44 protein-coding genes, 1 tRNA gene and 1 pseudogene are annotated in these 57671 nt (G+C 71.6%); 21 read left to right on the top strand and 25 right to left on the bottom strand.

The window, feature by feature from the left end; genetic code table 11:
• The first annotated feature begins 238 nt into the window (after window positions 1-238).
• Together ICW72_RS00230 and ICW72_RS00225 are read left to right on the top strand one after the other, a co-directional pair.
• Entirely contained in the window at window positions 239-868 is a 630-nt protein-coding gene (locus ICW72_RS00230; RefSeq protein ID WP_191086058.1) for a peroxiredoxin, read from the top strand.
• A 153-nt stretch (window positions 869-1021) separates the two neighbouring features.
• A complete protein-coding gene (locus ICW72_RS00225) occupies window positions 1022-1663 on the top strand; it encodes an OmpW/AlkL family protein (protein ID WP_191084386.1) in 642 nt (213 codons plus the stop codon).
• A gap of 10 nt (window positions 1664-1673) precedes the next feature.
• Here ICW72_RS00225 and ICW72_RS00220 read toward each other — a convergent pair whose 3' ends face one another.
• Complete coding sequence (locus ICW72_RS00220; protein WP_191084385.1) at window positions 1674-2780, bottom strand: 2-aminoethylphosphonate--pyruvate transaminase; 1107 nt, start codon at window positions 2778-2780, stop codon at window positions 1674-1676.
• A gap of 95 nt (window positions 2781-2875) precedes the next feature.
• Here ICW72_RS00220 and ICW72_RS00215 point away from each other — a divergent pair, with 95 nt between their 5' ends.
• The 4 genes from ICW72_RS00215 to ICW72_RS00200 all read left to right on the top strand — a co-directional run bounded on the left by ICW72_RS00215 (window position 2876) and on the right by ICW72_RS00200 (window position 11617).
• Window positions 2876-4258 carry an MFS transporter gene (locus tag ICW72_RS00215; RefSeq protein ID WP_191084384.1) on the top strand — a complete coding sequence of 461 codons (1383 nt, stop codon included), beginning with the start codon at window positions 2876-2878 and terminating at the stop codon, window positions 4256-4258.
• Window positions 4255-5013, top strand: coding sequence for a hypothetical protein (locus ICW72_RS00210; RefSeq protein ID WP_191084383.1), 759 nt, complete (start codon window positions 4255-4257; stop codon window positions 5011-5013). Before ICW72_RS00215 ends, ICW72_RS00210 begins: the two co-directional genes overlap by 4 nt.
• Window positions 5014-5056: 43 nt before the next feature.
• Window positions 5057-6403, top strand: a complete 1347-nt coding sequence (locus ICW72_RS00205) for a cytochrome P450 (RefSeq protein WP_191084382.1) — start codon at window positions 5057-5059, stop codon at window positions 6401-6403.
• 135 nt (window positions 6404-6538) lie between these two features.
• Window positions 6539-11617, top strand: a complete 5079-nt coding sequence (locus tag ICW72_RS00200; RefSeq protein WP_191084381.1) for an alpha-2-macroglobulin family protein — start codon at window positions 6539-6541, stop codon at window positions 11615-11617.
• Here ICW72_RS00200 and ICW72_RS00195 read toward each other — a convergent pair.
• From ICW72_RS00195 to ICW72_RS00185, 3 genes are all read right to left on the bottom strand, one after another.
• The gene (locus ICW72_RS00195) at window positions 11607-14438 is read right to left on the bottom strand and encodes a glycosyltransferase (protein WP_191084380.1); all 2832 of its coding nucleotides are present in this window, start codon (window positions 14436-14438) and stop codon (window positions 11607-11609) included. The two genes, ICW72_RS00200 and ICW72_RS00195, sit on opposite strands and share 11 nt — an antisense overlap.
• 2 nt (window positions 14439-14440) lie before the next feature.
• Window positions 14441-17302, bottom strand: a complete 2862-nt coding sequence (locus ICW72_RS00190) for a glycosyltransferase family 4 protein (RefSeq protein WP_191084379.1) — start codon at window positions 17300-17302, stop codon at window positions 14441-14443.
• Between the two features lie 191 nt (window positions 17303-17493).
• Complete coding sequence (locus ICW72_RS00185) at window positions 17494-18372, bottom strand: branched-chain amino acid aminotransferase (RefSeq protein WP_191084378.1); 879 nt, start codon at window positions 18370-18372, stop codon at window positions 17494-17496.
• Window positions 18373-18542: 170 nt separating this feature from the next.
• Between ICW72_RS00185 and ICW72_RS00180 the strand changes: the two genes are divergently transcribed.
• The 3 genes from ICW72_RS00180 to ICW72_RS00170 are packed head-to-tail and all read left to right on the top strand — an operon-like array spanning window position 18543 to window position 21242.
• On the top strand, window positions 18543-19148 hold the full coding sequence (locus ICW72_RS00180) for a MarR family winged helix-turn-helix transcriptional regulator (protein WP_456300172.1): 606 nt from the start codon (window positions 18543-18545) through the stop codon (window positions 19146-19148).
• Between the two features lie 4 nt (window positions 19149-19152).
• Window positions 19153-19854: a response regulator gene (locus ICW72_RS00175; protein WP_191084376.1), complete on the top strand. Its 702-nt coding sequence runs from the start codon at window positions 19153-19155 to the stop codon at window positions 19852-19854.
• A complete protein-coding gene (locus ICW72_RS00170) occupies window positions 19851-21242 on the top strand; it encodes an ATP-binding protein (protein ID WP_191084375.1) in 1392 nt (463 codons plus the stop codon). Before ICW72_RS00175 ends, ICW72_RS00170 begins: the two co-directional genes overlap by 4 nt.
• Before the next feature lie 48 nt (window positions 21243-21290).
• On the opposite strand, the gene serS is transcribed toward ICW72_RS00170, so the two are convergent.
• The 10 genes from serS to argS all read right to left on the bottom strand — a co-directional run bounded on the left by serS (window position 21291) and on the right by argS (window position 30789).
• Window positions 21291-22550, bottom strand: coding sequence for a serine--tRNA ligase (serS, locus tag ICW72_RS00165; RefSeq protein ID WP_191084374.1), 1260 nt, complete (start codon window positions 22548-22550; stop codon window positions 21291-21293).
• Between the two features lie 20 nt (window positions 22551-22570).
• Window positions 22571-23329, bottom strand: a complete 759-nt coding sequence (gene tatC, locus ICW72_RS00160; RefSeq protein ID WP_191086057.1) for a twin-arginine translocase subunit TatC — start codon at window positions 23327-23329, stop codon at window positions 22571-22573.
• A gap of 51 nt (window positions 23330-23380) precedes the next feature.
• Entirely contained in the window at window positions 23381-24067 is a 687-nt protein-coding gene (locus ICW72_RS00155) for a twin-arginine translocase TatA/TatE family subunit (protein WP_191084373.1), read from the bottom strand.
• 73 nt (window positions 24068-24140) lie between these two features.
• On the bottom strand, window positions 24141-25244 hold the full coding sequence (locus ICW72_RS00150) for an ABC transporter ATP-binding protein (protein WP_223880723.1): 1104 nt from the start codon (window positions 25242-25244) through the stop codon (window positions 24141-24143).
• A 70-nt stretch (window positions 25245-25314) separates the two neighbouring features.
• Window positions 25315-25917 carry an SMC-Scp complex subunit ScpB gene (scpB, locus tag ICW72_RS00145; protein WP_191084372.1) on the bottom strand — a complete coding sequence of 201 codons (603 nt, stop codon included), beginning with the start codon at window positions 25915-25917 and terminating at the stop codon, window positions 25315-25317.
• Window positions 25907-26677, bottom strand: coding sequence for a segregation and condensation protein A (locus tag ICW72_RS00140; protein ID WP_191084371.1), 771 nt, complete (start codon window positions 26675-26677; stop codon window positions 25907-25909). Before ICW72_RS00140 ends, scpB begins: the two co-directional genes overlap by 11 nt.
• Window positions 26674-27381 carry a site-2 protease family protein gene (locus ICW72_RS00135; protein ID WP_223880722.1) on the bottom strand — a complete coding sequence of 236 codons (708 nt, stop codon included), beginning with the start codon at window positions 27379-27381 and terminating at the stop codon, window positions 26674-26676. Before ICW72_RS00135 ends, ICW72_RS00140 begins: the two co-directional genes overlap by 4 nt.
• Complete coding sequence (gene nagZ, locus ICW72_RS00130) at window positions 27378-28274, bottom strand: beta-N-acetylhexosaminidase (protein ID WP_191084370.1); 897 nt, start codon at window positions 28272-28274, stop codon at window positions 27378-27380. The genes ICW72_RS00135 and nagZ overlap by 4 nt, the downstream gene beginning before the upstream one ends.
• Window positions 28271-28930: an SPOR domain-containing protein gene (locus tag ICW72_RS00125; RefSeq protein WP_223880721.1), complete on the bottom strand. Its 660-nt coding sequence runs from the start codon at window positions 28928-28930 to the stop codon at window positions 28271-28273. Before ICW72_RS00125 ends, nagZ begins: the two co-directional genes overlap by 4 nt.
• A gap of 71 nt (window positions 28931-29001) precedes the next feature.
• Window positions 29002-30789, bottom strand: a complete 1788-nt coding sequence (argS, locus tag ICW72_RS00120; RefSeq protein WP_191084368.1) for an arginine--tRNA ligase — start codon at window positions 30787-30789, stop codon at window positions 29002-29004.
• Window positions 30790-30888: 99 nt separating this feature from the next.
• Between argS and ICW72_RS00115 the strand changes: the two genes are divergently transcribed.
• Entirely contained in the window at window positions 30889-31386 is a 498-nt protein-coding gene (locus ICW72_RS00115; protein ID WP_191084367.1) for a DUF805 domain-containing protein, read from the top strand.
• A gap of 209 nt (window positions 31387-31595) precedes the next feature.
• Here ICW72_RS00115 and ICW72_RS00110 read toward each other — a convergent pair.
• Window positions 31596-32758, bottom strand: a pseudogene (locus ICW72_RS00110) (deoxyguanosinetriphosphate triphosphohydrolase).
• Window positions 32759-32836: 78 nt separating this feature from the next.
• Between ICW72_RS00110 and ICW72_RS00105 the strand changes: the two are divergent.
• A complete protein-coding gene (locus ICW72_RS00105) occupies window positions 32837-33175 on the top strand; it encodes a HesB/IscA family protein (RefSeq protein ID WP_191084366.1) in 339 nt (112 codons plus the stop codon).
• 40 nt (window positions 33176-33215) lie between these two features.
• The gene (locus ICW72_RS00100; protein ID WP_191084365.1) at window positions 33216-33986 is read left to right on the top strand and encodes an exodeoxyribonuclease III; all 771 of its coding nucleotides are present in this window, start codon (window positions 33216-33218) and stop codon (window positions 33984-33986) included.
• Window positions 33987-34128: 142 nt separating this feature from the next.
• Here ICW72_RS00100 and ICW72_RS00095 read toward each other — a convergent pair whose 3' ends face one another.
• The 4 genes from ICW72_RS00095 to ICW72_RS00080 all read right to left on the bottom strand — a co-directional run bounded on the left by ICW72_RS00095 (window position 34129) and on the right by ICW72_RS00080 (window position 41970).
• Window positions 34129-34797 carry a glutathione S-transferase family protein gene (locus ICW72_RS00095; RefSeq protein WP_191084364.1) on the bottom strand — a complete coding sequence of 223 codons (669 nt, stop codon included), beginning with the start codon at window positions 34795-34797 and terminating at the stop codon, window positions 34129-34131.
• A gap of 41 nt (window positions 34798-34838) precedes the next feature.
• Window positions 34839-39368, bottom strand: a complete 4530-nt coding sequence (gltB, locus tag ICW72_RS00090) for a glutamate synthase large subunit (protein ID WP_191084363.1) — start codon at window positions 39366-39368, stop codon at window positions 34839-34841.
• A gap of 5 nt (window positions 39369-39373) precedes the next feature.
• On the bottom strand, window positions 39374-40810 hold the full coding sequence (locus ICW72_RS00085) for an NAD(P)-dependent oxidoreductase (RefSeq protein WP_191084362.1): 1437 nt from the start codon (window positions 40808-40810) through the stop codon (window positions 39374-39376).
• 227 nt (window positions 40811-41037) lie between these two features.
• A complete protein-coding gene (locus tag ICW72_RS00080) occupies window positions 41038-41970 on the bottom strand; it encodes a complex I NDUFA9 subunit family protein (protein ID WP_191084361.1) in 933 nt (310 codons plus the stop codon).
• 145 nt (window positions 41971-42115) lie between these two features.
• Between ICW72_RS00080 and ICW72_RS00075 the strand changes: the two genes are divergently transcribed.
• Window positions 42116-42202: transfer RNA gene (locus tag ICW72_RS00075), tRNA-Leu, on the top strand.
• A gap of 149 nt (window positions 42203-42351) precedes the next feature.
• Window positions 42352-43563 (top strand): fatty acid desaturase, encoded by a 1212-nt coding sequence (locus ICW72_RS00070; protein ID WP_191084360.1) that lies wholly within the window; start codon window positions 42352-42354, stop codon window positions 43561-43563.
• Window positions 43564-43567: 4 nt separating this feature from the next.
• Here the strand turns inward: ICW72_RS00070 and ICW72_RS00065 are convergent, their stop codons facing one another.
• Together ICW72_RS00065 and ICW72_RS00060 are read right to left on the bottom strand one after the other, a co-directional pair.
• A complete protein-coding gene (locus tag ICW72_RS00065) occupies window positions 43568-44941 on the bottom strand; it encodes a sensor histidine kinase (protein ID WP_191084359.1) in 1374 nt (457 codons plus the stop codon).
• Window positions 44938-46140: an FIST signal transduction protein gene (locus ICW72_RS00060; RefSeq protein ID WP_191084358.1), complete on the bottom strand. Its 1203-nt coding sequence runs from the start codon at window positions 46138-46140 to the stop codon at window positions 44938-44940. Before ICW72_RS00060 ends, ICW72_RS00065 begins: the two co-directional genes overlap by 4 nt.
• A 211-nt stretch (window positions 46141-46351) precedes the next feature.
• On the opposite strand from ICW72_RS00060, the gene ICW72_RS00055 reads away from it, so the two are divergent.
• From ICW72_RS00055 to ICW72_RS00025, 7 genes are all read left to right on the top strand, one after another.
• Window positions 46352-47767 carry a dipeptidase gene (locus ICW72_RS00055; RefSeq protein ID WP_191084357.1) on the top strand — a complete coding sequence of 472 codons (1416 nt, stop codon included), beginning with the start codon at window positions 46352-46354 and terminating at the stop codon, window positions 47765-47767.
• A gap of 132 nt (window positions 47768-47899) precedes the next feature.
• Complete coding sequence (locus ICW72_RS00050) at window positions 47900-49204, top strand: ABC transporter substrate-binding protein (protein ID WP_191084356.1); 1305 nt, start codon at window positions 47900-47902, stop codon at window positions 49202-49204.
• Between the two features lie 105 nt (window positions 49205-49309).
• Window positions 49310-50056 carry an ABC transporter ATP-binding protein gene (locus ICW72_RS00045; protein ID WP_191084355.1) on the top strand — a complete coding sequence of 249 codons (747 nt, stop codon included), beginning with the start codon at window positions 49310-49312 and terminating at the stop codon, window positions 50054-50056.
• Window positions 50057-50064: 8 nt separating this feature from the next.
• A complete protein-coding gene (locus tag ICW72_RS00040; RefSeq protein WP_191084354.1) occupies window positions 50065-50769 on the top strand; it encodes an ABC transporter ATP-binding protein in 705 nt (234 codons plus the stop codon).
• 63 nt (window positions 50770-50832) lie between these two features.
• On the top strand, window positions 50833-51636 hold the full coding sequence (locus tag ICW72_RS00035) for a branched-chain amino acid ABC transporter permease (RefSeq protein ID WP_223880720.1): 804 nt from the start codon (window positions 50833-50835) through the stop codon (window positions 51634-51636).
• A 13-nt stretch (window positions 51637-51649) separates the two neighbouring features.
• Window positions 51650-52639: a branched-chain amino acid ABC transporter permease gene (locus ICW72_RS00030; protein WP_191084353.1), complete on the top strand. Its 990-nt coding sequence runs from the start codon at window positions 51650-51652 to the stop codon at window positions 52637-52639.
• Window positions 52640-52717: 78 nt separating this feature from the next.
• Complete coding sequence (locus ICW72_RS00025) at window positions 52718-53530, top strand: alpha/beta fold hydrolase (protein WP_191084352.1); 813 nt, start codon at window positions 52718-52720, stop codon at window positions 53528-53530.
• A 13-nt stretch (window positions 53531-53543) separates the two neighbouring features.
• Here the strand turns inward: ICW72_RS00025 and ICW72_RS00020 are convergent, their stop codons facing one another.
• From ICW72_RS00020 to ICW72_RS00005, 4 genes are all read right to left on the bottom strand, one after another.
• Complete coding sequence (locus tag ICW72_RS00020) at window positions 53544-54836, bottom strand: PQQ-dependent sugar dehydrogenase (RefSeq protein WP_191084351.1); 1293 nt, start codon at window positions 54834-54836, stop codon at window positions 53544-53546.
• Entirely contained in the window at window positions 54833-55264 is a 432-nt protein-coding gene (locus tag ICW72_RS00015; RefSeq protein ID WP_191084350.1) for a DUF2231 domain-containing protein, read from the bottom strand. The genes ICW72_RS00020 and ICW72_RS00015 overlap by 4 nt, the downstream gene beginning before the upstream one ends.
• Before the next feature lie 83 nt (window positions 55265-55347).
• Window positions 55348-56145 (bottom strand): class II aldolase/adducin family protein, encoded by a 798-nt coding sequence (locus tag ICW72_RS00010; RefSeq protein WP_223880719.1) that lies wholly within the window; start codon window positions 56143-56145, stop codon window positions 55348-55350.
• A gap of 50 nt (window positions 56146-56195) precedes the next feature.
• Entirely contained in the window at window positions 56196-57662 is a 1467-nt protein-coding gene (locus ICW72_RS00005) for a phospholipase D-like domain-containing protein (protein WP_191084349.1), read from the bottom strand.
• Between the last annotated feature and the right edge of the window lie 9 nt (window positions 57663-57671).

The following is a 57671-nucleotide window of genomic DNA, read 5'->3' as shown; positions in this document are numbered from 1 at the left end:
TCCCTGGGTTGGGGCGCTAATGGCGCCGCGCGGCGCGGGGGGCAAGACCCGCGCGCACCCGCCGCGCCGCGGGGGGCGGCAGAATTCACCATGAATTACCGTTGTTTATGGCCGAATTTTCCCGGAGCCCGCCCTTAAATTCGCGCCTCCCACCGCGTATATCCTCGGGCAGAATCTGCAACGCCGCGCGCACAAACCCCGCGGCAAGGGAGACCAGCCCATGAGCCTCCAATACGGAATGCCCCTCACCCTCGGCCAGGTCGCGCCCGATTTCGAGGCCGAGACCACCGAAGGCCCCATCCGCTTCAGCGACTGGGCGCGCGATTCCTGGGTGGTGATCTTCTCCCACCCCAAGGATTTCACGCCCGTCTGCACCACCGAACTCGGCGAGGCCGCGCGCCTCAAGCCCGAATTCGACAAGCGCGGCGTGAAGGTGATCGGCCTGTCCGTGGACCCGCTGGACCGCCACGCCGCCTGGGCCGAGGACATCGCGGACACCCAGGGCCATGCGCTGAACTTCCCCATGATCGCGGACCCCTCGCGCCATGTCTCGCAGCTCTATGGCATGATCCATCCGGAGGCGGACCCGTCGGTGACCGTCCGCACCGTCTATGTGCTGGACCCGTCGCGGAAGGTGCGCCTCACCCTCACCTACCCGCCCAGCACGGGCCGCAACTTCCATGAGGTGCTGCGCGTGATCGACAGCCTGCAGCTGACCGACCGCGCGAAGGTCGCCACCCCCGTGAACTGGCAGCCGGGGGCGGAGGCCATCATCCTCCCCTCCATCCCCGACGAGGACGCCAAGGCGCGCTTCCCCCAGGGCTGGAAGGCCGAGCGCCCCTATCTGCGCTGGGTGAAGGTGGACTGACGCCTCAACCGCAGGGTCGCGCGCCGCCTGGCCGTGACCTTGCGGCCACGGCGCCGCCACAAGGCGCAAAGCCGTTGATGTGCATCAAAGTCCAGCTCCCTTCCCGGGCGTAGTCCTCGGGCGCGGCGGGATGCCGCGATAGGGAGTTTGGACATGCGTGGTTTGGGATTGCTGGCCGGTGCGGCGCTGATCGCGAGCACGGGGCTGGCGGGGGCGCAGGAGGTGCGCGGCCTGCGCGCCGGCGACTTCATGGTGGGCTTCGGCGCCGTGGGCGTCCTGCCCACCAATGGCGGGAATGTGGGCGTCATCGGCGGCCGGCCGGAGGCGACCAACAGCGCGAGCCCGCTGCTCGACTTCACCTATTTCGTGACGCCGAACTTCTCGGCGAACCTGATCGCGGCCACCACGCGCCATGACATCCGCGTGCGGGATTCGGCGCTGGGGAATGTGAACCTCGGCCATGTCTGGGCGCTGCCGCCCACGCTGACGGTGCAATACCACCCGATGCCGAATTCGCGCTTCAGCCCCTATGTGGGCCTGGGCCTCAACGCCACCTGGTTCTACGGCCATGGCGGCAGCCGGGCGGGGGCGGTGAACCGGGTGCGGGTGCAGCCGAGCGTGGGCGTGGCCCCCAGCATTGGCTTCAACTACGAGATCACGCCCAACTGGGTGGCGAACCTCGACCTGAAGTGGATCATGATGCAGCCCGATGTCAGCGTGAACAGCGGCACCATCCGCGCGCGGGCGGACATCAACCCCTTCGTGCTGGGGGCGACGCTGCGCTACCGCTTCTGAAGCACGCGGATCAGGCCGCGGCGGGCAGCTTGCCCATCGCGGCCAGGGTCTCCGCGATGGCCGCCACCGCGCGGTCCATCTCGGCCAGGCCCACATCGCCGATGGCGCCGACGCGGAAGGTCGGCGCCTCGGTCGTGTAGTAGGCGCTGATGTTCACGCCGCGCGCCTTGAGCGCGCCCACGAAACCATGGAAATCCATGCCGTCCGGCTGGTGGAAGGTGACCACCACCGGCCCCTGCTCGGCCTGGTTCAGGTAAGGCCGCAGGCCCAGCGCGCAGAGCCCCTGGTAGAGCCGCGCCGCATTGGCCCGGTACCGCGTGAGCCGCGCCGCCGGCCCGCCTTCCGCATCCAGCCGGTCCAGCGCCACTTCCAAGGCCCGCAGCGTCTGCACCGGGCCGGTGAAGCGCAGGCTGCCCCAGCCGCTGCGCTTGGCCTGGGCCAGCACGTCCGAGAGGTCGAGGCTCCAGGACCCCGCCTGCCCTGCGCATGCCTCCGTGCGGTCCATCCGCGCCACGGCGAAGGCGAAGCCCGGCACGCTCTCCAGGCATTTGTTGGAGGTGAAGACCACCGCGTCCAGTTCCGGCTGGGCCGAGAGGTCCAGCGGCAGCGCCCCGAAGGCCGAGACCGCGTCCACGATCATCCGCCGCCCCGCCGCGCGCACCACGGCGCCGATGGCGGCCACGTCGTTCACGATGCCGCTGCCCGTCTCGCTCTGCACCATGGCGAGGTGCGTGGCCTCGGGGTGGGCTTCCAGCGCCGCCGCCACCGCCTCGGACGTCACGGCATGGGTGTCCTGGGCCGGCAATTCCACTACCGCGCGCCCCGCCTCGCGCGCCAGGCGGGCGATGCGCACCGCGTATTCCCCGTTCATCGGCACCAGGAGGGTGGCGCCCGGCGCCACATAGGTGCGCAGCGCGGCCTCCAGGATCATGTGGCCCGAACCCTGCAGCGGCAGGGTGGCATGCACGCCCTCGACCCCGCCCGCGAGGTCCCGCAGCCGCTCGCGCAGGCTGGTGTAGAAGGGGCGGAACTCGGCATCCCAGGGGGCGATGTCCTCATCCATGGCGGCGCGCACCGAGGGGTGCGTCTGGACGGGGCCGGGGGTCAGCAGGAGCATGTCGGGCATATCCTGCCCTTGCCTGGAATCGCGCCCGGCGAAAAGGGGTTTCGCCCTGCTTCCGGCGCGGTGCGGGCCACCCTACCCTGCGGGGCATGGCAGGAACACGCACCACCGCGATCATCGTCGCCTCGGCGCTGTTCATGCAGAACCTCGACAGCTCGGCCGTCGTCACCGCGCTCCCCGCCATGGCGCGGGATCTGAACGAGGACCCGGCGCGGTTGGGGGTGGCCATCACCTCCTACCTGGTGGCGCTGACGGTCTTCATCCCGGTCAGCGGCTATGTGGCGGACCGCTTCGGGGCGAAGCGCGTCTTCCTCATGGCCATCTTGCTGTTCGGCACGGCCTCGGCCGCCTGCGGCTTCGCCAATTCGCTGGGCGAGCTGGTGGCGGCGCGCATCTTCCAGGGCATGGCCGGCGCCATGATGGTGCCCGTGGGGCGGCTGTTGCTGCTCAGCGGCATCCGCAAGGACGAGATGCTGACCGCCATGGCCTGGCTGACCATGCCCGCCATGCTGGGGCCGATCACCGGGCCACCCCTGGGCGGCATCATGACGGACCTCTTCGGCTGGCGCAGCGTGTTCTGGCTGAACGTGCCGGTGGCGCTGCTGGGCTTCGCGCTGGTGGCCTGGAAGATCACCCCCCTGCCCGTCCAGAACCCGGGCCCGCCCGACATCAAGGGGCTGCTGCTGGTCGGCGGCGCGCTGGCCACCCTCATGGCGGGGTTCGAGACGGTGGGCCGCGGCGTCTTCCCCGCCGGCATGCCGGAGGCGCTGCTGGTCCTGGGCGGCGTGGTCGCGCTGCTGGCGCTGCGCCATTGCCGGCGGGCCAAGCGCCCGGCCATTGACCTGACGCTGCTGCGCTTCCCCTCCTTCCACTATGCGACCCTGGCCGGCAGCCTGTTCCGCGCCGGCGCGGGCGGCGTGCCCTTCCTGGTGCCGCTGCTGCTGCAGCTGGGCTTCGGCTGGAGCGCCACCCAGGCGGGGCTGGTGGCCTTCGCCACGGCCTTGGGCGCCTTCGCCATGAAGCCCCTGGCCAGGCCCGTGCTGCGGCGCTGGGGCTTCCGCAACGTGCTGGTGGCCAACGGCCTGCTGGCGGCGGCCGGCGTGGCCATCGGCGCCGCCTTCTCGCCCGCCTGGCCGGTGGCCGCACTCTTCGCGGCCCTGGCACTCGGCGGGCTGTTCCGATCGCTGCAATTCACCTCGCTGAACACGCTGGCCTTCGCGGACATCCCGCGCGAGCGGCTGAGCGCGGGCACCAGCTTCTACGGCACGGCCCAGCAATTGCCGCCGGCCATCGGCGTGGTCATCGCCTCCACCGCGCTGGAGGTCAGCCAGCATCTGGCCGGCCGCGACGCGCTGGCGGTGGCGGACTTCACCACGGCCTTCCTGGTGGCGGGGCTGGTGGTGGCCAGCGCCGCCCCCCTCGCGCTGCGCCTGCCGCGCGACGTGGGGGCGGAGGTCAGCGGCAAGCGATGATCCGGCGCATCGCCTTGAGCCCGGGGCGGCGGCTGATGGGCGATCTCTCCGCCGCCTCGCGCGCCGTGCCGCGCTTTCTCTTCCGCGGGCAGCTCGTCATTCCGCGCGCGCGGGCGGCCCGCGCTTCGCTGCCCGCCCCCCGCCCGCCCTGGACCGCCCTCTTCGCCAAGGCCTTCGCCATCGCCGCGCAGCAGCACCCGCCGCTGCGCCGGGTGCATGCCAGCCTGCCCTGGCCACACCTGATCGAGGCGCCGCACGCCCAGGGCTGCGTGATGGTCGAGGCGCGCGATGGGGAGGAGACCCTGCTCGCCCCCGCCCGGCTGTTCCGCGCCCATGACACGCCCCTGCCGGACCTGGCCGCGCGTCTGGCGGCGGTGAAGGCCAGCCCGCGCGCGGCAAGCGCGGCCCTGCGCTGGATGCTGGCCGCCGGGCGCCTGCCCTGGCCGCTGCGGCGGGCGGGCTATGCGCTCTCCATGGGACTCGGCTGGCCCGTGCTGCGCCTGGGGGGCAACTACGCCATCTCGGCGCTGGGCGAGCATGGCGGGGAATTGCTGGACAGCGTCAGCATCGTGCCGGTCTTCCTCAGCTTCGGCCCCATCGCGCCCGATGGCGCGGTCGCCCTGCATTTCGCCATGGACCACCGGGTGCTGGACGGGTCGGACGCCATCCGCGCCATGGCCGCCATGCAGGCGGCGCTGGAAGGACCCATCGCCGAGGAGCTGGCCGCCCTGGACGCGCCCCCGCCACGGGATTAGCCACTCCCCGCGCCGCCCTTCTGGCGCCCTGGAGTTCCGCCTGATGTCCGCCCCGGACCTGATCCCGCCGCGCCCCGCCTTGCCCGCCCGCTTCCCCGGCCCCTGGGCGATGATCCGCACCTCGGCGCAGGATTTGCTGCGCTTCTTCCCCGAGACGGGGTTCCGCCACCGCCTGATCCCCATCCGCACCCTGCGCCAGCGCACCCTGGTGGTGAACGAGCCGGACCTGGTGCGGCACGTCTTCATCCTGCACGCGGCCGATTACGAGGCGAAGAGCCGGCATTTCCGTTCCGCCGTCTCGCCCGTGCTGGGCGACAGCATGTTCGGCAATCACGGCCCCCTCTGGGCCGAGCGGCGCGCGGTGGTGATGAAGCTGCTGCACCCGGCGCGGACGGCGGGCTTCTTTCCGCTGTTCGTGCAGGGGGCGGAGGAGGTGGCTTCGCGCTGGCGGGGCCAGGTGGATGTCTCGGCGGAGCTGGCGGGCACGACGGCGCTCGCCGTCATGCGCGCGCTGTTCCCGCGCACCGGCACGGAAGCGGCGGCGCGGCGCATCGCCTCCAGCTTCGCCGAATATGAGCAATCCGTGCTGGCGGTGGATTTCGCCCATCTGCTCGGCCTGCCCGACCGGCTTTCGGGCTTCCAGCTGCGCGGGGCGCTGCGCCATGCGCGTGACATCCGCGCGACCATCGCAGGCTGCATCGCCGCCGCCGACCCGGAGGAGGGCGGGCTCTTCGCCGAGATGCGCGCCGCGCTGAACGCCCAGGGCCTGCCGCTGCTCGACGCCGAGGCGCTGGTGAACGAGCTGGGCATGATGCTGCTGGCGGGCAGCGAGACCTCGGCCAATGCGCTGACCTGGTCGCTCTACCTCATCGCCCGCCACCCCCCCACGCTGGAGCGCCTGCGCGCCGAACATGCGGAAGTGCTGGGCGGCCGCGCGCCGGACTATGCCGACCTGCCCCGCCTGCCCTTCACCAAGGCCGTGACCCAGGAGGCGATGCGCCTCTACCCCCCCGTGCCCTATCTCTCGCGCGAGGCGGCGAAGGCCGACCGCATCGGCCAGGTGACGGTGCGCGCGGGGGATACGGTCATGGCCCTGCCCTGGCTGCTGCACCGGCATGAGCAGCTCTGGGACGCGCCGCACGCCTTCCGCCCCCAGCGCTTCCTGCCGGATGCGCCGCGCAAGCCGCCGCGCTTCGGCTACATTCCCTTCTCGCTGGGGCCGCGCATCTGCGCGGGCGCGGCCTTCGCCCAGGCCGAGATGACGGCCTTCCTGGCCGTGCTGCTCCAGCGCCTCGACTTCGCGGTGCCGGAGAGCACGCGCCCCATGCCGCGCGCCCGGCTCAGCGTGCGGCCGCGGGGCGGGATGACATTGTCCGTCACCCCGCGCTGAGGCCCTCGCGCCGCGCCGCTTTCATGCCATGCTGGGGGGAACCGGGGGACGCCTCCCCGGGGGCGCCTGGTCGGTTTCGGTGACCTCACCGATGCCGTGAATCAGCCGCCCGGCAATGGTCGAGGAAGCCTGCCCATGTTCCGGCGCCTGTTCCTGCTGTTCCTGCTGGCCTTCACCCTGCCCGCCGCGCCGCTGGCCGCGCAGGGCTTCGAGATTCCCGGCCTCTGGCAGGATTCGCAGCGCTACCGCAATGAGCTGGAACGGCGCCACCCCGCCGGCGGCACCGCCGCGCAGCGCCAGGCCGCCGAAAGCCGCGCCGCCACCGCCGAGCGCCAGAACAACTGGGCCGCCGCCGCCGAGGCCTGGGAGGCGCGCGTGGCCCTCGGCCAGGCCACGCCCGAGCAATGGCTGGCGCTGGCCCGCGCGCAACTCCGCCGCACCCCGCCCGATGGCGTCCGCGCGCTGCGCGCCGCCTGGCAGAATTTCATCGAGGTGCCGGGCGGCGCGCCCGAAATCCCCTCGCTGCTGGTGATGGCGGAGGCGCTGGCCGCGCAGAACCGCCCCCTGCCGCGGTTGGCGGCACTTGAGGCCGTGCTGCAGCGCGACCCCTCCAACCCCCGCCACCAGCAGGCGCTCGCCGCCGCGCGGCGCGAGGTGGGCGTGCTGGTCCGCCGCCTCAACACCGAGCCTGACGCCGAGCCCGCCCGCGCCTGCCTGGGCTTCACCACGCCGCCCGCCCGCCGCGATGACTGGCGCCCCGAGGATTGGCTGCGCGCCGAACCCGCCATTCCCGGCCTCGGCTTCACGCGCGAGCGCGACTCGATCTGCATCCTGGGCCTGCCGCTCGGCCGCAGCACGCGCGTGATCCTGCGCGCGGGCATGCCCGGCGAGGACGGGCTGCGGGTGAACCAGGACCAGGTGCTGAACATCGCCATGCCCGACCGGGCGCCGCGCCTCGCCTTCGACCCCGGCCACTACCTCATGCCGCGCGACCGTGCCGAGGCGCGGGTGCCCATGGCGCTGATGAACATCTCGGCCATCGAGATGCGCGTGATCCGCCTGACGGAGCGCAGCCTGGTTCCCTTTTCGCGCGAGACGCGGCTGGGCGAGGCCATCAGCGGCTGGACCGCGGGCTACCTCCATGAGGAATGGGGCCAGGTGGTGTGGGAGGGCGCGATAGACCTGCCGCGCGGCGAGGCCAACCGCTTCCAGCGCCTCGCCGTGCCCCTGCCGGAGGCGGTGCGGACGGCCGGCCCCGGCCTCTACATCATGGTGGCGCGCCCGGCCGATGGCGCGCGGGATTCGCGCGGGCTGACGGCGGCGCAGCCGCTGATCGTGACGGACCTTGGCCTGACGGCCTGGCGCGGCGCGGGCGGGCTGGCGGCGCAGGTGCGGGGCCTCGCCTCCGCCGCCCCGCGCGAGGGCGTGCGGGTGGCGCTGATGGCCCGCAACAACGACATCCTGGCCGAGGCCACCACCGGCCCCGACGGGCTGGCGCGCTTCAACGCCCCGCTGCTGCGCGGGGAGGGGCCGATGGCGGCCGTGGCGCTGCACGCCATGACGGACGACGATCTCGTCACGCTGAACCTGGAGGCGGCCTCCTTCGACCTGTCCGACCGGGGCGTGGCGGGGCGCGCGCATCCCGGGCCGCTGGATGCCTTCCTGTGGCTGGATCGCGGCATCTACCGGCCGGGCGAGACGGTGCAGGCCATGGCGCTGCTGCGCAATGTGGGCGGGGCGCCGGTGGACGCGCCGCTGCGCCTGCGCCTGCGCCGCCCCAATGGGCAGATCCTGGCCGAGCAGGTGGTGCGCGATGGCGGCCATTGGCCCGTTGCCCTGCCCCTGGGCGCCCAGGCCGGCGCCTGGACGCTGGAGGCCGTGACGGACCCCAACGCGCCGCCCGTCGGCCAGCTCACCTTCCGGGTGGAGGCCTTCGTGGCCGAGCGCCTGGCCGTCGAGGCCGGCCCCGCCCCCGGCCCGCTGCGGCCGGGCCAGCCGCTCGACCTCCCCGTCACCGCGCGCTTCCTCTATGGCGCGCCGGGCAGCGGGCTGTCGGGCAGCGCGGAGCTGCGCCTGACCACCCAGCGCAGCCCCTTCGAGCGCTGGCGCGATTTCCGCTTCGGGCTGGAGGACGAGACCTTCGCCCCCGACCTGATCCAGGCCGAGCTGCCCGAGACCGACGCCGATGGCCGCGCCACGCTGCGGCTCGAACTCCCCTCCGCCCCCGACACCACCCGCCCGCTGCGCGGCGAGGTGACGGTGCTGGTGGAGGAACCGGGCGGCCGCGCCTCCCGCGCCACGCTGGACCTCGCCGTGGCCGCGCAGCCGCGCTTCCTGGGCCTCGCCGCGCCCTTCGCCGTGGATGCGGGGGCTGAGGCCGCCGTGCAGGTCATCATGACCGATGCCGAGGGGAACCCCCTCGCCGGCGAGGTGAACCTCCGCCTCGTGCGCGAACGCCCCGACTGGCGCATCGTCGTCCGCGGCGGCACGCCCCGCTACGAGACGGTCTGGACCGATGAGCCGGTGGACAGCACCCCCATCCGCCTCACCGGCACCGAGCCCGGCCGCTTCACCCGCACCCTCCCCTTCGGCCGCTACCGGCTGGAGGCGCAGGAGGCGGGCGGCATGGCGCTGGCCTCCATCCGCTTCCGCTCCGGCTGGGTGGCGAGCGAGAGCGCCGAGGTGCCCGACCGCGTGGACGTGGCCACCGACCGCGCCAGCTACGCGCCCGGCGAGACGGTGACGCTGCGGATCACGCCGCCCTTCGCCGGCCGCGCCGCGGTGGCGGTGCTGACCGACCGCCTGGTCTCGATCCGCGAGATGGAGGTGCCCGAGGCGGGCGCCGAAATCACCCTCCCCGCCGAGGCGGCCTGGGGGGCGGGCGCCTATGTGGCCGTGACGGTCTTCCGCCCCGAATCCGGGCCGCAGCAACCAGGCCGCGCGCTCGGCCTCGCCTGGGTGCAGATGGCGCGCGACAGCCGGGCGCTGGCGGTGACGCTGGACGCGCCCGACCGCGTGCGGCCCAACACGCGCTTGGATCTCCCCGTCACCGTGGCGGGCGCCTCCGGCCCCGTGCGGCTGACGCTGGCCGCGGTGGATGAGGGCATATTGCGCCTGACCCGCTTCGCCAGCCCCGACCCGCTGACGCACTACATGGGCCGCCGCACCTTGGGCGTGGACATCCGCGACGATTACGGCCGGCTGATCGCCCCGCCCGATGGCACGCCCGCCACGCTGCGCCAGGGCGGCGATGACATGGACGGCTTGGCCGCGCTCACGCCGCCCCAGCGCAACGTCGCGCTGTTCAGCGGCGTGGTGGAGACGGACGCGCAGGGCCGCGCCGTGATCCCCCTCGACCTGCCCGATTTCGCGGGCGAGCTGCGCCTGATGGCCGTGGCCTGGGCCGAGGCGCGGGTGGGCGCGGCCTCCCGCCCGCTCACCGTGCGCGACCCGCTGCTGGCCGAACCCCTGCTGCCCCGCTTCCTCGCCCCCGGCGATGAGGCGGATGCGGCGCTGCTGCTGCACAACCTCGAACTGCCGGCGGGCGAGGTGGTGGTGAACCTCACCGCCGAGGGCGCGCTGGCGCTGCGCGGCGAGGCGCGCATCACGGCGCAGCTGGATGCGGGCGCCCGCGCCCAGCCGGCCCTGCCGCTGAGTGCCACCGCACCTGGCGAGGGCGTGCTGCGCCTCTCCGTCACCGGCCCCAGCGGCTTCACCGCGACGCGCGAGGCGCGGATCACGGTGCGGTCTTCCCGCCCCATCGCGACCGCCTTCTCGACCATGGAGGTGGCGCCGGGCGCCGAGGCGCGCCTCGCGCCCGATGCGCGGGCCTTCCTGCCGGGCTGGCGGGCCGTGGCCCGCCTCGGCTCGCCCGTGCGCTATGACGCGGCGGGGATGCTGGCCGCCTTGCAGGCCTTCCCGCTGGCCTGCCTGGAGCAGGTGTCGTCCCAGGCCATCGGCATGGCGGCCGCCTTGAACGAGGGCAGCCCATCGCGCGACCTCGCGGCCCTGCAACGCGCGGTGGACGGCATCCTGGCCCGGCAGCGCTTCGATGGCAGCTTCGGCCTGTGGTCCGCCCAGGGCGAGCCGCAATACTGGACCTCCGCCTATGCCGTGGAGGCGCTGCTGCGCGCCCGCGCCGCCGGCGCCAACGTGCCCGAGGCGCCCTTGCAGGCGGCGCTGACGGACCTCGAGGAACGCCTGGACCAGAGCCCCTCCGAACCCGCGCATTTCGCGGCCCAGGCGGCGCGGCTGAACGCGCTCTCCCTCGCCGGGCGGCACCGGCTGGGGGCGGCGCGGCGGCTGCTGGAGGTCTCCTCGCGCCTGCCCACGCCGCTGTCACGCGCGCAGCTCGCCGCCAGCTTCGCCCGCGCGGGCGATGCGGAGCGCGCGAACGCCGCCTTCGCCGAGGCGCTGGCCATGACGGCGCGCACCGACTGGCTCTACGACTACGGCAGCGCCGCGCGCGACGCGCTGGCCCTGGTGGTGCTGGCGCGCGAGGCCGGGCTGCCCGCCGCCCAGATCAGCGCCGCCGCGGCCCGCCTGCCCGGCCCGGAACTGACCCCCGCCCGCGCCTCCACCCAGGAACAGGCCTGGGCCGTGCTGGCGGCCGTGACCCTCGGCCAGGATGCGCGGCCCCTCCGCGCCGCCTGGAACGGCACCGCCACCCAGGCGCGCGTTCTGGACGTGACCGGGGGCGGCGTTCTCCGCAACGCGGGCGAGGCGCCCCTGCCCGTGCAGATCGCCATCTCCGGCACCCCCGCCCAGGCGGCCCCCGCCGGGCGCCAGCAGATGACCATCCGCCGCCGCTTCCTGGCGCTGGATGGCCAGGCGCTGAACCTCGACACCATGCGCCCTGGCGTGGAGTTCCTGCTGGTGCTGGATGCCCGCGCCGAGAGCGGGCAGGAGCACATGGCCATGCTCACCCAGGGCCTGCCCGCGGGGTGGGAGATCGTCACGCGCCTGCCCGCCGGCCCCGTGCCCGGCCAGCCGGACCTCGGCCAGCTCTCGGAGGTGGACGCCATGCCCGCCCTGGATGACCGCCTGGCCGCCGCCTTCACCTTCAACCGCGAGGCGCGGGAGGTCCGCATCGCCGCCCGCATGCGCGTGGTGACGCCGGGCCGCTTCGAGCTGCCGGGGGCGGAGGTGGTGGACATGTACCGCCCCAGCTTCTTCGCGCGGCAGAACGCCGCGCGCATCACGGTCAATCCGTGAGCTGATCCAGCACCGCCGCGCGCTGGGCCTCGCCCGCGCCGGCAGGGGGTGGCGCCAGCAGAGGGCAGCCGGCGATGATGGCCGCCTCGCGCCCCGCGGGTGCCGCGGTCAGCAGCGCATCCGCCAGGGTCAGCACGGCCGGCCCCTCGGGCGGTGGCAGGCCGGGCAGGGAGAGCTTCTCCCAGGCCCAGCCATGGGCGGTCACGAAGCCGCCCGCGGCAAGGCGGCAGGGCTCCGGACGGAAACGCCCCGCGCCCTCGCGCAGCAGCGCGAGCAAGCCCGGCTCGAAATCCGGCGTGGCGATGTCCAACCACAGCCGGGGCCGGCGCGCACCGGGCCAGGCGCGGGCCATGGCGACGCCGCCCGCCGCCGCGTCCTCGGCCGAGAGCGGCAGCTCCGCCGCCCAGCGGGCCACGTCATGGCCGCCCGCGCCGGGCCCGAAGAGATAGGCCTCCTCGATCTGCTGCCGGTGCCGCCTTCCCACATCCTCGGGCGCCAGGGCGGCCTGCGCCCAGGCGCGGCCCGCCTGCCCCAGCGCCTTCCGCGCCTCGCCCGAGGCCAGGAGCCGGCCGATGGCCTCCGCCAGCTCCGTCTCGGTGAAGCTGTTGGGAATGATCCGGCAGGCCCCCTCCGGCAGTTCCGCCATGGCGCCATGGGCGTTGACCACCACGGGCAGCCCCGCCATCAGCGCGTCCTTCACCGCGCCCGAGGTCTCGCCGGTGCTGTCGGCGCGCAGCTGCACGGCGAGGTCGGCGGCCGCGAGCCAGTGGCGATATTCGGGCAGCGGCAGGCGCCCCGTGACCCTGACGCGCGAGGCGAGGTTGAGCCGCCGCGCCAGGTCGCTGATGCGCCGGTCCAGCGCATCCTGGGCCCCGCCCACGAAAACGAGCCGCGCCTCGGGAAACTGCGCGGCGATGCGGGCGAAGGCCTTCACCAGCTCGATCGGCTCCTTGCGGATGGTGACAAGGCCGAAGGCCGCGACGACCAAGGCCCCCCGCCCCAGCCCCGCCGCGCGCCGCGCGCGCCCCCTGGCCGGCAGGCCGGACCCCGCGCGCAGATGCGGCAGCACCCGCACATGCTGGGTGGCCTCCATCCCGTACTCGTCCTGCAGGCGCCGCCGCGCATGGGCGGAATGGACCAGCACGCCGAGCGCCTGGGACAGCACGCCCGCGCTGCCGGCGCCGGGCTTGCCGGCCAGGGCCGCGGGGTAGCCTTCCTCCTCCACCCGCCGCGCCAGCGCCGCCTCGCGCTCGGCGCGGTCGGTCATCATCCAGTTGCGCAGGTCGGTCAGCACGGGGTCGTGCAGCGTCACCATGCCGGGGTGGCGCGGCAGCAGGCGGCGCAGGGTCGAGGCGTGCAGCGCGTTGTTGCCCACCTGGTAGAGGATGCGGTCGAAGCGCGCGCCCTCGGCCAGGAACTCGGTTTCCGGCATCCAGGGAAAGCGGCCGCGCAGCGCGCCCTCGGGCGGGGTGTCGGAGACGAGCGTCACGGCATAATGCGGCGCCAGCGCGGGGGCGAGTTCGGCCGTGTAGTCCGCGATGCCGGTGGGCGCGGGCGGCAGGGGCGCCACGAGAGCGAGGCGCGGACGCGGCAGCGGGCGCCAGTAGCCACGCCCCGCGCCCATGGCGTCCAGCGCCGGCCAGGCGCGGGCGGCGGCGGCGTCCCAGCTGAATTCGCGCGCGCGGCGCAGCCCATAGGCGCGCATCTCGGCCAGGCGATCGGGATCGCGGAGCAGCGCCTCGATCATGCGGGCGAGCGCGGGCGCGTCGTTCGGGTCGAACAGCGCATCGGCGCGGCCCATCACCTCGGGCATGGCCGAGAGGTTGCTGGAAATCACGGGCGCGCCGCAGGCCATGGCCTCCATCAGCGGCAGGCCCAGGCCCTCGGCCAGGGAGGGAAAGACCAGCAGCGCGCATTGGGCGTAGAGGCCGGGCAGATCCGCCTCGGCCACGAAGGGCAGCGTGATGACCTCGCGGGGCGTCAGGCCGCGCGCCTCGGCCATGGCGCGCAGATGCGGCGGGTTCACATGGCCGATGGCGAGCGGGTGGCGGGCGCGCAGCGCGGGCGGCAGCAGGGCCAGCGCGTCCAGCAGAACGCCCTCGTTCTTGCGCGGGTCACCGGCGCCGAGGAAGAGCAGGTAGTCCGGCGGCAGGCCATAGCGCGCGGGCAGGCCGGGGTCCGGCACCTCGGGCGGCACGAAATGCGGCTCGACGCCGCCGCCCAGCACGGCCAGGCGCTCATGCGGCTTGCGCAGGTGCCGCAGCGCCTCCTCCCGCGTGGCCTCGGAGAGGCAGAGCAGCGTCTCCGCCTGCGCCACCTCGTCCAGCGCGCGGTGATACCAGGGCAGCAGCCCCGCCTCGCGCCACAGCCCGTCGAGATACATCGGCCTGAGCGAGAGCGGGATCAGGTCATAGAGCACCGCCGCCGTGCGCGGCCGTTGCAGGCTGGCGGGCCAGGTGGTGACGGCTTCGTCGCGCCAGCCCTCGAAGACCGAGCCCACCAGCAGCAGGTCGGGCGTCGCGTCATGCACCGCCTCGGCGCGCAGCAGTTCCGCGAGGCGCCGGCGGGGGGATTGCGGGTCGCCGCCCGCCGCGCAGCCCTCGGGCGGCGTGAAGAGGTGCAGCGCCTCGCGCCCCAGGATGGGCGTGAACTCCTCCACCAGCCTGGCGGCGGATTCGCGCAGCCGCGCATTGACCAGCAGGTGCAGTTCGCGCCCGCCGCGCGCGCGGGCCATGCCATGGGCGAGCCCTCGCAGATAGCGCCCCACGCCCGAGGAGCGCGACGCCCCCTGCGCGCCCTGCATGTCGAGCAGCACGCGCATGGTCAGCTGCGGCGCGCGCCGGCCAGCCGCAGCGCGGCCCGCCCCGCCTCGCCGCCCGGCAGGGGTGCCACGCCAGCGTCGCGTTGCAGCCGCGCCTCGATCTGCGCGATGCGCTCGGCGCCCGACAGGCCAAGCCCCTCGCCGCCGGCCATCAGCAGCCCCTCCAGCAAGGCGAGGCGGCCTTCCGTGTCGGTCTCCGCCGCCCATTGCAGGCCGACAAGGCGCAGCGGCGGCATGCCGCCCTCGGCCATGGACAGGCGCAGCCGCACGAGGCCGCCCTCGCCCGCCTCCACCCGCTGCGGCAGGATGAGAGGCCCGCCCGCCTGGGGCAGCGGCAGGTCGCCCTCCGCATGGCGCAGCACCCCGCTCGCGCCGGGCTGGACCGCCAGGTGCAGCAGCACGCGCAGCCCCTCGCCCGCCTCCACCCCCTCGGCGGCGAAGGCGATGACGGGGGCGACGGAGAGGGGCTGCACGCCCACCATGTCGGGCGACAGGTCCCAGCCCTCGGCCAGCATGGCGGCCCAGGCGGGGTTCTCGGCGAGCGGGCCGAGCTGGATGCCGCGGCGCGGCGGCAGGCGCGCGGCCCCCGGCGCCACCGCCGCCACCTCGCGCAGCGCCACGCGGATGGGGCGCGGGTCGGGGTGGCCGGGGGGTGGCTCCAGCGGGCCTTCCAGCAGGAGGCCGATCTGGTGCGTACCGGCGGGCAGGTCCAGCACCGCCGCCGCCTCCTGCCCCGGCATCAGGCCGAACCAACGCGGCGCGGCGCCCTCCGCGAAGGCGCCCAGGCGGTTCATCTCCGCCCAGGGGCGCGCGGCCAGGCGCAGCAGCAGGGTGGCCGGCGCCTCCAGCGTCACCTCCAGGCTGCCATGGGCGCCCAGCAGGGGCGCGCCGCCATCCTCCGGCGGCTCGAAACCCGCGCCCAGCAGCATGCAGGCGGGGGCGCCTTGGCTCAGCACCCAGCGCTCGCCGGGGGCGAGGCGGGGCGGCATGGGCGTCTCGCGCTGCGGGGGCGGGGCGGCGGTGAGTTCGGCCATGCCCGCCAGGAAATCGGCCGAGACCTCGGCCCAGCTGCGGGCGCGGAAGCCTTCGCGGATGCGCGCCTCGGCGGCGGCGAGTGCCGCGCGGTCGGTCACGAAATGGCGCACACGTTCCGCGATGGCGCGGGGGCTGTAGGCGTCTATGGGTTCGGCGAAGCCCGCGCCGGCCTCGGGCGTGGCGCCCTCGGGGGCCGCGAGGCAGAGCTTGCCCAGCGCCAGCGATTCCCCCACCGGCAGCCCCCAGCCCTCGGTGAAGGAGGGGAAGATGGAAAACAGGCAGCCGCGATACAGCGCGTCCAGCTCCGGGTCCGAGATGCCATGGACGATGCGGATGCGCCCGTCGAGGTAACGCGTGGCCTCGAGCTGCGCCATCAGGTCATCCACCCGCCAGCCCGGACGGCCCACGATGACCAGCGGCGGCGGCTCGAAGCCCTCGGCCAGCAGCAGCCGCCAGGCCTGGAACAGCGCCAGGTGGTTCTTCCGCGCCTCGATGGTGGAGACGCTCAGGATGTAGTCCTGCCCGCGCAGCCCCGCCAGCGCGGAGGGCCAGGCCTCGCCCCCCTCGGGCAGGGCCGCGTTCATGCGGTGGGCGAGCGGCACGGGGCGGATGGGAATGGCGGGCGCGCCCAGCTCCTGCAAGGCGCGCCGCAGCTCGCGCGCCGTGTATTCGCTGATGGTGAGCGCGAAATCCCAGAGCTGGGCGCCCTCGGCCAGGCCCTGGCGGAAGGCCAGCACCGTGCCCTCGCTGGTGTATTCGGGGTGGGTCGCGGGGATCAGGTCATAGACCAGCACGCCGATGCGCAGCCCCGCCGCGCGCAGCCGCGCGAGTGCCGCCGGCGCCCCGGTCCAGAACCAGAAGGCGCCCAGGATGACGAAATGCCGCGCGGCCGTGAGGTCGGTGGGGCGGGCGCGGTCATAGGCGGCCTCCACCAGGGCACGGGCGCGGTTGGGGTCGTGCCGCTCGGCCAGGCAATAGGTGAGGATGGCGCGCAGATCGGCCACCTCCAGCGTCCAGAGCGGGCCCATGCGCTCGGCCAGCACCACGAAGCGCGCCTCGGCGGCCGCCTCGGGGTCGGCCAGGATGCCCTCGGCGAGGCCGAGCTGCACACGCTGGATGCCGGTGGCGCGGCCGGTCTCGCGCACGAGGCTCAACAGGTCCGTCACGTCGTAGAGGGTGCCGCCGGACGCCGCCTGTCCGGAGGGGGGTGGCGGCGCGCCGGTGGTGCGGCGCGCGAGCTGCCAATGGCGCCGGTCGGGCTGGGCCGCCCAGCAGGCCAGCGCCGCCTCGCGCGCCAGCAGGTGCTCATGCGCGGCCAGCGCCGCCTCGGCCAGGGCGCGGCGGGCCTCGCGGTCCTCGGGCGCGGCCTCGGCGGCGCGCTGGGCGGCGGCGAGCGCCTCGCGCTCCACCACCCGCGCCATGGGGGCGGGGCGGAACAGGCCGCGCGGCGCATCGGACTCCGGCTCGGGGCGCAGCGCGCGCAGTTCCTGGGCGGCGTGGTTGACGGGGGCGAGACGGGCCGAGAGGTCATAGGCCTCCGTCGCCTCCACGAGGCGCCCTTGCAGCTTCAGCACATGGCCGAGATGCAGCGGCGCGTCATGGTCCTCGGGGCGCAGCCGCATGGCCTCCCGATAGGCGGCCTCGGCGCGGGCATGCTCGCCGCCCTCCTTCTCGGCATGGCCGAGCTGGACCCAGACGGGGGCATCCTGCGGCCTGTCCTGGAGATAGCGGCGGTAGCGTTGCGCGGCCTGTGTCCAGCGCCCGGCGTCACGCGCCGCGTCAGCCTCGCGCAGGGCCCGAAGGGCCGGGCGCAGGCGCCAGCGCCGCAAGGCGCGGGCGATCACGCCCGCATCACCCGCGATGAACCAATTGACTCCGGTTGCACGGCGTTTGGCTCATGCATGTTCCGCTTCACCTCCGGCTGCCCCCTGCATTCCAGCGCAGGGCGCGGCCGTCAAGGCTTTGCGCGTGATCCCGGCACGCGGAATCGCCGGAATGGCGAATTACGCGCGATGCAAAGTTACGCCCGGTTGTTCACCGTCGCTTCATAATCCTTCATCAGCGTCTCGGTGATGCGGCCCGGCGTGAAGTCCTGCGCGCCGATGCGGCGGATGGGCGTGACCTCGGCCGCCGTGCCGGCCAGGAAGGCCTCGGTGGCGCGGGGCAGTTCCTCGGGCTTGATCACCCGCTCCACCACCTTCATCTGCCGCTTGTGCGCGAGGCCCATGACGGTGCGCCGCGTGATGCCGTCCAGGAAGCAGGTGGGGGTGGGCGTGTGGATCTCGCCGTCGAAGACGAAGAAGGCGTTGGCGCCGGTCGCCTCGGCCACGTCGCCCTTCCAGTCGAGCATCATGGCGTCATCCGCGCCCTCATCCATGGCGGCGTGCTTGCTCATGGTGCCGATCATGTAGAGGCCGGTGGCCTTGGAGGCGGTGGGCGCGGTTTCGGGGTGGGGGCGGCGCCACTTGGCCCAGGCCAGGTTCACGCCCTTCATCCGCTGCTCCACGCCGAAATAGGCGCCCCATTCCCAGACGGCGATGGCCATGTGGACCTTCGTGTTCTGCGCGGCCACGCCCATCTCCTCCGCGCCGCGCCAGGCGATGGGGCGGACATAGGCGTTGGTGAGGCCGTTCTTCGCCACGGTCTCCTGGCAGGCGGCGTCGATCTGCTCCACGCTCCAGGGAATCTCGAAGCCCAGGATGCGGCCGGAATTGATCAGGCGTTCGCTGTGCTCGCGCAGCTTGAAGATCTGGCCATTATAGGCGCGCTCGCCCTCGAAGACGGCGGAGGCATAGTGCAGCCCGTGCGTCAGGACGTGCAGCTTGGCGTCCCGCCAGGGGCGGAACTCGCCATTCCACCAGATGAAGCCGTCACGGTCGTCATAGGGAACCAGGGCCACGGGCGTCTCTCCACCGCTTGTCTGCACATTGCGCTTGCGCCGTGGAGGATGTTCGGAAAGGAATGCCCGGACACCTTGCGGCGCAGCATCATTGCGTGATGCCCCTTGCTTCTAGAATGTCCGGAAAAAATGTGTCAATGAACCTGACCGAAAAGAGGAACATGGCAGCCATGCCGGACCGCCCGCCCAGCCTGCACCAGGAGATGATGCGCCCGGACAGCGCGCCGGCGCGCAGCCTGCTGTTTCTGCGCGAGGAGGAACTCCGCCTCGCCCAGGACCTGCTCTATTTCGGCTATCGCGACTTCACCGCGGGGGCGGACCGCATCCTGGCGCAGCTCGACATGGGGCGCGCGCATCATCGCGTGCTGCATTTCGTGGGGCGCGCGCCGGGGATGAAGGTGGGCGAGCTGCTGGCCATCCTCTCCATCACCAAGCAATCCCTGGGGCGCGTGCTGCAACCGCTCATTGACCAGGGCTATGTCCACCAGGCGCCGGGGCTGAAGGACAAGCGTCAGCGCCTGCTGCGCCTCACACCCCAGGGCGAGGCGCTGGAACGCCGCCTCTTCGACGCCCAGCGCGAATGGGTGCTGCGCGCCTACCGCGAAGCCGGGCCCGAGGCGGTGGAGGGCTTCCGCCGCGTCATGCGCGGGCTGATGGGCCCCGAGGCCCGCACCCAGTTCGAGGAGCTGGAACGCGCCGCCGCCCCCGGCCGCACCACGCCGGCCTTCGCCCCCGCCCCCAATACGCCCCCCTTGGCCGCCCGCCGGAGCGCCTGACGCCATGGCCGAGCCCGCCGCCGACATCCTGGTCGTGGACGATGACGCCAGGCTGCGCGCCCTGCTGCAGCGCTTCCTGGCCGAGCAGGGCCACCGCGTGGCCGGTGCCGCCGATGCCGCCGCCGCGCGCGCCGCGCTCGCCAGCATGGAGTTCGACCTGCTGGTCGTGGACGTGATGATGCCGGGCGAGACGGGCCTCGAATTCGTCGAGGCCCTGCGCCGCGAGGGCAGCGACACGCCGGTGCTGATGCTGACCGCCCGGGGCGACCCCGATGACCGCGTGGCGGGCTTCGAGCACGGCGCCGACGACTACCTCGCCAAGCCCTTCGACCCGCGCGAACTGGCGCTGCGCATCCGCACCATCCTGCGCCGCGCCCAGCCCGCGGCCCCGGCCGCCGCCCCCTTGGGCCTCGTGCAGCTCGGCGATCGCTGGTTCGACGCGGAGCGCGCGGAGCTCCGCACGCCCGAGGGCGTCCAGCGCCTGACGGGCGGCGAGACGGCGCTGCTGACGGCGCTCGCCCGCCGCGCGGGCGAGGTGCTCTCGCGCGAGGACATCGCCGCCGCGCTGGGCACGCCCGATGCCGGCGAGCGCAGCGTGGACGTGCAGGTGACGCGCCTGCGCCGCAAGATCGAGGCCGACCCGCGCGAGCCGCGCTTCCTGCACACCATCCGCCACCGCGGCTACGTCCTCCGGCCCGGGCCGTGAGCGTGAGCCGGCCCGCGCGCGCCACCTGGCTCGCCACGCTGCTGCGGCCGGACAAGTCGCTGGCCAGGCGGCTTTCGGCGGTGCTGCCACGGGGCCTGCTCGCGCGCGTGCTGCTGATCCTGCTGCTGCCGCTGGTGGTGCTGCAGGGGGTGGCCCTGCAGCTCTTCTACGGCGGGCACCTGGACGTGATCTCGCGCCGCCTCACCTCGGGCCTCGCGGGCGATGTGGGCTTCGTCTCGGTGATGGTCGAGGCCGCCTCGCCCGAGACGCGGCCCTTCGTGATGCGCGAGGCGCAGTGGCGGCTGGGCCTCGCCCTCAGCTTCGAGCCGGACGCCGCCCTCGGCCCCATCCCCCACCGCCCCGCCTGGATGCGCCTGCTGCCTCTGGAGAGCGACCTGCGAAGCGCGCTGAGCGAACGCCTGGCGCTGCCCTTCGACGTGGACTGGCACAGCGACCCCAATGTCATCATCATCCGCGCGCAGCTCGATGACGGGGTGCTGACCTTCGAGGCCTCGCGCCGGCGGCTGATCACCACCACCCTCTATGTCTTCGTCATCTGGCTGGTGGGCTCGGCCGTGCTGCTGGCGGTGGTGGCGGTGCTGTTCATGAAGAACCAGGTGCGCGCGATCCGCCGGCTGGCCGAGGCCTCGGAGACCTTCGGCCTCGGCCGCGACAACGGCCCCATCAAGCCCGAGGGGGCGCGCGAGGTGCGCCAGGCCGCGGTCGCCTTCAACGCCATGCGCGAACGCATCCTGCGCTTCGTGAACCAGCGCACCGAGATGCTGGCGGGCATCAGCCACGACCTGCGCACGCCACTCACGCGGATGCGCCTCGAACTCACCATGCTGCCCCGCACGCCGGAGACGGAGGCCGACATCGCGGCCCTGACGCAGGATGTCGAGGAAATGGAGCGGATGGTGGAGGCCTATCTCGCCTTCGCCCGCGGCGAGGGGACGGAGGCGGCGCGCTCGGCCGACCTCGTCGCCATCGTGAGCGAGGCCGCCGCCAAGGCCCGCCGCAGCGGCGCCACGGTGGAGCTGGAGATGCCCGAAAGCCTGCCGCTGAGGCTGCGCAGCGACGCCATGGCCCGCGCCCTGGGCAACCTGCTGGACAATGCGCGGCGCCACGCGCGCCGCATCGCGGTGACGGTGCGCCCGCCCGCCAGCGCCGAGCGCGGCTGGGCGGAGGTGCTGGTGGATGATGACGGCCCGGGCATCCCGGCCGCGCAGCGCGCCGAGGCCTTCAAGCCCTTCACCAGCGGTTCGGCCACGGGCACGGGGCTCGGGCTGGCCATCGCGCGCGACGTGGTGCGCGCCCATGGCGGCGAGATCGCGCTGGAGGAGAGCCCGATGGGCGGGCTGAGGGCGCGAATGCGGCTGCCGGTCTAGGAATTTTGCGCGGCTGATTCACGCCTTCGGTGATGCCACCGAAGCCGATCAGACGCTGCCGATCACATCCACGCCCATCCAGGGCCGCAGCACCTCCGGCACGCGGATGGAGCCATCGGGCTGCTGGTGCGTCTCCATCACCGCGATCAGCGCGCGGCCCACGGCCACGCCGCTGCCGTTCAGCGTGTGCAGGAACAGGTTTTCCTTGCCGCGCTTGAAGCGCGCCTTCATGCGCCGGGCCTGGAAATCCCGGCAGTTGGAGCAGGAGGAAATCTCGCGCCAGGCGCGCTGCCCGGGCAGCCAGACCTCCAGGTCATAGGTGCGGGCGGCGCCGAAGCCCGTATCCCCGGCGCAGAGGATGATGCGGCGCCAGGTCAGGCCGAGTTCGGTCAGGATGGCCTCGGCGCAGCGCGTCATGCGCTCATGCTCTTCGGCGCTGTCCTCGGGGCGGGTGATAGAGACCATCTCCACCTTGGGAAACTGGTGCTGGCGCAGCATGCCGCGCGTGTCGCGGCCGGCGCTGCCGGCCTCGCTGCGGAAGCAGGGGGTCAGCGCCGTGTAGCGCAGCGGTTGTTCGGGCTCGGGGATGATCTGGTCGGCGACGAGGTTGGTCAGCGGCACTTCCGCCGTCGGGATCAGGTAGTGGTCGCCGGCGCGGAACAGGTCTTCCTCGAATTTGGGCAATTGCCCCGTGCCGTAGAGCGCGGGCGCCTGCACGAGCAGCGGCGGATTCACCTCGGTGTAGCCGTGCCGGTCCGTGTGCACGCCCAGCATCCACTGGCCCAGCGCGCGCTCGAGCCGCGCCAGCGCCCCCTTCAGCACCACGAAGCGGCTGCCCGAAAGGCGGGCGGCGGTGGCGAAGTCCATGAGGCCCAGCGCCTCGCCCAGCTCGAAATGCTGTTTGGCGTCCGGGATTTGGGCGGGTTCGCCATGCTGGTGCAGGACGACGTTGGCGCTCTCGTCGGCGCCGTCCGGCACCTCGGGGTCGAGCGTGTTGGGCAGCACCGCCAGTGCCTCGGAAAGCGCGGCCTCACGCGCGGCGGGATCGGCAGCGGCGGCCTCGGCCAGGGCGGCCGCGACCTCGGCCTTGAGGCGCTCGGCCTCTGCCGTGTCACCGCGCTTCATGGCCGCGCCGATCTCGCGCGAGAGGGCATTGCGCCTGGCCTGGGCGCCCTCACCCAGGGCAATCGCCGCGCGCCGCGCCTCGTCCAACGCCAGCAGCGCGGCCGATTGCGGCGGCAGGCCGCGCCGCGCCAAGGCCGCGTCGAAGCCCGCCGGGTCCGTCCGGACCGTCTTGATGTCATGCATGGGTCAGGCGTTCCGGAAAATCAGTCGGGATCGAGCTTCGCGGGCTTGGGCGCCATCCAGGCCGCCAGCAGGATCGAGACCTCGTAGAGCAGGATCAGCGGCAGGGCGAGGCCGACCTGGCTGATGATGTCCGGGGGCGTGATCACGGCCGCCACCACGAACATGCCCACGATGGCATAGCGTCGCCCCTTGCGGAGCGAATCCACGCTCAAGATGCCCACCTTGCACAGCAGCACCAGCAGGATGGGCAGCTGAAAGGCGAGCCCGAAGGCCAGGATCATGTGCATGACCAGCGAGAGGTATTCGCTGACCTTCGCCTCCAGCTGGATGGCGACGGTGCCGGCCCCGGCCGGCGTCTCGAAGCTGATGAAGAAGTGCCAGGCCAGCGGGAAGATGAAGTAGTAAACGAGCGCCGCACCGGCCACGAACAGCACGGGCGAGGCCAGCAGGAAGGGCATAATCGTCCGCTTCTCGGAGCGGTAGAGGCCGGGCGCGATGAACAGCCAGAGCTGCGTGGCCCACATCGGGAAGCTGAAGAAGACCGCGCCGAAGAAGGCCACCTTCAGGTAGGTGAAGAAGGCTTCATAAAGGGCGGTGAAGATCATCCGCCGGTCGCCGGCGCCGGCGCCCTGGGCCATCAGGATGTCGGCCAGCGGGCGGGCCAGGAAGCCGTAGATCTGTGCGCTGTAGTAGTAGCACAGGATGAACATCACGATGAAAGTGCCCACCGACCAGAGCAGGCGCGCGCGCAGCTCCATCAGGTGTTCCATCAGCGACATGGGCTTGTCGTTGATGGGATCGTCCTTGGTGATGTCCGACACGGCGGGGCCTCAGGCGGTCTTGGCCGGCACGGGGGCCGGCGCGGGGGCTTCGGTGGCGGCGTTTTCGATGCGCGGCGCTTCGGCGGGCGGGATTTCGGCGGGCGCCTCGGCCACCGGCGCCACCACGGGCGCGGGCTCCGTCGCCACAACGTGCGCGGGCGGTGTCGCCACAACGGGCGCGGGCGGCGGCGGGGGCGGCGCCATGTTCAGCGGCGCGGGGGTGGAGGGCGGCAGGAAGGCCGGCACCTCGGGCTTGGGCGGCTCCGGCGGCGGCTTGTAGGGCGCCATCGTCTGCGGCGGGATCATGGCCGGCGCGTCGGGCGTGTCGCGGGCCGTGGGCGGCGGCGTCCAGGCGGGCGTGCTGGCCGTGGTGGTGGAGCCCGAGAGCGGGTCCTCGTTGAAGGTCCGCGTCAGCGTCCCGTCCTCGTCCACCGCCTTCTGGATATGGCCCTTCAGGTCGAAGCTGCGGATTTCGTTGATGGCGCCCTTCACATCCGCGATCTGGTCGCGCACGCCCTCGAGCTTGGCTTCGCGCACCAGCTCATCGGCCTGCTGCTGGAAGGCCGCCAATTGCCGCTTCGCCTTCTTGATGCCGTCCGCCATGCCGCGGATGGCGCCCGGAAGCTGCGTGGGCCCGATGACCACCACCGCGACGATGATGATCAGCAGGATCTCTGTCCAGGCGAGGTTGAACATCAAGTCCTCTGCTTAGCCCTCAAGGGGGCCATCGATACCAGCCGGGCCGCGCCGCGCCAATGCGGCAGGCTTACTACTTAGTCGCGCCAGCGCCCGCTTGCACCCCGCCCCCCGGATTCGGATCATGAGGTTTCGGAAGGAAAGGCGAAGGCGCGCTCGGGGTCCAGCGCCACCCCCACCCGGTCCCCGCGCGAGAGGCGCGCCCCGGGGGGCAGCCGGGCATGGAGGTGCAGCACGCCCCCTCCCCGTCCGCCACCGCCATATGGACCAGGGTGGTGGCGCCGAGCAGCCGGCAGGCCTGCACCTCGGCCAGCGCGCTGCCCGTGCTGCCGGCCTCCATCACGCGCAGCCCCTCCGGGCGCAGCAGCAATTCGGCGGGCGCGCCCTCGGGCAGGCCGCGGGCGGGGGCGGCGCCGATGACCGTCTCGGCGGCCCCCTGGCGGATGCGGGCGGGCAGGCGGTTCACCTCGCCCAGGAAGGTGGCGACGAAGGGGGTGGCGGGGTGGAGGTAGAGCTGTTCGGGCGTGCCGAGCTGCACCACCCGTCCCTCGCGCATCAGGGCGATGCGGTCGGCCATGAACATGGCCTCCTCCGCGTCATGGGTCACGATCAGGGCGGGAATGCCGGCCTGCTGCAGCACATGCAGGGTGTCGTCGCGCACCTGTTCGCGCAACCTTGCGTCCAGGCTCGCGAAGGCCTCGTCCAGCAGCAGGGCCTCGGGGCGCGGGGCCAGGGCGCGGGCCAGCGCCACGCGCTGCTGCTGCCCGCCCGAGAGCTGGTGCGGCCAGGATTGGGCATAGGCCTCGAGCCCCACGCGCGCCAGGGCCTCGGCCACGCGCCAGCCGCGATCCCCGCGCGGGATGCGGCGCAGGCCGAAGGCCACGTTGTCGGCGACGGTCAAATGGGGGAACAGCGCGTAGTCCTGGAAGACGAAGCCCACATGGCGCGCCTCGGGCGGCACATCCTCGCCCGGCGCGGCCAGCACGCGGCCACCCAGCGAAATGCGCCCCTGCTGGAGTGGTTCCAACCCCGCCACCAGCCGCAGCAGCGTGGTCTTGCCATCGCCCGAGGGGCCCAGCAGGCAGACGATCTCGCCCGCCGCCACCTCCAGGCTCACCCCGCGCAGGACCTGCTTGGGGCCATAGGCGTGGTGGATGTCGTCCAGCCGGAGGCTCATGCGGGGGCGGGATGGGCGGGCATGCGGGCCTTGTGGCGGGGCGGGCCGCGCCTGTCCATGCCGGGCCGCGTCACGCCGCCCGCTGCACGCCCCCATCGGGCACCAAAGGCGGTGCGCCGTCGCGCGGGCCCACCGCCAGGTCGCCCGAGACGAGTTCCTCCCGCCGGGGCAGGTCGTTCAGGGATTTCAGGCCGAACTGGTCCAGGAAATGCTTCGTGGTGCCCCAGAGCGTGGGGCGGCCGGGGCTCTCCCGCCGCCCGCGGGGTGTCACGAGGTCCGCCTCCAGCAGCGCGTCCAGCGTGGTCTGGGAGAGGGTGGCGCCGCGGATTTCCTCGATCTCGGCGCGGGTCACGGGCTGGTGGTAGGCGATGATGGACAGCGCCTCCATGGCCGCGCGCGGCAGGCGGCGCGGCACCTCCACCACGCGGGTGATGGCCGGCGCCAGATCGAGCGCGGTGCGGAAGGCGAAGCCGCCGGCCACCTCCACCAGCTCCACCGCCGCCCCCGCCGTGCGGGCGGCGAGTGCCGTCATCACGGTGGCGGCCTCCACCCCCTCGGGCAGGGCGGACTGGATGCGCGGGAGCGGCACGGGCTTGTCCGAGGCGAAGACCAGCGCCTCCGCGACCCGCAGGGCGCGGGTGAAATCCGGGTGGGTGTCGTGTTCAGGCGACATGCGGCAGCTCCCCCTCGCCTTTTCGCAGATGGATGGGTCCAAAGACGGTGTCCTGTCGCAGCTCCACCGCGCCGCCCCGCGCCGCCTCCAGCGCCGCCACCAGCGTGCTGGCCATGGCGGCGCGACGATCGAGCGGCGAAAGCATGTCGGGCGGCAGGAACTGGCCGAGCGTGGACCAGCCCGTGCCGGCCTCGCCCAGCAGGGCGCGCAGCCGGCCCAGCGCCTCGGCCACGGACCACAGCTTGCGCGGGCGCGGCGTGAAGGGGCGCGAGGCGACGGCGCGGCGGCGGGCGGCGGCATAGGCGCGCAACAGGGTGGTCAGGTCCGTCACCAGCCCGGTGCGGTCCTCGACGCGCAGCGATTCCGGGGCGCCGCGGGCGAAGGTCTCGCGCCCGAGCTGGGCGCGGCGGCCCAGCCATTCGGCGGCGGCGCGCATGCGGTCCAGCTCGGCCAGGCGCTCGGTGAGGCGGGCGGCGGCGAGCAGGGGGTCTTCCTCATCGGGGCCCCGCTCCTCCTCGGGCAGCAGCAGGCGGGATTTCAGCCAGGCGAGCCAGGCGGCCATGACCAGCCAGTCCGCCGCCAGCTCGATCCGCACCCGCGCGCCTTCGATCACGGCGAGATACTGGTCCACCAGCGAAAGGATGGAGATGGAGCGGATGTCCACCTTCTGCGCCCGCGCCAGCTCCAGCAGCACGTCGAGCGGGCCTTGGAAGCCCTCGATGTCCAGCAGCAGCGCGTCAGGGGCGGCGCTGTCGCTCACAGCCGGCCATTCCCCGTCAGCCACACCACGAAGTTGAAGACGGGGCGGACGATCTCGAAGAGGAACCAGTCCATCGGCCGGAAGGCGGGGATGGCCATGGGCAGCAGGAAGAGCACGCCCAGCACCAGGAACAGCCCCGCATGCTCCAGCCGCGCATAGGCCATGGCGGCGCGGTAGGGCAGCAGCCCCACCGCGATGCGCCCGCCATCAAGTGGCGGCACGGGAATGAGGTTGAACAGGCCGAGCACGAGGTTCACCAGGATCGCGAAGCTGACGAAGCGATAGACCCAGGCGAGCGATTCGGCCGAGAGAAACGCGTCCCCCGCCACCGCCACATGGATCAACAGCCCCGCCAGCACGGCGAGCGCGAAGTTCATGGCCGGCCCGGCGATGGCCACCCACATCATCCCCACGCGCGGATTGGCGAAGTTGCGGACATCCACCGGCACGGGCTTGGCCCAGCCGAACATCATCTGCACGCCGCCCGTGGCCATGAGCTGCGACACCAGCAGGATGCCCGGCACCAGCACCGTGCCCACCGGGTCCACATGGCGGATGGGGTTGAAGGACAGCCGGCCCAGCAGCGCCGCCGTGGGGTCGCCCAGGGCGCGGGCGGCCCAGCCATGCGCGACCTCGTGGAAGGTGATGGCGATGATGGTGGCCAGCACCACCGCCGTCACATCGGGGAACCAGTCGGGCATCATGCGGCGGCCGTCACCGGGCAGGCGTCCAGCACGGCGGCACTTTCCGCCAGCACGCCCGAGCAATGCAGCACCGCGTCGCACCCCGCCGCCAGCGCCTGTGCGGCGAGCGCGCCGGGCGTGCCGTCCAGCGCCTTCATGGCGAGATCATCGGAAATCAGGAATCCCGTGAAGCCGATCTCGCCGCGGATCACCTCGGCGATCACGCGGGGGGAGAGGGTGGCGCAGCGCTCGGAATCGAGTGCCGGGTAGAGGATATGCGCGGTCATCGCCCAGAGATCGGGGGCCGCCAGGGCGCGGAAAGGGGCGAAGTCGGCGGCCAGCGTCGCGCGGTCCGCCTCCACCACCGGCAGGGCCAGGTGGCTGTCCAGCGTGGCGCGGCCATGGCCGGGGATGTGCTTCAGCACGGGCATGACGCCGCCGGCGCGCAGCCCCGCGATCCAGGCGGCGCCGAGGCGCGCGACCTCCTCCGGCGCGGCGGAAAAGGCGCGGTCCCCGATCACGTCATGGGCGCCGGGCAGGCGCAGATCGAGGCAGGGCGCGCAGACCACGTCCAGCCCTTCGGCCAGGCACATGCGCGCCAGGGCCTCGGCATTGGCGCGGGCGGCCTCGGCGGGGCCGTGTTCGAAGGTGGCGGGCGGCGGGAATTCCGGCCAATGCGGCGCGCGCAGCCGGGCCACGCGCCCGCCCTCCTGGTCCACCAGGATGGGCGTTCCGGCCCCCAGGATGTCACGGATGGCGGCGGTGAGCGCCCGCAGCTGCGCGGGGTCCACGACATTGCGGCGGAACAGGATGACGCCGAGCGGGAGTTCCGCCCGCAGCAGCGCCACCTCCTCCCCCGTCAGGCTGGGGCCCGCCAGCCCGATGATGGCGGGCTTGCGGCCCCCTGCCCTCAACTGCCCAGCACCGCGCAATTGCCGCCGCTGGCACGCACCCGTTCGCACAGGGCCTGGGCCGCGTCACGGTCGGGCACCCCGCCCACGCGCAGGCGCCAGAAGGTGGGCCGCCCGTCGCGGTCGAAGCGGACCACGTTGGGGCTGAAGGGGGCGAGTTCCGGCACGCGGCCGCGCAGGCGGTTCCATTCGGCCATGGCGCCCTCCTCGCTCGGCAGGGCGCCGAGCTGGACCTGCACCCCTCCGGCCACCGGGCGCGGCGCGGCGGCGGGTGTGGGCGCGGGCGCCGCGATGGGCGGGGCCGCGGGCTGTGCCGTGATGGCCGGCTGCAGGCCCGACCCGCCGGGCGCGGCGGCCGGCGGCAGCGGCGTGGGCGGCGGCACGGCCGCCTGGCGCCAGCCATCGGGCAGCGGACGTTCGGGGCCGGGGGCGAGACGTGCCTCGCCCACCCGCTCCGGCCTGGCGCCGGGGCGTTCGAAGATGGTCTCGGAAGGCCGTGGGGCCGGTGCCGCCACGAAATTCTCCGGGCGCACGCGGAAGGGCCGGTCATCGGCCTCGATCAGCGGCACCCCGTTGGGCGAGAGCGCGTTGCTCCCCCACAGGAGCAGCACGCCCAGCGCGCCGACCCCGATCAGGCCGCCCCCCAGCAGCCAGACCAAGGGCGGGATCCCCCATCCCGCCCGCGCCCTCTCCGGCGGGCGAACCCGCCAGGAGGGCAATGTCGTGTCACTCATCGCATCTCCTCGACCGGCGCGACCCCCATCACGCCGAGCCCGGACCTGATCACCGCGGCCGTCGCGGCCACCAGGGCCAGGCGCGCCCGTGTCCCCTCGGGGTCGCCTTCCTGGATGAATCGCAGGGAAGAATCTTCCCTGCCCTTGTTCCACAATAGATGAAAATCACCCGCGAGGTCATTCAGAAAAAACGCAACCCGGTGCGGTTCGCGCGCGGCGGCGGCGGCCTCCACCACGCGCGGCCAGCCGGCCATGCGGCGGATGAGCGCCAGTTCCGCCGGGTCGGTCAGCGCGTCGAGCGGCGCAGCGGCCAGATCAGCGGGTTCCCCCGCCGCCCGCAGCACCGAGCGGCAGCGCGCATGGGCGTACTGGACATAGAAGACCGGGTTGTCGCGCGATTGCTGCACCACGAGGTCCAGGTCGAACTCCATCTGCGCGTCCGCCTTGCGCGTCAGCATGGTGAAGCGCACGGCGTCGCGGCCCACCTCGTCGATCAGGTCGCGCAGGGTGACATAGGTGCCGGCGCGCTTGGACATGCGCACCGGCTGACCGTCCTTCACCACATGGACGATCTGGGCCAGCACCACGTCCAGGCTCACGCGCCGGTCGGACAGCGCGGCCACCGCCGCCTGCATCCGCTTCACATAGCCGCCATGGTCCGCGCCCCAGACATGGACCAGCGCGTCGAAGCCGCGCTCGATCTTGCCCAGGTGGTTCGCGATGTCATTGGCGAAATAGGTGCCCGAGCCGTCGGATTTGCGGAGCGCCCGGTCCACCTCGTCGCCGAACTGGGTGGCGCGGAAGAGGGTCTGTTCGCGCGGTTCCCAGTCGTCCGGGGTCTTGCCCTTGGGGGGTTCCAGCACGCCGCGATAGATCAGGCCCTGGGCGTTCAACAGCGCCTCGGCGGCGTCGAGCTTGCCCTCGGCCACCATCGCGGCCTCGCTGATGAAGATGTCGTGCTGGACGCCGAGCGCCGCAAGGTCGTCGCGGATCATGTCCATCATCATGGCGACGGTGGTTTCGCGCACCGTGGCGAACCAGCGGTCGGGGCCGGCCAGGCCCGGGCCATGGGCGGTGCCGATTTCGGCGAGCGCGTCGCCATGGTGCCGCGCCAGCGCCTCGCCCACCGGCACCAGGTATTCGCCGCGATATTGCAGCCCGCCGGGGATGAGCTGGGCATACTCATCCTCGGTCAGCGTGGTGCCGAGCGCCTGGAGGTAGCGCCAATAGGCGGCATAGGCCAAGGCCTGCACCTGCGCGCCGGCGTCGTTGATGTAATACTCCCGCGTGACCTCATGGCCCGCCTTGGCCAGCAGCGCCGCCAGCGCATCGCCCACCACGGCCCCACGGCAATGGCCCACATGCATGGGGCCCGTGGGGTTGGCCGAGACATATTCCACATTGATCCGGCCCGGACGCGGCGCGCCCTGGCCATAGGTTTCGCCCGCCGCCAGGATCACGCCGAGCTGGGCGCGGATGAAACCCTCATCCAGGCGGATGTTCACGAAGCCGGGGCCCGCGGGGCTGGCCTCCGTGACCTCGGGCAGCGCCGTGAGCTTCTCGGCCAGGGCGGCCGCCAGCTTGGGCGGCGCCTGCTTCGCCGCCTTGCCCACCACCAGCGCCGCATTGGTCGCCATGTCGCCATGCGCGGCCTCGCGCGGGGGTTCGACGGTGACGCGGGCGAAGGCCTCCTCCGGCAGCTCGGGCAGCAGGGCGCTGAGCGCCTCCACGATGCGGGAGCGCAGATGGGCGAAGATGTCGGCGGGGGCGGGGGGCAGGCTCATGGGCGGGTTGTGCGGCGCGGGGGGGCGTTTCGGCAAGGGGTGCCCCTGCGTCGCGCATGGCCTAAACTCCGGCCCGGACCATCACCCGGACGGGATTTCATGAGCAACGCACGGCAATTGCTGGAAGAGCGCTTCGCGCGCGGCGAAATCTCCGCCGCCGAATACCAGGAACGGCTTTCGGTGCTGAACAACCTCTCGGGTGGCCAGGTGCCGCCGCATCGGGTGGTGGGCTTCGGCCAGGCCATCGCGCTGGCGCTGAAGAACTATGTGAATTTCAGCGGGCGGTCGTCGCGCGCCGCGCATTGGTATTTCGTGCTGGCGACGGTGCTGCTCGGCATGGTCACCGGCACGATCGACGGCAACAATTACGGCTATTACTGGGGCGCGCCGCAGCCGGTCAGCAACGTGACCTCGCTGCTGCTGATCCTGCCCTCGCTCGGCCTCGCGGTGCGGCGGCTGCATGATGTGAACCGCTCCGGCTGGTGGCTGCTGCTGATCCCGACCGTGATCGGCATCCTCCCGCTGCTGTTCTGGCTGTGCCAGCAGGGCGACCGGTTCACGAACCGCTATGGGGATGATGTGGAGGCGGGGCGTTAGAATAGTTGGGGCGGCCGATGCACGCCCCCGGCTGCGCCGGGGGCGATCGGACGCTTCGCCGCGCGGCCGATTCACGCCCCCGGCTGCGCCGGGGACGATCGGACGCTTCGCCACGCGGCCGATTCACGCCCCGGCTGCGCCGGGGCGATCGGACGCTTCGCCACGCGGCCGATTCACGCCCCGGCTGCGCCGGGGCGATCGGACGCGGCCTACCCCCCCACATGCGGGTCCGTCAGCCGCCGGTATTCCTCCAGCGCGAAACGGTCGGTCATGCCGGCGATGTAGTCGCCCACCGTCTCGGCCGCCTGGGGGCTGCCGGCCTCGCCCGCGCGGGCGCGCCATTCATCGGGCAGCATCTGCGGCCCGCCGTGCAGAAGCTGGAACAGGATCTGCACCACCCGCTTGGACTTCTGTGAGGCCCGGTTCACCCGGAAATGGCGATACATCCGCTCGAACAGGAATTCGCGCATCTCGGCATTGGCCCCGCGCATCGCCGCGCCGAAGGCCACCACGGGCTGCGGCGCGGCGCGGATGGCCTCCACATTGGCGGGTGAGAGGGTGGCCAGCCGCCGCTCCGTCTCCTCCGCCACGTCGCGGATCATGGCGGCGATGACGCGGCGGACCATCTCGGGCGCCGCGCGGTCGGCGGGCAGATCGGGGTGGGCGGCGCGGGCCTCGGCCAGGGCCTGGCGCGGCAGGGCCATGGCGGCCACCTCCTCCACGGTGAAGAGGCCCGCGCGCAGGCCATCCTCCAGGTCATGGTTGTTGTAGGCGATGTCGTCCGCCAGAGCGGCCACCTGCGCCTCCGCGCTCGCATGGGTGCCGAGTTCCAGGTCCTGCACGGCGTTGTAGCGCGCCAGGTAGGGCGCCGGCCGCCGCACCGGGCCATTGTGCTTGGCCAGCCCCTCCAGCGTCTCCCAGGAGAGGTTCAGCCCGTCGAAGCCGGCATAGCGGCGTTCGAGCTGCGTCACGTGCTTCAGGCTCTGCGCATTGTGGTCGAAGCCGCCATGGCTGCGCATGAGGCCGTCCAGCGCCTCCTCCCCCGCATGGCCGAAGGGGGGTGGCCGAGGTCATGCGCCAGGGCCAGCGCCTCGGCCAGGTCCTCGTCCAGGCGCAGGCGGCGGGCCAGGCTGCGGGCGATCTGCGCGACCTCGATGGAATGGGTCAGCCGGGTGCGGAAATGGTCGCCCTCATGGAAGACGAAGACCTGCGTCTTGTATTGCAGCCGGCGGAAGGCGCGGGAATGGATGATGCGGTCGCGGTCGCGCTGCCAGGGGGTGCGGCTCTGGTCCTCCGGCTCGGCGTGCAGGCGGCCGCGGGTGGTCCGCACGGCATAGGGGGCCTTGGGGGTGGAGGTGGGGGCATCCAGCATCGCGCCTGCCTATCAGCCGGGGGGCGGTGGTGGAAATCCTTTGTCGGCATGCCTAGATTGAGGATCAAGGAGATCACCATGCCCGACGGCAGCTTCACCATGACCCCCCGCGCCGCCGAGGAAATCCGCGCCATCGCGGAACGCGAGGGGCGGCCGGGCGCGGGGCTGCGGCTGACCGTCTCGGCCGGCGGCTGCTCGGGCCTGCAATATGGCTTCGCGCTGGAAGACATCCGCCAGGATGACGATGTGATGGTCGAGGTGGAGGGCGTGACGCTCTTCGTGGACGAGGTCTCGCTCGACTTCGTGCGCGGGGCCGAGCTGGACTGGCACGAGGCGCTGATCGGCGCGCATTTCGTGGTGCGGAACCCGCAGGCCGTCAGCGGCTGCGGCTGCGGGACGAGCTTCGCCGTCGCCTGAGGGGCTTGCGCCCGGCGCCGGGGCGGGGAACATCGCGCCCATGCGCCTCGCCACCTTCAATGTGAACTCCATCCGCCGGCGCGTGCCGCATCTGCGCCGCTTCCTGGACCGGCATGGGCCCGACGTGGTCTTCCTCCAGGAAACCAAGTGCAAGACCGAGGAATTCCCCGGGCTGGAATTCGAGGGCAGCGGCTACAGCCTGCATGCCGTCGGCCAGCATGGCGGGCGCAACGGGGTGGCGGTGCTGTCGCGCCTGCCCTTCACACTCCTGGCCGAGTCGCTGCCCGGCGAGGATGAGGATGGCCATGCGCGCTTCCTGGCGGTGGAGGTGGCCGGCATGGTGGCGGCGGGCATCTACCTGCCCAATGGCAATTCGGGCGGCGCCGAGGGCATGGCCTATAAGTGGCGCTGGATGGACCGTCTCCGGGTCTGGGCGGCGGCGCAGCTCGACGCCTTCCGCCCGCTGGCCATCCTGGGCGACTACAATGTCTGCCCGACCCAAGCCGACCTGGCGCCGGGCGCCCTGCCCCCCACCGACGCCCTGGTCCACCCCGAGAGCCGCGCGCGCTGGCGGGCGCTGACGCATCTGGGCCTGACGGATGCGGTGCTGGCGCTGCACCCGGACCATGCGCCCTTCACCTATTGGGATTACGGCTCGGCCTTCGAGCAGAACCGCGGGCTGCGGATCGACCACGCGCTGCTGAGCGCGGAGCTGGCCGAAAGGCTGGTGGCGTGTGGCGTGGATACGGAGGCGCGGGCGGAGGAAAGCCCGAGTGACCATGCGCCGGTGTGGGTGGAGATTGCCGCTTAGCCCCTGGCAGGCCTGACAGCGAAAGCAGGGCCGACCCGTTTTGATGCCCTGCCGAAGCTCAGCCTCGGCAGGCTGAGCCCGTCACCAGGACCGGCGCCCTCCGGGGCCCCCGCGAAAGCGCGCAGTGATTTCGCGGGGAATCCTAGAAGTCCAAGTCAGCATAATGCGCCGGCGGCTCCAACCCGCTCACCCGATCCGCCAGCAGCCCCCGGAACGCCGGCCGCGACTTCACCCGGCTGTACCAGTCCCGCGCCGCCGCATTGTATTCCCAGTCCACGTCATTGGCGTAATCCAGCGCCGACAGATGCGCGGCCGCCGCGAAATCCGCCAGCGACAGGTTCGGCCCGGCCAGCCAAGGCCGCTCCTCCGCCAGCCAGCCGATCACGTCCAGATGCGGCTTGAGGTTCGCATAGCCCGCGCGGATCGCCGCCGCATCCGGGTTGCCCTTGCCCAGCGCCCGCTTGAGATGCCGCTCCCAGATCAGGTTGCGCGTCACCTCGCCGGCGAAGCGCGTGTCGAACCAGGCCACCAGGCGCCGCACCTCGGCGCGCTCGCCCAGCGTCCGGCCGATCAGGGGCGTGTCGGGATAGGCCTCGTCCAGGTATTCGCAGATGGCGTAGCTGTCGGCGATGACGAAGCCATTCTCCTCCACCAGCACCGGCACGGTGCAGGCGGGGTTCATCGCGAGGAATTCCTCGCGCCGCTCCCACACGCGTTCGGTCTTCAGTTCGAAGGGAATCCGCTTCTCCGCAAGGGCGAGGCGCACCTTGCGCGAATAGGGCGAGAGGGGGAGGTGATGGAGAATCCGCACGGCGGACTCTATGCCACCTCGCCCCTTTCGCGTGAAGGACGCTACTCGGCCGCTTCCGCCACCTCGCGCATCGGACGCGGCAAATAGCGGGCGTATTCCTTGGGCACGATGTGCCAGAAATGCCCCCGCTCGCTCGACCAGTCATTGAGCAGGCGGGCCGCGTTTCGGCTGCCCGTTTCGGCCACATGGCGTTCGATCAGGCGCTTGAGCTCACCTTCCCAATGGGCGCTTTCCAGGCGTTGCCACAGGAGGGTGTCGGGGTTCACCCGCCGCTCGAAGGTGCCCGCCGGGTCATGGATGAAAGCCTGTCCACCCGTGAAGCCCGCGCCGAAATTGTCGCCGACCTCGCCCAGGATCACGACGGTGCCGCCGGTCATGTATTCGCAGCCATTCGCGCCGCAGCCTTCCACCACCGTCACCGCGCCGGAGTTGCGCACGGCGAAGCGCTCGCCCGCCTGGCCGGCGGCGAAGAGGGCGCCGGCCGTGGCACCATAGAGGCAGGTGTTGCCGATGATGGTGTTCTCGTTCCAGACCAGGCCCGAGGACGGCGCCGGCCGCACCACGATGGTCGCCCCCGACAGCCCCTTGCCCACATAGTCATTGGCGTCGCCAAAGACCTCGAGCTTGAGGCCCCGCACCCCGAAGGCGCCCAGCGACTGGCCCGCGGACCCGCGCAGCCGCACCGACAGATGGCCCTCCTGCAGCCCCGTCATCCCGTATTGCCGCACGATGCGGGACGACACCTTGGTGCCGATGGCGCGGTGCGTGTTCCGGATGTTGTAGGCCAGCTGCATCTTCTCGCCCCGCTCGAACAGCGGTGCGGCGTCGCGCAGCATGTCGGCGTCCAGCGTCTCGGGCACCTCGTTGCGGCCTTCCAGCGTGCAGAAGGGCGCGTGCGGGCCGCTATCGGCCTTCACCAGCAGCGGGTTGAGGTCGAGGTCGTCCAGATCCTCCGCGCCGCGGCTGACTTGCTTCAGCAGATCCGTGCGGCCGATCACATCCTCCAGCTTGCGGAAGCCGAGTTCGGCCAGGATTTCCCGCACCTCCTCCGCCACGAAGCTGAACAGGTTGATGACCTTTTCCGGGCTGCCCACGAATTTGGCGCGCAGCGCCTCGTCCTGGGTGCAGACCCCCACGGGGCAGGTGTTGGAATGGCATTGCCGCACCATGATGCAGCCCATCGCCACCAGGGACGCGGTGCCGATGCCGAATTCCTCGGCGCCCAGCATGGCGGCGATGACGACGTCCCGCCCGGTCTTGAGCCCGCCATCGGTGCGCAGCTTCACCCGGTGCCGCAGCCGGTTCAGCAGCAGCACCTGATGGGTTTCGCTGAGGCCCATCTCCCAGGGCAGGCCCGCATATTTGATGGAGGTGAGCGGCGAGGCGCCCGTCCCGCCCGAATGCCCGGAGACCAGGATGGCATCCGCCTTCGCCTTCGCCACGCCGGCCGCGATGGTGCCGATGCCCGAACGCGAGACCAGCTTCACGCAGACCGTGGCCTCGGGGTTGATCTGCTTCAAATCGTAGATGAGCTGCGCCAGATCCTCGATCGAATAGATGTCATGGTGCGGCGGCGGCGAGATCAGCGTGACGCCGGGCGTGGAGTGGCGCAGCTTCGCGATCAGCCCCGTCACCTTGAAGCCCGGAAGCTGGCCGCCCTCGCCGGGCTTGGCGCCCTGGGCGACCTTGATCTCGATCTCGCGGCAGTTGTTCAGATACTCCGCCGTGACGCCGAAGCGGCCGGAGGCGATCTGCTTGATCGCGCTGTTCGCGTTGTCGCCGTTCGGGCGGGGCTTCGCGCGCTCCGGGTCCTCGCCGCCCTCGCCGCTGTCGCTGCGCGCGCCGATGCGGTTCATGGCGATGGAGAGCGTCTCATGCGCCTCGGGGCTGAGCGCCCCCAGCGAGATGCCCGGCGCCAGCAGCCGCTTGCGGATTTCCGTGATGCTCTCGACATCCTCGATGGCGATGGCGCGGCGGCCCTCGGCGCGGAAATCCAGCAGGTCCCGCAGCGCCACGGGCGGCTGGCGGCGCACCGCCTCGCTGTAGCGCTTGAAGGTCTGGTAGCTGTCCGTGTCCACCGCCTTTTGCAGCATGTGGATCAGCGTGCCGCCGAAGGCATGCGCCTCGCCGCGCTGGCGCAGCTTGTAGAGGCCGCCCACCGGCAGCGTCACGGCCTCAGAGCCGAAGGCGCGCTCATGCAAAGCCATGGCGCGCCGCGCGATGCCGGCGAGGCCAATGCCCGAGATGCGCGAGGGCACGCCGGGGAAGAACTCTGCCACCAGGGCGCGGGAGAGGCCGATGGCCTCGAAGTTCATCCCCCCGCGATAGGAGGAGAGGACGGAGATGCCCATCTTGGACATCACCTTCAGCAGCCCCTTGTCCACCGCCTTCTTGTAGCGCGCGATGGCCTGGTCGAGCGTGAGTTCACCGAACAGCCCGCGCCGGTGGCGGTCCGCCACCGAGGCTTCCGCCAGATAGGCGTTGACGGTGGTGGCCCCCGCGCCGATCAGCACCGCGAAATAGTGCACGTCCAGGCATTCCGCGCAGCGCAGGTTCAGCGAGGTGAAGGTGCGCAGCGAGGTCTTGACCAGATGCGTGTGAACGGCACTGACCGCGAGGATCATCGGCACCGCCACGCGGTCCGCCCCCTGCGCCTCATCGGTCAGGATGACGTGCTGGCAGCCGGAGCGCACGCCATCCTCGCTCTCGCGGCGGATGCGGTCGAGCGCGCGGCGCAGCCCGGCCTCGCCCTCGCTGACGGGGAAGGTGCAGTCCACCTCGCAGGCCGAGGCGCCCATATGGGCCCGCATCGCGCCGAACTCCGCACTCGACAGCACGGGGCTGTCGAGCATGAGCATGTCGCACTGCGTGGGGTCTTCATCCAGGATGTTGCCGAGGTTGCCCAGCCGCGTGCGCAGCGTCATCACGCGGGTTTCGCGCAGGCTGTCGATGGGCGGGTTGGTGACCTGGCTGAAGCTCTGCCGGAAGTAGTGGTGCAGGCCGCGATATTGCGACGAGAGCACCGCCACCGGCGTGTCATCGCCCATGGAGCCCACGGCCTCGGCCATGTCCTCCACCATGGGGTGCAGGATCTGCTCCAGCTCCTCCAGCGTGTAGCCGACGGCGAGCTGGGCGCGGCGCAGCGCCTCGCCGGTCAGCGGCGCCGGCGCGGCGGGCTGGGCCTTCACGATGCCGTCAATGCGCGTGGTGCGGTTCACCCATTGGCCGAAGGGCTTGCGGGCGGCCAGCATGTCCTTCAGCTCATGGTCGAGGTAGAGCTTGCCCGTGTCGAGGTCCACGCCCATGAACTGGCCGGGACCGACGCGGCCCTTCGCCTTCACCCGGTCCTCGGCCACCTTCACCATGCCCGTCTCGGAGCCGATGATGAGCAGGCCGCCATCGGTCACGGTGTAGCGCAACGGCCGCAGCCCGTTGCGGTCCAGCCCCGCCACCACCCAGCGCCCATCCGTGCCGCAGAGCGCCGCCGGCCCGTCCCAGGGCTCCATCACCGCGTTGCAGTAGAGGAAGAGGTCGTGATGCGCCGGCGGCATGGTCGCGTTGTTGCCGAGGCTTTCCGGGATCAGCATGGCCTTGGCCATGGGCGCGTCGCGCCCGCCGCGCACCAGCAGCTCGAAGACGTTGTCGAGGCTGGCGGTGTCGGACCCGCCCGCCTGGATCACGGGCTTGATGTCATCGAGATAGGCGTCCAGCAGCGGGTGGGAGAGGCGCGTCTCGTGCGCCTTCATCCAGTTGACGTTGCCGTGCAGCGTGTTGATCTCGCCATTGTGCGCGATCATCCGGAAGGGCTGCGCGAGGCGCCAGGTGGGGAAGGTGTTGGTGCTGTAGCGCTGGTGGTAGATGGCGAAACGGCTGACGAAGCGCGGGTCCTGCAAATCCGGGTAGAATTCGGACAGCGCCTCGGCCAGGAACATGCCCTTGTAGATGATGGACCGGCTGGACAGCGAGCAGAGATAGAGCTCCGGAATCTGCGCCGCGATGGCCTGCTTCTCGATGCGCCGGCGGATCACGTAGAGGTCGCGCTCCATCGTCTCCACGTCCCGCAGCTCGGGGTCATGGATCAGGATCTGCTCGATCTCGGGGCGCGTCGCGTTCGCCTTCTCGCCGATGACGGCGGTGTGGATGGGCACCTGGCGCCAGCCATAGATGCCGTACCCCATGGCGAGGATCTCGGTCTCGACGATCTGCCGGCAGCGTTCCTGCGCGCCGAAATCCGTCTTGGGAAGGAACACCTGCCCCACCGCAATGGGGCCGGGCTTCACCTTGTCGCCGCCATTGCGGACGGCCTCGGCGAAGAATTCCTGCGGGATCTCGACATGGATGCCCGCGCCGTCGCCGGTCTTGCCATCGGCGTCCACGGCGCCGCGGTGCCAGACGGCCTTCAGCGCCTCGATGCCCGCCTGAACCACCGCGCGCGAGGCCTTGCCATCCAGCGCGGCCACGAGGCCCACGCCGCAGGCGTCATGCTCGGTGGTGTCAATGCCGGCCTGCTCCAGCAGGGCCTTGTTGCGGGCGTAGCCTTCCGCGAATTGCGCGCCGGTTTCTTCCGTCATCTCCGTCACTCCGCCGCCTGCTGGAGGCTGGCCTTGGCCAGCACGTATTGCGCGATCTGCTCGGCCGCGTCGCGGCCATCCCGGATGCCCCACACCACCAGCGAGGCCCCGCGGACGATGTCGCCGCCGGCGAAGACGCCGGGCAGGTCGGTCATCATGGTGCGGTAATCCACCTTCAGCGTGCCCCAGCGGGTGACGGCCAGGGCGGGCTCATTGAACATCGTGGGCAAATCCTCGGGGTCGAAGCCCAGCGCCTTGATGACCAGGCTGCCGGGAACCACGAAATGGCTGCCCGGGATGGGCGCCACCTGCTGGCGGCCGGTGGCGTCGGGCAGGCCGAGATGCATCTTCGCGGCCCGCACGCCGGTGACCGAACCCGCACCCAGGAAGGCTTCCGGCGCCGAGAGCCAGAGGAAGCGCACCCCCTCCTCCTCCGCATTGTGCACCTCGCGCATGGAGCCGGGCATGTTCGCCTTGTCGCGGCGATAGAGGCAGGTGACGAGCTCCGCGCCCTGGCGGATGGCGGTGCGGACGCAATCCATGGCGGTGTCGCCGCCGCCGATCACCACCACCTCGCGCCCCGCCGCGTTCAGCGCGCCGCTCTCGTAGTCCGGCACCGTGTCGCCCAGATTCTGGCGGTTGGAGGCCGTCAGGTAATCCAGCGCCGGCACCACGCCCGCGAGGTCCGCCCCCGGCAGTTCCACGTCGCGCGCCTTGTACACACCGGTCGCGATGAAGATGGCGTCATGCCGCGCGCGCAGTTCCTCCAGCGTCACGTCCTGGCCGACCGCCGTGTTCATGTGGAAATGGATGCCGCCCGCCGCGTATTGCTCCCAGCGGCGCAGCACCACCTCCTTCTCCAGCTTGAAGTTGGGGATGCCGTAGATCATCAGCCCGCCCACGCGGTCGTAGCGGTCATAGACATGCACCTGGAAGCCCCGCACGCGCAGCCGCTCGGCCGCGGCCAGCCCGGCCGGGCCCGCGCCGATGATGCCGACCGAATGGGGCAGCTCCCGCGTGGGCGTGGGCGGCTTCACCCAGCCATTTTCCCAGGCGGTGTCCACGATGTACTTCTCGACCGAGCCGATGGTGACGCTCTCGAACCCCTTCTCGATGACGCAATTGCCCTCGCAGAGACGGTCCTGCGGGCAGACGCGGCCGCAGATCTCGGGGAAGGTGTTGGTGGCGGCGGCGACCTCATAGGCCTCCTCCATCCGCCCTTCCGCGGTCAGTTTCAGCCAGTCGGGGATGTTGTTCTGCAAGGGGCAATGCACCTGGCAGAAAGGCACGCCGCATTGGCTGCAGCGGCTCGCTTGCTGCTTGGCGCGCTCGGGGTCGAAGCGGGCGTAGATCTCGTCGAAATCCTCGCGGCGGGCGCTGGCGGGGCGCTTGTCCGGCGTCTGCTGTTGCAGGCGGACGAATTGGAGCATGCGCTCGGCCATGGGACGATCCTTGCAACCTGGGGTCCGGCGGGGGCCGGCCTGGGAATTGGGCAAGGCCGCGCAGCCGCGCGCGGCCCTCTCCCTTGCAGGATGCTTAACGGGTTGCTTTCGCCCGCGCCAGAGCAAAAGCAACATTTTAGTCAGTCTTGCTTACCTATTTTTCCACTCCGTTACGTGGGTGGTGCGAGACACGGGGCTTTAGGCAAGCATATATGTCCGTTCCGGACCTAAACCCCTGGCCGCTCCCTCCGGTTCCCGCCCGGACGGAACCGCGCGAGGTAGGCCGGCACCAGACCCTCCACCGCGGCGGGCGTGATGCCGAGGTCGCGCAGGGTGAGCGCGCCCGGCGCCACCACATTGTCCTGTTGCAGCAGGATCAGCTGGTCGCGCGTCAGCGGCGGGTTGGGCAACAGCTCCGCGAAACGCGCCTGCAACCGCGCCACGCCCAGCGGGATGTTCACCAGCCGGCGCTTGCGATGGGTCTCCTTCACAATGAAGGCCAGCAACTCGCGGAAGGTCCAGGCGCGCGGCCCGCCCAGCTCATAGGTCCGCCCCGCCGCCTCGGGCCGGGCGAGCGCCGCCATCACCGCATCGGCCACATCGCCCACATGCACGGGCTGGAAGCGCGTCTCGCCGCAGATGACGGGCATGATGGGCGAGACCATGGCCATCTGCGCGAAGCGGTTGAAGAAGGCGTCCTCCGCCCCGAACACGATCGAGGGGCGCAGGATGGTCGCGTTGGGGAAGGCGGCGCGCAGCCCCTCCTCGCCCGCCGCCTTGCTGCGGGCATAGCGGCTCTCGCTCGTCGCATCGGCGCCGATGGCCGAGACATGGACCAGCTTCTCCACCCCCGCCGCGGCCGCGAGGCGCCCGATGCGGGCCGGGCCTTCCGCCTGCACCGCCTCGAAATTGCCGTGCAGGATGCCCACGCAGTTCACCACCACGCCGGCACCTTCGACCGCGCGGGCCACGCCCGAATCGCGCGTCACATCGGCAGCGAGTGCCGCCACCTGCCCCACCCGGCCCATGGTGTGCATGCCATGCGCCCGCACCGGGTCGCGCACGGCCACCCGCACCATCCAATCCTCGCGGACCAGGCGCTGCACGATCTGCCGCCCCAGGAAACCCGCCCCGCCGAACACCGTCGCCACCTTGCGCATCGCACCATCCTCCGGTCGCGCCGGACCATATGGGGGGCGGGCGCGCGGGGCCAGGGGGAGATGCCACACGCCATGTGACGAATTCCGCGCGGGGTGGGATTGACGGCCCCCCGGCCCCCCTTTATCTCGCCGCTCACCCCATCGTGCCCAGGTGGTGGAATTGGTAGACGCGCTGGCTTCAGGTGCCAGTGACCGCAAGGTCGTGAAGGTTCGAGTCCTTTCCTGGGCACCACCCCTTTCCTGACAATATGGTTCAAGTGACCGCGACGCGGCGCCCCACCCGGCGTGCGTTAATGCTTGATCCTATGCCGTGCATTCCTTTCGAACGTTGTATGGTGGCGCCAGTCCACAAAGTGCGACATTCGACAAGGAACGCTGCCGATGTTTCTCTCCCGCGACACTTTCGCCGCGGAGGCGCCGGCCCTCAGCCCCGCGCCAGCCCTCCGCAACCCCCGCGAGGCCATGGCCGTCCGTCTCCCGGCGGCCTTGCAACCCTTCCTCACCTGGCTCACCGCCATGCCCGCCCCGGGCGAGACGCGCGCCGACCGCCCGGCCGCGCATTTCGTGGCGGGCGCGCTGGCCCTGGTGCTGGGCGGCATGGCGCTCGGCGCCCTGCCCCTGATGCTGGCCGCCCCGCCCCTGGCCGCCTGGCTGCTGCTGCCGCTGGGGTGGCTGCTGACCTCCTCCGGCCTTGGGCTGTTCCAGGTGGTGATCTTCCACCACTGCTCGCACGGCACCGTCTTCGCCAACCGCGGCCGCAACCGGCAGGTGGGGCGGATGGTCTCGGCCTTCCTCCTGTTCAAGCGCTTCGACGACTACCAGCGCGAGCACATGATGCACCACAGCGCGAAGAAGCTGCTGACCGAGGAGGATGAGTTCGCCGATTTCGTGCTGGGCCTGTGCCGGCTCGAGGCCGGCCTGCCCAAGGCCGAGCTGTGGCGGCGCGTGGCGCGGATCACCGTCTCGCCCGCCTTCCACCTGCATTTTCTCCGCCGCCGCATCCAGGCCTCGCTCTTCACCGGAGACCGGGCGCATGACTGGATGGGCCGCGCCTTCTGGCTCGGCCTCATCGCCCTGGCGCTGGCGACCGGCACGCTGGTGGAATTGCTGGTGCTGTGGGTGCTGCCGGTGACCGTGCTGCTCCAGATCGCGACCATCTACCGCATCCTCTGCGAGCACCGCTTCCCGGACGCCCATTTCATCGCGCTGCGCGACAAGCTCTTCGTCTGCGAGGCGACCACGGGCGTCTTCGCCGGCCGCCCCCCGCCGGAGGCGCGGGCCGACACCCTGCGCGGCCTGGCGCAATGGGCCGGCTGGTGGCTGAACATGCTGACCGTGCAGCTCTTCGTGCGGCTCTTCGTGCTGGTGGGCGACGCCCCGTGCCATGATTTCCACCACCGCCGCCCCGCCACGCGCCGCTGGACCAACTACATCCATGCGCGCCAGCAGGACGCCGAGGCGGGCTCGCCCGGCTTCCCCCAGGGCTACACGGATTGCTGGGGGCTGTTCGAGGCGGTGGACAGCAACCTCGCCACCCTGGCGGCGACGACGCCGGCCAGCATCGGACGAGAGCCCGGCCACACCCCCGCCTGAGGCCTCAGCCGGGGGCGGGCGCGCCCTCCCCCACCCGCCGCACCGCCTCGGGCGGCAGCGTGACGGTGACGCTGGTGCCCATGCCCGGCACGCTCTCGATGCCGAGCGTGCCGCCATGCGCCTCCACCAGCGTCTTGGCGATGGGCAGGCCGAGGCCGGTGCCGGGGAATTGCCGGCTGTGCCCGTCCGAGACCTGCTGGAAGGGTTCGAGCGCGCGCTGGATGTCATCGGGCGCGATGCCGATGCCCGTATCCGTCACGCGCACCATGGCTCCACCGTTGGGCGTGGCCAGGATGGCGAGGCTGACGCGGCCGCGGGCGGGCGTGAACTTCACCGCATTGCCCAGCAGGTTGGTCAGCACCTGGCGGAAGCGCAGCCGGTCCACATGCAGCTGCAACCCCTCCTCGGGCGGATCGCAGACCAGCTCCACGCCCTGGCGCAGCGCGATCGAGCCCGCCTCGCCCAGCACCGCATCCAGCAGCGACCGCCCCGCGATCCATTCGCGCCGCAGCCTGGGCGTCGCGTTCTCCAGGCTGGCGTAGTCCAGGATGTTGTCGATCAGCTCCAGCAGCATGCGGCCGGAATCATGGATCTGCGCGATATAGGCGTCGCGTTGCCGCGCCGTCGCGGAGATGCTGGAGCCGGACGACAGGATCTCGGAAAACCCGATGATGGAATTGAGCGGCGTGCGCAGCTCATGGCTCAGCGTGGCCAGGAAGCGCGCGCGGGCCGCGCCGCTTGCCTCCGCCGCCAGCTTGGCCGCGCGCAGCTCCGCCTCCGCCGCCTTGCGCGCGCGCACGTCGATGTAGACCGAGAGCGCGCCCTCCACCAGTTCCTGGTCCCGCGTCTCGAAGGGGCGGGAGACATTGCCCTCGCTGTGGTTGCCCATGATGAGCGCGACGCCGCTGCCCGGGTCATGGGCCCAGAGGATGTAGGGCGTGCGCAGGATGGAGGTCAGCTCATAGGCCGGCGGCTCGATGGGCGTGCGCGAGGTGGTGAAGAAGAAGCCGGGGGCGGCGGGCAGCACCACCTCCCGCGGCCAGCTCTCGCCGCCCATGCCGATCATGTGGGTGACGCGGAAGCGCGGCGGCTCCTCCGGGCCGACACGCTCCAGGAAGGCCGCACGGTCGCAGAGCGCGTTGTCCACCACCACTTCCAGCATCGGCTCGCCGATCTCGTCGGGCAGGTTGCACACATCCGTCAGCCGGTGCGCCTCGCGGATCAGCTTGGCGACGGTGCGGCTGCGGCGCGCCTCGCGGAAGGCCTGGCTCTGCTCCTCCTGGAGGCGCAGCAGCCTGGCACCCAGGTCATTGCATTCGCGCCGGTAGTAGGCGAGCTCGCGCTCGATCGGGTTTTGCGGCGGCGGGTGCTGGGTCATCGGCGGCGCAACACGGCCAGCACGCCGGTCCAGTCGAGGGAACGCCCGATGCCGCCGCCCACCTGCGCCACCTCCACGCCCGAATAGAAGCCCAGCAGCGGCACTGCGGGGGCGAAGCCCTGCGTCACCAGCTCCGCCTCCTCGATGGCGGCGCCGCTGCGGGCACTCGCGCGGCCCGCGCAGTCTATGTAGAGGGCGAAGAGGGGGTCGGTGCCCACAAGCCCCGCATTCATCGCGGCCACGCCCCGGCGCACGGAATCGAGCATGAGCGAGTTGTCGCGGCTCATGATCTGCACCTGGGCGCCAAGGGCGAAGTCCGGCTCGAACAACGTGACCGAGCCCGCCTCGGGCGTGGCGCGCAAGATCAGGCGGTTCACATAGTCGCCCTCCTGGTAGGGGGCGTAGGGGTCGCCCAGCTTCTGGCCCAGCGTCACCGTCAGCGAGAGTTCCTGTCCGCGCACCTCGCCTGGCGGCAGGCCCAGCATGCGCTCGATGACGGTGAGTGCCGGTTCGCCATCCAGCTCGAACACCTCGGCGCCCTGGATGCGCGTGATCTCCATGAAGGAGCTGATGGGCCGGCAGCCATGCATGATGACCGTCTCGACCGCCACACCGGGGGGAAAGACCAGCGCCACGGCGGCATGCTTCAGCACGCGGTCGCCGGCGAAGACCCAGCCGCCGGTCAGGTTCATGTCCGTCAGCAGCCCGCCGCCGAAGAGCTGCAGCGGCGTGTTGCCGAAGCCGTCATGGAAGCCCTCCACGATGGAGCTGGCGAAGTGCAGCAAGGGCGGCGTGCGCGAGGCCACGCTGTCGAAGAGCAGCATCACCGCCGCATCGGGGCTCGCGATGGCGCCCACGGCCGCGCCCAGCTCCGCCCCGGCCGCCACCTCATCCCGGCGCAGTGCCTCGGTGAGCACCGCCTGGGGCACGAGGCCCGGGTCCATGATGGCCAGCACGCCCAGTTCGAAGCCGGCATAGCCGCAGCCCTCGCGGCCGATGACGCCGGCCGCGGAACCGCCATGGATGGGCACCGGGCCGAATTCCGCGCGCAGGGCCGCGAGCATGGCCACGGGGTCATGCTTGCCGCCGCAGAAGACCAGCAGCATGGCGGGCGCATCCGGCCCGATGCGCTGCCGGCACAGGCGGGCGGCCACATCCGGATGGGTGTGGCGGACGGAGGCGACGCGGATCGCGGCCATCACACCCGCACGTGGCGCCGCACGGCCCCGCTTGCAACCGGAGGCATCATTGGCTGAAGCGCCATATCCTGTTTCCCTTCCCGCCGTGCTCGCCGCAACCGAAGAGTATCACAGCGCATCAGTGATGCCAGCGTGGGAAGGTCCGCGGCGCGGCAATTCCCAGCCCATCGCCGCTGATCTAGCCTTGCGCGCGACGATCGGAGATCCCTGCATGAGCGAACAAGTCGCGCGACATTTGGCCAGCCAGCGCGAGGCCATCCTCGACCGGCTCCTGGCGCTGATCCGCCTGCCCTCGGTCAGCACCGACCCGGCCTTCGAGCATGGCATGCGCGGCGCGCGGGAATTCCTGCTGGAGCGGCTGCGCGCGCTGGGCCTGCAGGATGTGCGACTGCTGGACGCACCCGACATGCCCAAGGGCGGGCAGCCCGCCGTCTATGGCGCCTGGCTGGGCGCGGGGCCCGACAAGCCCACCATCATGATCTACGGCCATTACGACGTGCAGCCGGCGGACCCGATGGAGCTGTGGCACTCGCCGCCCTTCGAGCCCACCATCCGCGACGGGCGGATCTATGCGCGCGGCGCCTCGGACGTGAAGGGTTCCACCACCATCGCCATCGAGACGGTGGGCGCGTTCCTCGCCGTCGAGGGCGGCTGCCCGGTGAACGTGAAGCTCTTCCTGGAAGGCGAGGAGGAGGTGGGCAGCCCGAGCCTGCCCGCGCTGATCGAGGCGAACCGCGAGCTGCTGGTGGCGGATGCGATGCTCTCGGCCGATGGCGGCGGCGCCTCCGGGCCGCAGCCCATGCTGAACATCGGCTGCCGCGGCATCACCTCGCTGCGCTTCAGCCTGCGCACCGCGAGGAAGGACGCGCATTCGGGCAAGGTGGGCGGCGCGCTGCGCAACGCCCTGCACGAGATGGCGCGCCTGATCGCGACGCTGCATGACGAACACGGCCGCGTGGTGGTGGAGGGCTTCGAGGCCGGCGCGCCGCCCATGACCAACGCGCTGCGCGCCGAGGCCGCCACCCTGCCCTTCGACGAGGCCGCCTGGTACGCGGCCTATGGCGCGACCCCCTTTGGCGACCCGGCCTATACGGTGCGCGAACGCACCACGCTGCGCCCCACCGTGGAGGTCAACGGGATGTGGGGCGGCTATATCGGCGAGGGCGGCAAGACGGTGACGCCGGCCGAGGCGCACGCCAAGCTGACCATGCGCCTCATTCCCGGCCAGGACCCGGCGGGCGCGCAGGCGGCGGTGAAGGCGCATCTGGAACGCCACGCGCCGCCCGGCGTCGCGCTGGAATTCGACTACACGCCGGGCGGCACCCGCGCCTACACGCTGGGCGCCGACCACCCGCTGCGCGCGGCCGCCACCACCGTGCTGCGGCAGGAAAAGGGCGGCGAGCCGGCGCTCACGCGCCTGGGCGGCACCGTGCCCATCACCACCATCTTCCAGGAGAAGCTCGGCATGGACAGCCTGATGTTCGGCCTGTCCAGCGCGGACGAGGATGCGCATGCGCCCAACGAGTTCTTCCGCCTCTCCTCCTTCGACGAGGGGCTGCGGCTCTGGCCGCTGCTGCTGACGGAACTCGGCCGGATGGACCGCGCCGCCTTCCACCGCGGGAGCTGAGGCGCGCCACGCCGGGCGTTGCCGCGCCCGGCGTTTTTCCCATTGACAGCAATCCCCTCGCCCGCTGCACTCACTCCCGGAACGTCCAACGGCCAGCAGAGCCGCACAATCAGAACGACAGGGAGGGACAGGATGCACCATCATCTGAGCCGACGTGGATTGCTGGGTGGCGCGAGCGCGCTGTCCCTCGTCCCCGCCGCGGCCTTCGGGCAGCAGCGCGAGATCAAGCTCGGCGTGATCTATGACTACACCGGGCCCTTCGCCGGCGGCGGCTCGCTCGCCTCCGCCATCGGCACCAAGCACGCGATCGACATGATCAATGAGCGTGGCGGCGTGGAGGGCCACCGCCTCAACGCCATCTACGCCGACGCGCAATCCCGCACCGAGGTCGCCATCAACGAGATGACGCGCCTGCTGGAGCAGGAGCGCGTGGACATCATCATGGGCGTGTTCTCGTCCGCGCATTGCGTGCCCATGGCGCAGCGCGTGAACCAGCAGCGCCGCTTCATGTGGGCGAATGTCTGCGTGGCCTCCTCGGTGTTCAAGGACCGCAACCTCGAATACGTCTTCCGCGCGCAGGTCCACAGCGACCAGTTCGGCGAGGCCTCCTGCCGCTTCGTGGCGGAGAACGCGCAATCCCGCCTGGGCAAGCCGGTGCGCGATGTGCGCGTCGCCATCATCTATGAGGACGGCCCCTATGGCGCCGGCGTGGCCGCCGGCAACGAGGCCACCGCGCGCGAACTCGGCCTGCGCCTGGTGCTGAAGGAGGGCTATGCGGCCACCGCGCCCGACCTCTCCTCGCTGGTCACCAAGCTGCGGCGCGAACGGCCGGACGTCATCCTGCACACCGGCTACAACCCCGACATCACGCTCTTCCTGCGCCAGTCGCGTGAGCTGGGCCTGCGCTGGCGCGCGCTGATCGGGCATGGGGCGGGCTATGGGCAGATCGACCGCCTGCAGCAGACCTTCCGCCAGGACGCGAACTACATCTACAACGTGGACCCGGTGGCGGCGCAGCTGCTCAACCCGGCCTCGCTCGCACCCGGCCTGGGCGACGTCACGGCCGAGATGGTCCGCCGCTACCGCGCCGAGACCAACGTGACCGAGGTGCCGCCCCACACCTCCATGGGCTTCAACCAGACCTGGATCCTGCTGACGGACGTGCTGCCGCGCGCCATCCGCAACCATGGCGGCTTCACGCCCGATGCGCTGCGCCAGGCGGCACTCGCCACCGACATTCCGGTGGGCGGGACCATCCAGGGCTATGGCGTGCAGTTCAACCCGCCGGGCCACCCGATGGCGGGGCAGAATGCCCGCTCCACCCCCGTGGTGATGCAGTATGTGGAGGGGGAGACGAAGATTGTGTGGCCGGAGGCGCTGAAGACCGCCGACCCCGTGCTCCCGCTGCCGGCGGGCCATGCCTACGCCGCCCGCTAGAGCGATTTTCACATGCGTGAAAACCACTCCAGCCGCGTCATGAAGAGCAGATTCACGCAATGGCTGTTGCCAGCCATGTGCGATCTGCTCTGAGGGCGGAAGGGCATGCTGCAGGTCGAGAACCTGACCAAGCGGTTCAGCGGCTTCGTGGCCGTGAACCGCATCTCCTTCGCGCTCGAACAGGGCGAGATCCTGGGGCTGATCGGCCCCAACGGGTCGGGCAAGAGCACGACCTTCAACATGATCGCGGGGCTGCTGAAGCCGAGCGAGGGCAGCATCAAGCTGGAAGGGCGCGAGATCGGCGGTCTCGCGCCCATCGAGATCTGCCACAGCGGCGTGGGGCGCACCTTCCAGATTCCGCGCCCGTTCAAGCAGCTCACCATTCTGGACAATGTCGTCACCGCCGCCTTCTACGGCCAGCGCGGCAGCGTGACGCGCGCCAAGGCGCTGGACCAGGCGGAGGAGGCGCTGACCCTGGTGGGCCTGCCCACCGACCCGCACGCCGAGGTGGCGTCGCTGGGTGCCGCCGGCCTCAAGAAGCTGGAACTGGCCCGCGCCATCGCCACCCAGCCGCGCCTGCTGCTGGCCGATGAAAGCCTGGGCGGGCTGGACGAGACCGAGATGAACGCCGCCGCCGACATGCTGGGCCACATAAGGCGGGAGAAGAACATCACCATCATCTGGGTGGAACACATCATGGGCGTGCTGATGCGCGTCGTGGACCGCGCCATCGTGCTCGACCATGGCGAGAAGATCTTCGAAGGCCTGCCGCGCGAGGTGGCGCGTGACCCGCGCGTGATCGAGATCTACCTGGGCTCCGAGAAGATCACCTTCGACGAGGCCGCGTCTTGAGCGCCCCCATGCTGGAAGTGTGCAATGTCTCCGCCGGCTATGGCAGTTTCCGCGCGCTGTTCGACGTGAGCCTGGAGGTCCGCGCCGGCGAGGCGGTGGGCGTCATCGGCCCCAATGGCGCGGGCAAGACGACGCTGCTGCGCGTCATCTCCAAGACCATCGCGCCCACCCAGGGCAGCGTGGTGATGGAGGGCCAGGACCTCGCGCGCGTGCCCGCCCACCGCGTGGTGGAGATGGGCATCGCCCATGTGCCCGAGCACCGGCGCCTCTTTCCGCGCCTGACGGTGGAGGAGAACCTCCGCATGGGCGCCTTCCACCCCGAGGCGCGGCGCCGTTACGCCGAACGGCTCGACTTCGTCTATGAGCTGTTCCCCCGCATGAAGGAGCGCCGCCTGCAGATGGCCGGCACCATGTCGGGCGGCGAGCAGCAGATGTGCGCCATCGGCCGCGGGCTGATGAGCGGGCCGAAGCTGCTTCTCCTGGACGAACCCTCGGCGGGCCTCGCCCCGGTCATCGTGCAGCAGGTGTTCAGCCTGGTGCGGCGCATCCGCGCCGAGGGCTACACCGTGCTGATCGTGGAGCAGAACATCCAGCAGGTGCTGCAGGTCGTGGACCGCGCCTATCTGCTGGAGGTCGGCACCATCAAGCAGTCCGGCCCCTCGGCCGAGCTGCTGGCCTCGCCCGAAATCCGCCGCGCCTATCTCGGCCTGTAGGGATCGCATCATGTTCGACAGCTTCCTGCTCGAATCCATCATCAACGGGCTGCTGCTGGGGGCGTGCTGGCGCTGCTGGCGCTCGGCCTGAACCTGGTCTTCGGCGTGATCGACGTGGTCTGGATCTGCTATGCCGAGCTGGTGATGGTGGGCATGTACGCCATCTTCTTCCTCTATGTGTATTACGAGGTGCCGCTGCCGGGGGCCATCAGCGCCGCCGTGCTGGGGGTGGCGCTGTTGGGCGTGATACTCCACCGCTTCGTGATCGAACCCGTGCTGGGCACCGCGCCCATCAACCAGCTGCTGGTGACGGGTGGCGTGCTGTTCTTCCTGCAGGCGGCCGCGACGCTCGCCTTCGGGATCGAGTTCCGCAACATCGGCATCCGCATGCCGGTGGTGGAATTCGGCGACATGTTCTTCAGCTTCGCGCGCATCCTGGCCTTCGCGACCGCACTGGTGGGCGTGCTGCTGCTTTGGCTGTTCCTCACGCGCACCTATCTCGGCACCGCCATCCGCGCCATTTCCCAGGACCGCGAGATCATGCCGCTGATGGGCGTGGACCCGCGGCGCATCTACCTCATCACCTCCGCCATCGGCGGCGGCATGGCGGGCGTGGCAGCGAGCCTGCTGGTGCTGCAATACGATGTGCACCCCGCCATCGGCCTCTCCTTCGGCCCCATCACCTTCATGGTCTGCGTGATGGGGGGGCTGGGGAACATGCTGGGCGGCTTCGTGGCGGCCTTCATCTTCGCGCAGTTCATCTCGGTGGGCGGCTACCTGTTCCAGATCGAGTGGGGCTACGTCATCGCCTTCTGCTTCTTCATCGCCATGATGTTCGTCAGGCCCAAGGGCCTGTTCAGCCGCTGAGGGGAGCAGGTCCATGAACACGCGCATCCTGGGCGGCATCGGCATCGCGGCCCTGGCGGTGGTGCCGCTGCTGGGGCTTGGCAACTACCATCTGCACATCCTCATCACGGTGCTGATCTGGGGCTTCGTCTACACCTCCTGGTCCATCATGGGCCGGTTCGGCATGGTGTCCCTCGGCCATGGCGCCTTCCTGGGTGTCGGCGCCTATGTCGTCACCATGCTGTGGAACACCATGGGGCTCTCGCCCTGGGTGGGCATCCCGGTCGCCATGCTGGTCTCGATGGCGATGGCGCTGCTGGTGGGCTACCCCTGCTTCCGCTTCCGCATCGTGGGCCACTACTTCGCGCTGGTGACACTCGCGCTGGGCGAGGTGGTGCGCCTCACCATCGTGGGCCTGCGCGACCAGACGGGCGGCTCGCTCGGCATGACGGTGACGGGCGTGCCGGAGGGCACCTCCTTCCTCGCTTTGCAATTCGGCGACCGCGCGACCTTCTTCTACGTGGCGCTGCTGGTCTGGCTGGGCGGGCTGGTGATCTGGCGCCTGGTGGACCGTTCCATGCTGCGCTACGCGCTGGAGGCCTCGTCGGAAGATGAGGACGCGGCGGCCTCGGTCGGCGTCAACGTCACCCGCGCCAAGCTCATGATCCTGATGATCAGCGCGGCGATGACCACGCTGGGCGGCGCGCTCTACGCGCAGTACCAGATGTACATCAACCCCGAGACGGTCTCGGGCATCGCCATCTCGCTGCAGATCGTCTTCGCGGTCATCGCGGGCGGGCTGTTCACGCAGCTTGGGCCGACGGTGGGCGCGGTATTCACCCTGCTGCTGGCCGAGACGCTGCGCGTCACCTTCGGCCATGACATCCATGGGCTGGACGGCACCATCTACGGCCTGCTGCTGGTGCTGTTCATCATCTACATGCCCAAGGGCATCACGGGGTCCATCATGTCGGGGCTGGCGCGGCGGCGGCGGCCCACGCCGGCGGCGGCGCCGGCGGAATAACGCGCGCCCCGGAACGGCCGGCCATCTTCACGGGCCGGCCGCCGCATGGGACGGTCATGCGGCAGGAAAGGAACGCCCATGCCCAGCATCACCGTGGAAGGCCACCCCATCGCCTATGCCGAGGCGGGCAGCGGCCCGCCCTTGCTGCTGGTGCACGGCACGCTGGGCGACCAGCGCAGCTTCGCCCCCCAGATGGAGGCCTTCGCCGCCGCCGGCCACCGCGTGATGGCGCTCAGCATGCGGCATTGCTGGCCGGGGAAGTGGGAGGAAGGCGGCGACTTCACCATTGACCGCCATGTGGCCGATGTCGCGGGCGTCATCACGGCGCTCGGCGCGGGGCCGGTGGCGCTGCTGGGCCATTCGCGTGGCGGGCACATCGCCTTCCGCGTGGCCGAGCGCCATCCGCATCTGGTGCGCGCGCTGCTCCTGGCCGAGCCGGGCGGGGAGCTGGATGAAAGCCTGGGCGGCGCGCCGCCCTCCGGCGCGCAGGGGGCCGCCTTCGCGCGCGCGGCCGCGATGATCGCCTCGGGCGATGTCGAGGGCGGCCTGACCCACGCCGCCGAAGCCACCGGCGGCCCCGGCGCCTGGGAACGCCGCCCGGAGGACCGCAAGCGCATCAGCCGCGACAATGCCCGCACCCTGCTGGGGCAGGTGGATGAGCGCCGCGCGCCCTATTCCCTCGCGGCCGCCCAGGCCATCCAGGCGCCCACGCTGCTGCTGGGCGGCGCGCAGAGCCAGCCGCAATTCGGGCGCATCATGGACGCGCTGGAACGCACCATCCCCCATGTGCGGCGCGTGACCATCGCCCGCGCCACCCATGGGCTGAACAATGACAACCCCGCCGACTTCAACGCGGCCGTGCTGGAATTCCTGGCCGCGCCGAAGGCGTGAGGGGCGCCGTCGGCTAGGTCACCCCGGGCGCCGTCACGCGCCAAATGGTGTTGGTCAGGTCATCGGCCATGATCAGGGCGCCGCGCGGGTCCACGGTGACGCCCACCGGGCGGCCCCGCGCATTGCCCTCGGCGTCGAGGAAGCCCGAGATGAAGTCCACCGCGTCCCCGGCCGGCCGGCCGTCGCGGAAGGGCACGAAGACCACCTTGTAGCCGGAGGGCGGCGTGCGATTCCAACTGCCATGCATGCCCACGAAGACGCCCTCGGCGAAGGCGGGCCCCATGGCGGGCGTCGAGAAGGCGACGCCCAGCGCCGCCACATGCGCGCCCAGGCTGTAGTCGGGCGTCAGCGCGGCCGCCACGCGCTCCGGGTCCTGCGGGCGCACGCGCTCATCCACATGGTTGCCCCAGTAGCTGTAGGGCCAGCCATAGAAGCCGCCCTCGCGCACGGAGGTGAGGTAGTCGGGCACCAGATCGGGGCCGATCTCGTCCCGCTCATTCACCACGGCCCAGAGCTGGCCCGTCTCGGGCTGGATGGCCAGCGCCGTGGGGTTGCGCAGCCCGGTGGCATAGGGGCGATGCGCGCCGTCGGCGGCATCAATCTCCCAGACCATGGCGCGGTTTTCCTCGGCCGGCATCCCGCGCTCGGTGATGTTGCTGTTGGAGCCGATGCCCACATAGAGGAAGCGCCCATCCGCGCTCGCGGTCAGGGCCTTGGTCCAGTGGTGGTTGATGGCCGCGGGCAGCCGCGCCACCAGGCGCGGCGGCCCCATGGCTTCCAGCGAGCCCTCGGCGTGGTTGAAGGCCACCAGCGCGTCCTGGTTCGCCACGTAGATCGTGCCGTCCACCAGCGCCAGGCCATAGGGCGCGTTCAGCCCATCGGCATAGACGCGCCGCGTCTCATAGACGCCGTCGCCATCGGCGTCGCGCAGCAGCGTCAGCCGGTTGCCGCCCGACACGCCGCTCCGGCCCCAGGACTTGATGATGCCGGCGACGAGGTCCTTGGGCCGCAGCACGGGGGCATTGCCGCCCGACCCCTCGGCGACCAGGATGTCGCCATTGGGCAGCAGCAGCGTCTGGCGCGGGATGCGCAGATCCGTCGCGATGGCGGTGATGGTGTAGCCCTCCGGCACCACCGGCCTGTCATCGCCCCAGCCCGCGGGGCGGGGGATGGTCATGTCCGGCAGCAGGCCGCGGCTGGGTTGCGGCAGCTCGGGCGACTGGCCCATCTGCACGGACCCCGGTTCGTCGTTGCAGGCGGCGAGCGCCAGCGTGGCCACGCCCGTGGCGAAGGTGCGGCGCCTCATCGCACGGCTCCCCGTTCATAGCGGGCATAGCCCATCCAGCTCGCCAGCAGGGCCAGCAGCGCGGTCGCGCTGGAAAGCCAGAGCCCCTCGGGCATCGTCGCCCAGGCGTCCTTGGCGTGGACCAGGGCGTTCACGAAGCCCACCCCCCACATGACCAGCAGGGCCAGGATGTAGAAGCCCTGCCAGCGGCGCAGCGGGCGCGGCAGCAGGAACAGCTCCACCACCGCCCAGGCCAGCGCGAGGCCGCCCATCACCAGCCCGCCCGCGATCAGCCAGGAGGCGAAGTTGGCCCATTGCTCATGGTAGTTCGCGCCATAGGCCAGGTCGCTCAGCAGCGCACCCAGGAAGAGCGGCAAGGGGAAGGCGAGCAGGATGGCGTGAAATGGATGCAGGGGTCTTGCGAACCCCGGTGCGGCAATGGCGACCATGGCGGCCTTCCTTGTCCCGTGGCGGCCCGGACCGGGTCACCTCAGGTAGAAAGCGCGCCACGCGCCCCTTGGTTGCCCTTGGCTCAGACGTCGTAGCCGGGGCTCTTCCGGTCCAGCTGGCGCAGCAGCGCCGGCCACTCCATCACGCCGAAGGGGCGGCGCGTGCCGGGCTGGTAGGCCAGCCAGGTCTTCTCGATCACCTCCGGCGCCACCTTCTGCAAGGGCGAGTTGCAGGCCATGGCGGCGAGCTGCGCCATGCAGCTCTTCTCCATGCGGTGCAGCCAGTTGAAGGCCTCGCCCACCGTGTTGCCCGTCACCAGCAGCCCATGGTTGCGCAGCACCATGCAATTGGCATCGCCCAGGTCGCGCACCAGCCGGTCCTGCTCGCTGAGGTCCAGCACCACGGAGTTGAAGTCGTGGTAGCGCACCTTGGCGAAGCGCATCGAGGTCTGGTTCAGCGGCAGCAGCCCGCATTCCAGCGAGGAGACCGCCATGCCCGGCCAGGTGTGGGTGTGGATGACGCAGCCCGCATCCTCACGCGCCATATGGATGGCGGAATGGATGACGAAGCCCGCGCGGTTGATGCCGAAGTCGAAATCCCCGTAGTCGGGCTTGCCCAGCACATTGCCATGCTCGTCGATCTTGATGAGCGAGCTGGCCGTGATCTCGTCATACATCATGCCATAGGGGTTGATGAGGAAGTTGTGCCCCTCGCCCGGCACGCGCGTCGAGATGTGGTTCGCCCCCATGTCGTCCATGCCGTAGAGCGCCACCAGCCGATAGGCGGCGGCGGTGTCCACGCGGGCCTGCCATTCGGCCGGGCTCACCTTGTCGCGCATGGACGAGATGCGCAGTTCGCGGCGGGGATGGGTTTCGAGCATGGTCGTCTCCTCCTGACTTGCGCCGAAGTTGCGCCGCGCGCCCGCAAGGGTCAATCGCGCTGTCGGCGCGCCAGGCGCATCCGGCCGAAACGGCGGAACAGCCCGCGCTTGGCCAGACTCTCGAAGGCCTCGCCCGGGCCCTCCGGGTCCAGCACCTCATTGTCCGCGAGCCAGGTCTCGACGGCGTTCAGGTCCGGCGTCTCATAGGGCACGAGGCTGCGCCCTTCGCCGCGCAGCGCCTCGATCGCGCCGATGAGCGAGCCGCCCTCCGCGATGCGCGCCGCCACCTCCTCCGCCGTGACGCCCAGATGTTCCGCCAGCAGCCCGTCGCGCACATCCGTGATGGCGGCGCGCGCGGCGTCATCGCGGCCTTCCAGCACCACGTCGCACTCCACGTCGAGGCGCAGCGACCGGTTGTTCATGTTGGAGGAACCCACGCGCAGCACCGCATCATCCACCACCATCACCTTCGCATGCACATAGATGTGCCGCCCGCCGGCGGTGACGGGGTGGTAGATGCGGAAACGCCCATGCGGGTCATGCCCGCGCAGCGCCTCACGCAGCCGCGCGCGGGCGGTGTCCATGGCGATGGGCTCCAGCCAGCCCTGTGCGGTGTGGGGGTTCACCAGCACGATCTCGGGGCCGTCGGGCTCGGCGAGGCGCCGCGCCATGGCCTCGGCGATGCGGCGCGAGGCGAAATACTGGCTCTCGGCGTAGATGTGCCGCCGCGCGCGCAGGATGAGGTCGAGATACAGCGCCTCGATCTCATGGATGGCGGGTGCGTCGGGCATTTCGGGCCGGGTGCGCGCGATGCCGATCTCCACCTCGCGGAATTGCGGGGCGAGCCAGTCGGGCCAGAGATCGCCCCCGCCTTCCACCGGCGGCAATTCCGCCCCGCCCGCGACCTTCCAGCGTTCGCGCGCGAGTTCACCGAGCGCGGCGGCGGCCGGCCCGGTCAGCGCCGTGGTCGCGTCATGCCACGGCTTCTCGGGCGCGCCATTGGGGCGGATGCGGCGTGGTTCGTCATCCGCGTGCTCGCGCGTGTCCCAGCGCTCGCCCGTCATGTCGATGCCGCCGCAGAAGGCGATGGCGTCGTCCAGCACCAGGATCTTCTGGTGCTGCGAACCGCCCACCGGGTGCGCGCCATCCAGACGCGCGGTGATGCGCGGATGCGCCTTCCAGCGCAGCAGGGTGAAGAAGGTGGTGCCGCGGAAGACCGTGCGGATGGCGCCGAGGTCCCAGCGCAGGATGAACACCTCCAGCTCCGGCCGCTTCCGCACCAGCCACAGGATGAAATCGCCCAGCTTGGGCGGCGCGCCTTCCTCCGTCTCGCCCGGCGTCAGCTCGATGCGCGCGTCGAAATCCCAGCCGATGAGCATGATGCGCCGCCGCGCCCGCAGCATCGCGTCGCGCGCCGCGCAGAAATAATCGGCCGCGTCCACGATGACGGCCATGCGGTCGGCGCGGGTGGTGCGCCAGCAGGTCTGGCCGGGGCGAAGCAGGTCATGGTGGCTCATTTCCCGCAT

This window comes from Roseococcus microcysteis, from assembly GCF_014764365.1.
Classification (GTDB): Bacteria; Pseudomonadota; Alphaproteobacteria; order Acetobacterales; family Acetobacteraceae; genus Roseococcus; species Roseococcus microcysteis.
This window is presented reverse-complemented; position numbering and strand designations above follow the sequence as displayed.

Excerpts from the sequence above, each read along its gene's own strand:
- ICW72_RS00230 (WP_191086058.1), top strand. The coding sequence starts at position 239 with ATGCCCCTCACCCTCGGCCAGGTCGCGCCCGATTTCGAGGCCGAGACC.
- ICW72_RS00225 (WP_191084386.1), top strand. The coding sequence starts at position 1,022 with ATGCGTGGTTTGGGATTGCTGGCCGGTGCGGCGCTGATCGCGAGCACG.
- ICW72_RS00220 (WP_191084385.1), bottom strand. The coding sequence starts at position 2,780 with ATGCTCCTGCTGACCCCCGGCCCCGTCCAGACGCACCCCTCGGTGCGC.
- ICW72_RS00215 (WP_191084384.1), top strand. The coding sequence starts at position 2,876 with ATGGCAGGAACACGCACCACCGCGATCATCGTCGCCTCGGCGCTGTTC.
- ICW72_RS00210 (WP_191084383.1), top strand. The coding sequence starts at position 4,255 with ATGATCCGGCGCATCGCCTTGAGCCCGGGGCGGCGGCTGATGGGCGAT.
- ICW72_RS00205 (WP_191084382.1), top strand. The coding sequence starts at position 5,057 with ATGTCCGCCCCGGACCTGATCCCGCCGCGCCCCGCCTTGCCCGCCCGC.
- ICW72_RS00200 (WP_191084381.1), top strand. The coding sequence starts at position 6,539 with ATGTTCCGGCGCCTGTTCCTGCTGTTCCTGCTGGCCTTCACCCTGCCC.
- ICW72_RS00195 (WP_191084380.1), bottom strand. The coding sequence starts at position 14,438 with ATGCGCGTGCTGCTCGACATGCAGGGCGCGCAGGGGGCGTCGCGCTCC.
- ICW72_RS00180 (WP_456300172.1), top strand. The coding sequence starts at position 18,543 with ATGCCGGACCGCCCGCCCAGCCTGCACCAGGAGATGATGCGCCCGGAC.
- ICW72_RS00175 (WP_191084376.1), top strand. The coding sequence starts at position 19,153 with ATGGCCGAGCCCGCCGCCGACATCCTGGTCGTGGACGATGACGCCAGG.
- serS (WP_191084374.1), bottom strand. The coding sequence starts at position 22,550 with ATGCATGACATCAAGACGGTCCGGACGGACCCGGCGGGCTTCGACGCG.
- tatC (WP_191086057.1), bottom strand. The coding sequence starts at position 23,329 with ATGTCGCTGATGGAACACCTGATGGAGCTGCGCGCGCGCCTGCTCTGG.
- ICW72_RS00155 (WP_191084373.1), bottom strand. The coding sequence starts at position 24,067 with ATGTTCAACCTCGCCTGGACAGAGATCCTGCTGATCATCATCGTCGCG.
- ICW72_RS00150 (WP_223880723.1), bottom strand. The coding sequence starts at position 25,244 with ATGAGCCTCCGGCTGGACGACATCCACCACGCCTATGGCCCCAAGCAG.
- scpB (WP_191084372.1), bottom strand. The coding sequence starts at position 25,917 with ATGTCGCCTGAACACGACACCCACCCGGATTTCACCCGCGCCCTGCGG.
- ICW72_RS00135 (WP_223880722.1), bottom strand. The coding sequence starts at position 27,381 with ATGATGCCCGACTGGTTCCCCGATGTGACGGCGGTGGTGCTGGCCACC.
- argS (WP_191084368.1), bottom strand. The coding sequence starts at position 30,789 with ATGAGCCTGCCCCCCGCCCCCGCCGACATCTTCGCCCATCTGCGCTCC.
- ICW72_RS00115 (WP_191084367.1), top strand. The coding sequence starts at position 30,889 with ATGAGCAACGCACGGCAATTGCTGGAAGAGCGCTTCGCGCGCGGCGAA.
- ICW72_RS00105 (WP_191084366.1), top strand. The coding sequence starts at position 32,837 with ATGCCCGACGGCAGCTTCACCATGACCCCCCGCGCCGCCGAGGAAATC.
- ICW72_RS00100 (WP_191084365.1), top strand. The coding sequence starts at position 33,216 with ATGCGCCTCGCCACCTTCAATGTGAACTCCATCCGCCGGCGCGTGCCG.
- gltB (WP_191084363.1), bottom strand. The coding sequence starts at position 39,368 with ATGACGGAAGAAACCGGCGCGCAATTCGCGGAAGGCTACGCCCGCAAC.
- ICW72_RS00085 (WP_191084362.1), bottom strand. The coding sequence starts at position 40,810 with ATGGCCGAGCGCATGCTCCAATTCGTCCGCCTGCAACAGCAGACGCCG.
- ICW72_RS00080 (WP_191084361.1), bottom strand. The coding sequence starts at position 41,970 with ATGCGCAAGGTGGCGACGGTGTTCGGCGGGGCGGGTTTCCTGGGGCGG.
- ICW72_RS00070 (WP_191084360.1), top strand. The coding sequence starts at position 42,352 with ATGTTTCTCTCCCGCGACACTTTCGCCGCGGAGGCGCCGGCCCTCAGC.
- ICW72_RS00065 (WP_191084359.1), bottom strand. The coding sequence starts at position 44,941 with ATGACCCAGCACCCGCCGCCGCAAAACCCGATCGAGCGCGAGCTCGCC.
- ICW72_RS00060 (WP_191084358.1), bottom strand. The coding sequence starts at position 46,140 with ATGGCCGCGATCCGCGTCGCCTCCGTCCGCCACACCCATCCGGATGTG.
- ICW72_RS00055 (WP_191084357.1), top strand. The coding sequence starts at position 46,352 with ATGAGCGAACAAGTCGCGCGACATTTGGCCAGCCAGCGCGAGGCCATC.
- ICW72_RS00050 (WP_191084356.1), top strand. The coding sequence starts at position 47,900 with ATGCACCATCATCTGAGCCGACGTGGATTGCTGGGTGGCGCGAGCGCG.
- ICW72_RS00045 (WP_191084355.1), top strand. The coding sequence starts at position 49,310 with ATGCTGCAGGTCGAGAACCTGACCAAGCGGTTCAGCGGCTTCGTGGCC.
- ICW72_RS00040 (WP_191084354.1), top strand. The coding sequence starts at position 50,065 with ATGCTGGAAGTGTGCAATGTCTCCGCCGGCTATGGCAGTTTCCGCGCG.
- ICW72_RS00030 (WP_191084353.1), top strand. The coding sequence starts at position 51,650 with ATGAACACGCGCATCCTGGGCGGCATCGGCATCGCGGCCCTGGCGGTG.
- ICW72_RS00025 (WP_191084352.1), top strand. The coding sequence starts at position 52,718 with ATGCCCAGCATCACCGTGGAAGGCCACCCCATCGCCTATGCCGAGGCG.
- ICW72_RS00020 (WP_191084351.1), bottom strand. The coding sequence starts at position 54,836 with ATGAGGCGCCGCACCTTCGCCACGGGCGTGGCCACGCTGGCGCTCGCC.
- ICW72_RS00015 (WP_191084350.1), bottom strand. The coding sequence starts at position 55,264 with ATGGTCGCCATTGCCGCACCGGGGTTCGCAAGACCCCTGCATCCATTT.
- ICW72_RS00010 (WP_223880719.1), bottom strand. The coding sequence starts at position 56,145 with ATGCTCGAAACCCATCCCCGCCGCGAACTGCGCATCTCGTCCATGCGC.
- ICW72_RS00005 (WP_191084349.1), bottom strand. The coding sequence starts at position 57,662 with ATGAGCCACCATGACCTGCTTCGCCCCGGCCAGACCTGCTGGCGCACC.